The following is a 56236-nucleotide window of genomic DNA, read 5'->3' as shown; positions in this document are numbered from 1 at the left end:
AGGTTCAACAGGCGGTAGGCCGTCCGGATCACCCGGTCCAGCCCCGGCTCCTCGAGACCCAGGTCGGCCAGGAACTCGGTACGCTCCTCGGGATCCAGCACCGCGATCTCGGCCTCGATGGCGGCGCAGACACTGACCACCTCGGCGCCCTCCTCGGCCGCCTTCGCCTGCACGGCCTCGACCATGGCATTGCCAGCGGACAGCGAGGCCTCGTCCACATTGGCAATGTACATCGCCGGCTTGAGGGTCAGAAGGTGCAGGTCGTACAGGGCCCGCCGCTCGTCCTCGTCCAGACCCTGCGCCCGTGCCGGAATACCCTGATCAAGGCCCGCCGACACCTTCTCGGCCGCCTGCAACTGGGCGATGGCGGTCTTGTCCTGCGACTTGGCCGCACGTGCCAGACGGGAAAGCGCCTTGTTCACGGTCTCGAGGTCCGCCAGCATCAGTTCGGTGCTAATGGTCTCGATATCCGCCAGCGGATCGACCTTGCCGGCGACATGTACGATGTCGTCATCCTCGAAACAACGCACCACCTGGGCGATCGCGTCCGTCTCGCGGATATGCGCCAGGAACTGGTTGCCCAGCCCCTCGCCCTGGGCGGCCCCCGCGACCAGGCCGGCGATGTCCACGAATTCGACCGTGGTCGGCAGCGTGCGCTGGGGCTTCACGATCTCGGCGAGCCGCGTCAGCCGCGGATCCGGGACCTCCACCACGCCCACGTTCGGATCGATGGTGCAGAAGGGGTAGTTCTCCGCCGCGATGTCCGCGCGCGTGAGGGCATTGAACAGGGTGGACTTGCCGACATTCGGCAGGCCCACGATCCCGCATTTCAGACTCATCGGGCTTCCTCGGAGTTCTTGGGGCCGGCCGGCTTCGACCCACCCCCATGCAGATTGCGCACGGCCTCGTCCCAGCGCCCGGCCACCAGGGCCGGGATCTGGTCCAGGGCCGTATCGATGGCCTCCTCGATGGCCCGGGCATCATCCCGCCCAGGGCGATCGAGCACGAACGGCACCACGTCGTCGCGATGCCCCGGGTGGCCGATCCCGACCCGCAGCCGGGCGTAGTCCGGCCCGCCCATGTGGCGGTGCAGATCGCGCAGCCCGTTGTGTCCACCATGGCCGCCGCCCAGCTTCAGTCGCACTACGCCAGGATCGAGATCCAGCTCGTCATGCACGACCAGGATGGCCGCGGGCGGGATGCGGTAGAAATCCGCGCACTTGCGTACCGGCAGGCCACTCTTGTTCATGAAGCTCATGGGCTTGAGCAGCCAGCAGTCGCCGTCCGGCAGGGCCAGACGTGCCGCTTCACCATCGAAGCGACTCTCGGGGCGGAACTCCGTGCCATGGCGGCGGGCCAGGGTGTCCACAAACCAGAAACCCGCGTTATGCCGGGTTTCGGCATAACGCGGGCCCGGATTCCCCAGCCCGACCACGAGACGGATCGGTTCGGGTTGGATCGCCATCAGTCAGGTGGCAAGCCGCAAGGCTTACTCCTTGTCCCCGGACTCCGACTCGTCGCCGGAAGCGGCCTCGTCGCCACCCTCGGCTTCTGCGCCACCTTCGGCTTCCGCGGCTTCGCCTTCGAGCTCTTCCTCTTCCGCCTTCGCGGAACGCGGCAGCAGCACGCTGACCACGGCGTAGTCGTATTCCTCGCCGTGCATCAGGGCCACGCTCTGCACGCCCTCCGGCAGCTTCAACTCGGAGATGTGCACGGTGTCACCGACATCCAGCTCGATCACGTCGAGATCGATGGACTCGGGCAGGTCGCCCGGCAGACACTCGACCTCGAGCTCGTTGATCATGCGGCTGACCATGCCACCGCCCAGCTTCACGCCCTTGCACTCTTCCTCGTTGTGGAAGTGCAGCGGCACGCTGACGCGGATCGGCTGATTGGCGCTCACGCGCATCAGGTCGACGTGGTAGATGGTCGGCTTGAACGGATGGCGCTGCACATCTCGCAGGATCGCCTTCTCGGTCTTGCCGCCCAGCTTCACGCTCAGGATGTGCGAATAGAACGCATCTTCCTTGAGGTTGTGGACCATCGCATTGTGATCCAACGTGATGGCCACGGCGTCCTTGTCCGCTCCGTACAGGATGGCGGGCAGCTTGCCAGCGCGACGCAGGCGGCGGCTCGCACTCGAACCCTGTTCGTCACGCTTCTCGGCTTCAATGGTAAAGCTCATGCTCATTGCTACGGTCTCCAAAATGAAAGGCGCTTCACCCGAAGCGCCTTGAACACACCCCGCCCGCGACCAGGCGGGGCGCTGAATGGGAGGCAAGCCTCCCGAAATCGGTTATCGCCGGTCCACAGCTCCAGCCCACACGGACCTAGTCCATGAACAACGAGCTGACGGACTCCTCGAGGTTGATGCGGCGGATGGTCTCCGCAAGCATCTCCGCGACCGACAACTGACGAATCTTTTCGCAGGCCTGCGCATTGGGCTGCAGGGCCAGGGTGTCGGTCACCACCAGCTCGTCAAGCGCCGAACCGTTTATATTATCAATTGCCGCGCCGGAAAGCACGGGGTGCGTGGCATAGGCCATCACCGAGTGCGCCCCGTGTGCCTTCAGGGCCTTCGCGGCCTGGCACAGCGTACCGGCGGTATCCACCAGGTCGTCAATGATGATGCAGGACTTGCCGCGCACATCCCCGATGATATGCATTACCTCGGACTCGTTGGCACGCGGGCGGCGCTTGTCGATGATCGCCAGATCGGCGTCATCCAGCCGCTTGGCGATGGCGCGGGCACGCACCACCCCGCCGACATCCGGCGACACCACGGTCAGATCGCCCGAGACATGCCGCCAGACGTCGCCCAGCAGCACCGGCGAGGCATAGATGTTGTCCACCGGGACATTGAAGAAACCCTGAACCTGGTCGGCGTGCACGTCGATGGTCAGCACGCGATCCGCGCCCACCGCCTCGATCATGTTGGCGACCACCTTGGCCGAGATCGGCACCCGCGCCGAGCGCACACGGCGGTCCTGGCGCGCATAACCGAAATACGGGATCACCGTGGTGATGCGTCCGGCCGAGGCGCGGCGCAGCGCATCGACCATGATCACCAGCTCCATGATGTTTTCGTTGGTCGGCTGCCCCGTCGGCTGGATCAGGAAGACGTCGCGGCCGCGCACGTTCTCCAGCAACTCGACCTGCACCTCGCCATCGCTGAAACGCCCCACGATGGCCTTGCCCATCGGCAGCCCCAGGTGTTCCGCAACGGCCTGGGCGAGACGCGGGTTGGCATTGCCCGCGAAGATCATCATGCGATTCTTGTCGACCACGGTTCGTCCCGGTCTGGATGGAGTGGAGCGAGCGTGCTAGAACGCCCGAGCTCCAAATTATAGACCCCGGATCGGGACCGGGGTCTTGGTGGTTTTGCTTCGCGCCCTTCTGGCGCAAAGCGGTTGTTGGCTGGGCCGGCAGGATTACGGCGCTGCGCGCCGCCCTTCGGGCCGCCGCCTGTGGCGGCGTTCTCTCGCGGCGATGCCGCTCGAGTCGAACCCGGTTCTCATCCTGCCGTCCCGGCAGTTTGGGTGACCCGCGCCCGAGGCGCGGGTCTGATTGTATGGCTGGGCCGGCAGGATTCGAACCTGCGCATGGCGGGATCAAAACCCGCTGCCTTACCGCTTGGCTACGGCCCAATATCTCCCTGAACTCTATTGTACTTCCTGACCGGCGCCGTGCCCGGCCCATCCCCCGGATCGGCGTTGCCGATCCGGGCCGGCAGGATGATGGCGCTACGCGCCACCCTTGCGTGGACCTATTCTTTTTCGCTGTTACCGCCGCACGGCGGTAACCAGGCCTGCAAGGGTGACGTGTTCTGCAACGTCGTCACCCAGCTTTTCCGCGGGGCGGGCTGCGCGGACTGCGCAGCCCGGGCCGCCCCCTCATCGGGAAACATCCCGAACACACAGCCACCACTCCCGCTCAAATGCGCCCGGGGGCTTTGATCCGCCAGCCAGGCCAGCGCGTGATCGACCTCCGGATAGCGCGCCCGAACGACCGGTTCGAACACGTTCACGAACCGCTCGGCATCGATCGCGGACGAAATTGTCTCGGTGGCGCAGTCGCGTGTCAATTCCGCACACCCGAACATGGCCCCCGTGGCAACCGAAACGCCCGGATCAATCAGCAGAATCCAGCCGGTATCCGGGGCCACCGGCGCAAGCCGCTCACCCACCCCCTCGGCCCAGGCGGCATGTCCGGCGACGAACACCGGCACATCGGCGCCCAGCTCCAGCCCGATCGCCGCCAGTTGCTCGACTGGACACCCCAGATCGAACAGGTAGTTCAGGGCCACCAGCGTGGTGGCGGCATCGGAGCTGCCGCCACCCAGGCCGCCCCCCACCGGGATCCGCTTTTCGAGGTGGATGCGCACGCCGAAGGACTTGTCCGCCACCTCGGCCAGGCGCCGGGCCGCCCGCAGGCAGAGGTTGTCCTGCCCATCGATGGCCTCGCAGGCCATCTCGAAGCGCCCCTCGGGCAGGGGATCGAAGCGCAGGCGGTCTTCCAGCCCGAGGAACTGGAACACCGTCTGCAGCTCATGATAACCATCCGGCCGGCGGCCAGTGATGTGCAGGAAACGGTTGATCTTGGCCGGGGCCGGAAACGGCATCCCGAACCCCCCGCCCGTCGCCGCACTCACCACGTCTCGTCCGGCCCTAGCTGCCACCGGCCGATGCGCGCGCGCAACTCGACCTCGTCGCGTTCGAGGACCATGGCAACCGGCATCGAAACGCCGTCAACCTCCTCGAACTCGGTGTATTCGATGGCCCAGCCGGACTGCAGGATCTCCAAGGGGCGGCCGTCCGCATCAATATCCAGCTGGTAGGAGGCTTCCGGGTGCAGCAGGCCACGCACCCAGTAGATCATCCCGCTGACCGGGATGGATTCGCCCAGCACCCGGGCCACCAGGGTATCCGGGTCCTGCGCCTGGAAGCGCTCGCCGGACCGCGTGACCAGCAGCGCGCGCCCGTTATCCGAGAGCGTCAGACGCCCGCCGCCGCGCCCCATCGGGCCGGACAGGTCCAGCACATGCCGGCCTTCCTGCACCCGCCAGTTGAGCTGGGCCGACCAGTATTCCTCCCCGGAGGCCAGCCCCAGACGTGCCACCAGCCGCCAGCTGTCCAGTGCCGCCAGCTGCTCGGTGCGCTCCTCGAAGGCCGCCTCGGCCGCTGGCGAGGTGTCCGCCTCGGGCAGAGGGGCAGCACAGCCCGCGAGCAACAGCCCCCAGCCACCCACCAGCCCGGCCAGCCACCCCGCGCCCCGGATCCGCCGCGACTGTCGCGTCGTCCCGTGCCCGTTCATTCGATCAGATCGTTGCGCACGCGCTGCAGGCGCTCATGCCCGGGCTCGCGGTCCAGCGCGGCCTCGAGGACCTCCCGGGCTTCTTCACGCTCGCCACGCTCCCACAACACCACCGCCAGGTTGCTGGCGATCTCGCCGTCGTCCGACAGCGAATAGGCACGCCGCAGCTGGGTCTCGGCCTCTTCGAGACGGCCCAGGCGGTACAGGACCCAGCCATAGCTGTCGATGATCGCGGCGTCATCCGGCTCCCGCTCGTAGGCGCGCAGGATCAATTCGTAGGCCTCGTCATAGCGATCGGTTCGATCCGCCAGGGTGTACCCCAGGGCATTCAGCGCGGCGACATTCTCCGGATCGGACTCGAGGATCGTGCGGAAATCGGCCTCGGCCGCCGCGATGTCGTCCTCGCGCTCGTGCACCAGTCCGCGCAGGTACAACAACTGCGTATTCCCTGGAAACTGCACCAGGCCGCGGTTCAACCGGCTGCGGGCGTCGGCATACTCGCCCAGCTCGCGCAGGGCGTTCGCCTCGGCCAAATAGGCGCGCCGGGCCAGATCCTCATCCACGCCTTGCTGCATGGGGTCGAAAAGGTCACGAGCGGCCTCGGCCCCGTCGTGTTTGAGTGTCAGGCGCGCGCTGCGCAGGCGGGCATCCTTGGCATGGTCACCGGCCTCCACGCGGGCGTAGGCGCCCAGGGCGGCCTCCGGCTCGTCGGCCATCTCGTGCAAGCGCCCCAGGTAGTACGCGACGTCGTTCTCGCGCTCGCCCAGGGCATCCAGGCGTTCGAGGTAATCCCGCGCGGGCCCCAGCTGCTCCGCCTCGAGATTCATCAACGCCAGCGCCAGCAGGAGCTGCGTATCCTCCGGCGCCATCGCCACCAGACGGTCCATCTCTTCGCGGGCGAAGACGTCATCCTCCATCTCGGTCAGGACCCGCGCGTATCCCAGACGGGCCTCGCGATTGTCCGGGTGCGCCTCCACGGTCGCGCGCAGGGTCTCGACCGCCGCATCGTCATGCCCGGCCTCGCTCTGAGCCCGTGCATGCAGCAAACGCAGCTGGACCGATTCCGGGAAGCGCTCGGCGGCCCGCTCGGTCACCGCAAGCACCTCCTCACCTGGCTCGCCAAAGCGCAGCGCGGCCTCGGCCTGCACGCGATGCACGCCCACGTCGTCGCGGCGGCGCTCGGCCAGCAGGTGCATGGTCTCCATAGCCGCCTGCTGGTCCTGAGCCTGACCAATCACACCACCCAGGGTCGCGTAGGGGTCGCCGCCCTGCACCACGACGCGATTCATCAGCGAATCCAGCTGTTCGGCCGCCTGCTCGGCATCACCGGCGTTGATCCGCAGGACTGTCGAGACCTGGCTGGCATCGGTGCTCTCGGGGGCCAGACGCAGCCAACGGTCGGCCGAACGCTGTGCGTGTTCCGGCTCGCGCGCGAACAAGGCGATCCGGGTGGCACGCTCGGCGATGGCCGGATCGTCGCTCAGCAACGCCGCGGCTCCGTAATAGCGCGCCGCCTCGGCATGCTCGCCGGAGCGCACCGCGATCTCGGCGGCCAGGACGCTGAACATCAGCACAGCCTCCGGATCCTGGGTCTGCATCAAGGGCAGCACCTCGGGGCGATCCGACTCCGGCGGTTCGGAGGCGTCCAGCGGGGTATGCGCACAACCCACCAGGGAGAACACGGCGGTGAGCGCGAGCAGGCTTCGAATCATGTTGTGTCCAATCGGGATCATTGCGGCCATATCGGATGGGACGGGGCAGCGGCCCCCAGGGTTCCACAGCTCGGGTTCCACAGCGCGGGTTCCACACAACGGGTATACGGAGACGTCCGGCCGGCGCGCGCCACCTCCTGCTAACCGTACAGCACAGTACACTATCGGGAAATTCGGCCACGCGCCCGCATTTTCCGGCACAATACGCGCCAGCATGCTGTTCACTCTCGGGATCAATCACAAGACGGCTCCGGTCGCCATTCGCGAACGGCTCTCCGTCAACGAGCACGAACTCGGCGAGGCCCTGCACTCGCTGCGTTCCGGCGTGCTATTGCCGGAAACCGCGATCCTGTCCACCTGCAACCGCACCGAGGTGTACTTCCGCGAGGACGATCAGCAAAGCGAGCAGCGCGTCATCGACTGGATCGGCGGCTACCACGGCATCGACCGCGACGAACTGAAACCCTACCTCTACCTGCACCACGATGGCTCGGCCGTGCGTCACACTCTGCGCGTGGCCAGCGGGCTGGATTCCATGGTCCTCGGCGAGCCGCAGATCCTGGGGCAGATGAAGACCGCCTACCAGCACGCCCACAACGCCGGTACGCTCGGGCGCTCGCTGGAGCGTCTGTTCCAGCACGCCTTCGCCACCGCCAAGGACGTGCGCACCCAGACCGCCATCGGCCAGAGCGCGGTCTCGGTCGCCTTCGCTGCGGTGTCACTGGCACGCCAGATCTTCGGTGACCTGAAGCCGCTGACCGCCCTGGTGATCGGCGCCGGCGAGACCATCGAACTGGCCCTGCAGCACCTCTCCGGGGGCGGCATCGGCAACGTCATCGTCGCCAACCGCACGGTGGAGCGCGCCCGCGCCGTGGCCGGACGCTTCGATGCCGAGGCCATCAGCCTCGACCAGCTCCCCGATCGCATGGCCGATGCCGACATCGTCATCTCCTCCACCGCCGCGCCCTTGCCGATCCTGGGCAAGGGCGCGGTGGAACGCGCGCTGCGCAAGCGGCGGCACAAACCGATGTTCATGGTCGACATCGCCGTGCCGCGCGACATCGAGCCCGAGGTCGGCCAGCTCGAGGACGTCTACCTCTACACCGTGGACGACCTGCAGGAGGTCATCGACGAGAACATGGCCTCGCGCCAGGCCGCTGCCGAACAGGCCGAAGAGATCATCACCCAGCGCGCCGGCGAGTTCATGCGCTGGCTGCGTGCCCGCGACTCGGTGGACAGCATCCGCCAGCTGCGCCAGCGCGCCGACAGCGTGAAGGCCGAGGCGCTGGCCAAGGCCGAGGCCATGCTACGCGCCGGCAAGTCGCCCGAGGAGGCCATGCAGCTACTGGCGCACAACCTGACCAACAAGCTGATGCACGCCCCCTGCAAGTCGCTGAACACCGCAGCCCACGAGGGCGACGCACGCCTGCTGGAGGCCGCCCACCGGCTGTTCCAGCTGCCCGCTCCGGAAGACGACCCCGGCGACGATTCCGACTCCGGCACCCATTCGTGAAGGCCTCGTTCCGCACTAAGCTCGAGGGCCTGGCCGAACGCCACGCCGAGATCGCGCAGCTGCTGGCCACCCCGGACGCCGCCGAGGACCCGGACCAGCTGCGCCGCCTGTCACAGGAATACAGCCAGCTGGAACCGGTGGCCGAGGCCTGGAAGGCCTGGCACGACAACCACGCCGCGCTGGAAGAGGCGCGCGCGATGCTCGAGGACGACGACGCCGATCTGCGCGCCATGGCCGAGGCCGAGATCGAGTCCCTGACCGAGCAGACCGAGGCGCTGGAGGCGGAACTCTACCGCCACCTGATCCCGAGCGACCCGCACGACAACGCCAACGTGTTCCTGGAGATCCGCGCCGGGACCGGCGGTGACGAGGCCGCGATCTTCGCCGGCGACCTGCTGCGCATGTACACCCGCTACGCCGAGAACCAGCGCTGGAAGCTGGAGATCCTCAACGTCAGCGAGGGCGAGCACGGCGGCTACCGCGAGGTCATCGCTCGCCTGGCGGGGCAAGGGGCCTACTCGCGGCTCAAGTTCGAATCCGGCGCCCATCGCGTGCAGCGCGTCCCCGAGACCGAATCCCAGGGCCGCATCCACACCTCCGCCGCGACCGTCGCTATCCTGCCGGAACTGGAGGAGGTCGAGATGCCGGAGATCAACCCGGCCGACCTGCGCGTGGACACCTTCCGCGCCTCCGGCGCCGGCGGGCAGCACATCAACAAGACCGACTCCGCCGTGCGCTTGACCCACCTGCCCACCGGCATCGTGGTCGAGTGCCAGGAAGAACGCTCGCAGCACAAGAACCGGGCCAAGGCGCTCACCTACCTGGCGGCGCGCATCTTCGAGACCGAGCGCGAGGCCCAGGCGGCCGCGCAGAGCGCCGAACGCAAGGGTCTGGTCGGCAGCGGCGACCGCTCCGAGCGCATCCGCACCTACAACTTCCCGCAGGGCCGGGTGACCGACCATCGCATCAACCTGACCCTGTACAAGCTGGAACAGGTGATGGCCGGTGACCTCGACCCGGTCATCGACCCGCTGATCCACGAATACCAGGCCGAGCAGCTCGCCACCCTCGCGGAGGCGTAATGGAGGCCCCACCCACGCTGGATACCCTGTTGCAGGGCCTGCGCACCCGCCTTCAGCAGGCCGGCGTCGAGAGCCCGGGGCTGGAGGCGCGCATGATCCTGAGTGCCACCACCGGCCGCGACACCGCCCAGCTGATCGCGCGCGGTAACGACCCCGCCAGTACCGCACAGGCCGCCCACGCCGAAGCGCTTTGCCAGCGCCGCTGCGCCGGCGAGCCCATGGCGCACATCCTGGGGCGCCGCGCCTTCTGGACGCTGGAGCTGGGCGTCTCCCCCGCCTGCCTGATCCCACGCCCCGAGACCGAGCTGCTGGTGGAACAGGCGCTGGCCGTGATCGACGAGCTGGACACCGACGCACCCCGCGTACTCGATCTGGGCACCGGCCCCGGCACCATCATCCTGGCGCTAAAAAGCGAACGCCCGGACATTCAGGCCTTTGCCAGCGACCGCAGCGAGGGTGCACTGCAGCAGGCGCAGACCAATGCGCACGCGCTGGGGCTCCCGGTTCAGCTCTGGCAGGGCGACTGGCTCGACGCACTGACCCCGCAGCCGCACTTCGACGTCATTACCTGCAACCCGCCCTACATCGACCCGGACGACCCGCACCTGACGCGCGGCGACCTGCGCTTCGAGCCACGCACCGCCCTGGCTGCGGCGGAACACGGCCTCGCCGACCTGCACCGGGTGATCGACAACGCCCGCCCCCACCTGAAGCCCGGCGGCTGGCTGCTCCTGGAACACGGCTTCGACCAGGGCGAACGCGTTCGACAACGGCTGCAGCAGGCAGGCTATCGGGACGTCCACACCCAGAAGGATCCCGCCGGCCACGAACGGACCAGCATGGGGAGACACTGAACGACATCAACGTGCCCCGCATGCCCCGACCACAAAAAAGGCCCCGACCAGATGGCCGGGGCCCAGCGTGTGACAGTCTCTCTCGGGTCAGAACGGCAGACGCAGGTGCAGGTTGACCGAACCGGCGGGGGAAGACCGGTGGCGGTAGTGGCTCGAACGATGGTCGTAGTAGTGATAGTGATGATGCTCGTGACCACGTGAATGCTTTTGGTGGCCACGCCCACGACTCTTCGCACGCTTCGCCTGCTTGTGCCCCCGCGCGCCGGGATGGCCACGGTAGTCCTTGTGCCCGCTCGAATGGCCGTGACGCACGTGCTGCAGGGCACCCGCATCGAAGGTCGAGGCACCCGCCGCCGCGACCGGATGGGCCGCATGCGTCGGGGCGGACAGGGCGAATGCCAGCAGCGCGGCCGGCGCCAGAATGGCGAGTCGTTTCATGAGGGATCCCTCCTTCCATCCAGGCCGCCTTGAGAGAGCATCGACGGCCCGGGGTTGTGGCAGGATTGCCAGAATCAAGCGTATGCAGCGTTCCTGAATGGTTCCTAACTGAGCCCGTCCACGAGCGTGATGCCGGTTACAATTTCGGCCTTACCCCGGAGATTGCCCCATGGATGACGACCACCTCCTGCGCTACAGCCGCCAGATCATGCTCCCCGGCGTGGGCATCGAAGGGCAGGAATCCCTGCAGCAGGCGCATGCAGTGATCATGGGGCTCGGCGGGCTGGGCTCCCCGGTGGCCGCCTACCTGGCCGCAGCCGGGGTGGGCCGGCTGACGCTGGTCGACCCGGATCATGTGGAGGTGACCAACCTTCAGCGCCAGATCCTGCATACCGATGCGGACATCGGCCGCGACAAGGTGGCCTCGGCCGCCGATCGCGTGGCGGCCATGAACCCCGGCTGCCAGGTGGAGACGCGCGCCGAGCGCCTGGATGACGCGGCGATGACCCGGCTGTTCGCCAGCGCCAACGTCGTACTGGACGGGACGGACAACTTCGCCGCGCGCGGGGCCATCAGCCGCGCCGCACTGGCGGCCGGCACGCCGCTGGTCTCCGGGGCGGTAATCCGCTTCGAGGGACAACTGACCACCTTCGACTACCGCGATCCGGAGGCAGCCTGCTACCACTGCCTGTACGGCGAGGGGGGCGGCGACGAGGACACCTGCGCCGCCAACGGCGTGCTGGCCAGCCTGCCCGGTGTGGTCGGCAGCCTGCAGGCAACCGAGGCCCTGAAGCTGCTCATGGGGCTGCCGATCCTGAGCGGCCGGCTGCTGATCCTCGACGGGCTCGCCATGCAGTTCCGCGAGATCCGGCTGCGCCGCGACCCCGCCTGCCCGGCGTGCAGCCACCGCCACGCCCCGGCCTGAAGCGAACGGATACGCGCGGATCAGGCGCAGGAGCGGGGATGAAAGGGCAGGACCTTGCCGAGTGAGGGCGGTGGGGCAGCTTCGGCAATCGCCGCGCTCAGCTCCGCCTCCATCGCAGACAGCGTGCGGTTCATCACCATGCTGGCCATGGCATGGAACAGCAACAGCTCGCAGGCGACCGGGCGATGCAGGCTGCGCCGACCACGGGAATGGAAGGCCGTCCAGGCAACCACCGGCATATCGTTCAGCACCCGGTCCACGACGATCCAGGCATCGCGCTGGAGGATCAGGTCCAGTTGTTTGAGCCCCGACGGCGACAGGCGGATCTCCGGTCCCAGCCGAGCCAGGGCGCGACGCACCTGGTTGAAATAGCGCGCCTCAACCAGCCAGCCGGGGCGGACATCCAGGGTCGGAATTTCGGTGTGCCGGGAATACATCGCGCCCTCGTCTGCAGACTGCTGCAAGGTCAGTCTGTTCTATAGCAAGGCCGGGGGACGATGGGGACCACGGGTCCCTGCGGCAGAGTTGCCGAACGTCACGACAGGCTAACGAGGGGAGTCCGGGAAAGGCTTCGGGATCGGGGGCACCCCGGAAAGCCCTGTCTACTGGCGGGTGTCCGGGATCGGCGGCTGGGCAACCTCGGGCGCACAAAGGGCCTCGGCGTCGACCGGATCGAAGTGGTAATGCGCGTTGCAGAACTCGCAGGTCACCTCCACCGCGCCCTGCTCCTCGATGATGCTGCGAATCTCGTCACGCCCCAGACTGCGCAGGGTTTCGGCGATGCGCTCGCGCGAGCAGGGGCAGTGGAAAGTCACCGGCGTGCCGTCGAACAGGCGCACCCGCTCTTCGGCGAACAACCGGCCCAGCAGGGCACCAGCGTCCAGCTTCAGCAACTCGTCGGCGGTGGTGGTCTCGGCCAGGATCGTGGCGCGGTTCCACTCCTCCGAGTCGCGCGTCACCGCATTGCCACCCTCGGCCGGCAGCGCCTGCAACAGCAGACCGGCGGCGGACTGCGCCCCGCTCGCCAGCCACAACCGGGTCGGCAGCTGTTCCGAACGCTCGAAGTAGACGTTCATCGCCTCCGCCAGCGATTCGCCCTCCAGCTCCACGACGCCCTGATAGCGCTCGCTGCCATCGCCCGGGTCCAGCGTCAGCATCAGCCGTGCGTCCTCGCCGGCGCATTCGGCCAGGGTCGCGCCCTCCGGCGGGGTCTCGCGAAAGCGCGCCAGGCCACGCAGCCGCCCCTGGCCATCGGCCTGGGCGACGATCATGTGCACCGGCCCGGGGCCGGTGATCTGCAGGATCAACGAGCCGTCGAACTTGAGCGTGGCGGCAGTCAGGGCAACGGCCGCATAGGCCTGGCCCAGCAAGTCGCGTACCACGGGCGGGTACTCGTGCAATTCCAGCAGGGCCTGCCAGGAGGCGTCCAGGTGCACCCACTCGCCGCGTACCCCGGCCTCCTCCAGCATGAAGCGGTGGAGGGTATCGGTCTCACGCATGGTGGCAGGACTCCGAAATACGCAACGGCATCAACCGTCCAGCTTGGACTTGAGGCGCTCGTTGACCTGGGCCGGGTTCGCCTTGCCCTGGGTCGCCTTCATCACCTGGCCGACAAAGAAGCCGAACAGCTTGTCCTTGCCGCCGCGATACTGCTCGAGCTGCTGCGGGTTGTTGGCCATGACCTCGTCGATGATGGTATCGATCGCGCTGGTATCGGTGATCTGCTTGAGCCCCTTGGCCTCGATCACGGCATCGGCGTCGCCTTCGCCGTTCCACATCGCCTCGAAGACTTCCTTGGCGATCTTGCCGGAGATGGTCTCGTCCTGAATGCGCGCGAGCAGGCCGGCCAGACCCTCGGCATTGACCGGGGCATCCGCCAGCTCGACCTCGGAGCGGTTCATCGCGGCGGAGAACTCGCCCATCACCCAGTTGGCGGCCAGCTTGGGCGCGCCGCAACCGGCAGCCACGACCTCGTAGAAATCGCCCATGTCGCGCGCGGCGGTCAGTACGCCGGCGTCGTAGTCGGACAGGCCGTACTGTTCGACAAAGCGTGCCCGCTTGGCATCCGGCAGTTCCGGCAGCTTCTCGCGCACGGAGTCGATGAATGCGTTATCCACGACCAGCGGCAGCAGGTCCGGATCGGGGAAGTAGCGGTAGTCGTTCGCCTCTTCCTTGCTGCGCATGGAGCGCGTCTCATCGCGATCCGGGTCGTACAGGCGAGTCTCCTGCACCACCGAACCGCCGCCTTCGATCAGGTCGATCTGACGCTCGACCTCGAAGTTGATGGCGCGCTCGACGAAGCGGAAGGAGTTCAGATTCTTCAGCTCCGCGCGGGGGCCGAACTCGGTCTGGCCCTTGGGCCGCACCGAGACGTTGGCGTCACAGCGGAAGCTGCCTTCCTGCATGTTGCCGTCGCAGATATCCAGATAACGCACCAGCGAGTGCATCTTCTTCATGTAGGCGACGGCCTCCTTCGCGGAGCGCAGCTCCGGTTCGGAGACGATCTCGATCAGCGGGGTGCCGGCGCGATTGAGGTCGATACCGGTCATCGCCTCGAAGCCCTCGTGCAGGCTCTTGCCGGCGTCCTCCTCGAGGTGGGCGCGGGTCACGCCAACGCGCTTGATGGTGCCGTCTTCCAGTTCGATATCCAGATGCCCCAGTCCCACGATCGGCAGTTCGAACTGCGAGATCTGGTAACCCTTGGGGAGGTCCGGATAGAAGTAGTTCTTGCGCGCGAACACCGAGCGCGGGGTGATCTCGGCATTGATCGCCAGCCCCAGCATCACGGCCCGCTCCACCGCGCCCTGGTTCAGCACCGGCAGTACGCCGGGCATGCCCAGGTCCACCGGGCAGGCCTGGCGATTGGGCTCGGCGCCGTAGGCGGTGGGCGCCCCGGAAAAGATCTTGGAGACGGTATTGAGCTGGGCGTGAATCTCCAGCCCGATGACGGTTTCCCATTCCATGTTCAGGGCCCTCAGGCGAAGGCCGCCGGCACGCGGGCGTGCCAGTCGGTCTCTTGCTGATACTGGTGAGCAACGCCCAGCAGGCGCGCCTCGTCAAAGTAGTTGCCGATCAATTGCAGCCCGACCGGCAGGCCGTCGATCTCCCCGCCCGGCAGCGACATCGCCGGCAGCCCCGCGAGGTTCGCGGCGATGGTGTAGATGTCCGACAGGTACATGCTGACCGGGTCGGCCTTGGCACCCAGCGCGAACGGCAGCTCCGGGGTGGTCGGCGCCAGCAGCACATCCACGTCCTCGAAGGCGCGACGGAAGTCGTCGGCGATGATGCGCCGGACCTTCTGCGCCTTCAGGTAGTAGGCGTCGTAGTAGCCAGCGGACAGCACGTAGGTGCCGACCATGATGCGGCGCTTCACTTCGTCGCCGAAGCCCTCCCCGCGCGAGCGGGTGTAGAGGTCCATCAGGTCCTCGGGATTCTCGCAGCGGTAGCCGTAGCGCACGCCGTCGAAGCGCGCGAGGTTGGAGGAACACTCGGCCGGGGCGACCACGTAATAGGCCGGCACCGACAGGTGGCTGTTCGGCAGGCCGACCTCGCGCACCTCGGCGCCGCGGCCCTTGAGCACCTCGATGGCGGCGTCGATCACGCCGCGCACGCGCTCATCCAGTCCGGTCTCGCCGAAGAATTCCGTCGGCAGGCCGATGCGCAGGCCCTTCAGGTCCTGCTCCAGTCCGGCGGTGAAATCCTCTTCCGGGCGCTCGACGCTGGTGGAGTCGCGTTCGTCGAAGCCGGCCATGGCGTTCAGCATCCGCCCGCAGTCCTCGGCGGTCGCGGCCATCGGGCCACCCTGGTCGAGACTGGAGGCGAAGGCGATCATGCCGTAGCGCGAGACGCGCCCGTAGGTCGGCTTGAGACCGGTGATGCCGCAGAAGGCTGCCGGCTGGCGGATCGAACCGCCGGTGTCGGTGCCCGTGGCACCCGGCACCAGGCGCGCCCCCACCGCGGCGGCGGAGCCGCCGGAGGAACCACCCGGGACGCGTTCGGTATCCCAGGGGTTGCGAACGGGACCATAGAAACTCGTCTCGTTGGACGAGCCCATCGCGAACTCGTCCATGTTGGTCTTGCCCAGCATCACCGCACCGGCGGCATTCATGCGCTCGACGACGGTGGCGTTGTAGGGCGAGACGAACGGATCCAGCATGCGCGAGCCGCAGGAGGTGCGCACGCCCTCGGTGCAGAAGATGTCCTTCTGCGCGACCGGCACGCCCAGCAGCGGGGTCTTTTCACCTTTCGCCAGGCGCGCATCGGCCGCATCGGCCTGCGCCAGCGCCTGCTCGGCGGTCACGGTAATGAAGCTGTTCAACTGCGGATCGAGACGCTCGATCCGGTCCAGATACAGCTGGGTCAATTCGCGCGAGCTGATCTCGCGGGCCTGGAGCTTGCGCACCCAGCCGGACAGGGTTTCCTGGGCCATGGTTTCGGGGACTCTTGCTGGCTAGAAGCGTGACGGGTTCAACAGAACGGCGACCGCGCGGATCATTCGATGACGCGCGGAACCAGGTACAGGCCACCCTCGACAGCCGGGGCGATGGCCTGGAAGACCTCGCGCCGATCCGGCTCGGTCACCGCATCCGGGCGCAGGCGCTGCTCGGCGTCCAGCGGGTGGGCCATCGGCTCGACACCCTCGATGGCCGCACCATCCAGTTGTTCGACAAAGTCAAAGATGTCGCTCAGCCCACCCGCGAAATCCCGGGCCTGGTCATCGTTCATGGCCAGACGGGAGAGATGGGCGATGCGCCGGACTTCGGAGGTATCGACGGACATGGCGGCGTGGGTCCTGTAGCGTTCGGATTCATTGGGCGAAACGGAGCGCAAACTTACCACAAAGCCGTTGTTGCCCAAACCCCGGGCGCTTGCTAGAGTCGACGGCTTTCCCGCCCGCCCACTCAAGCAGGTTTCTTCTTCATGTTCAAACGCCTTCTGGGGTTGTTCTCCAACGACATCTCCATCGATCTCGGCACCGCCAACACCCTCATCTATATGCGCGGCCAGGGCATTGTCCTGAACGAACCCTCCGTGGTCGCGATTCGTCAGGACCGCGGCCCGGGCGGCCCGCGCTCCATCGAGGCCGTAGGGATCGAGGCCAAGAAGATGCTCGGCCGCACGCCGGAGCACGTGGTGACGGTGCGCCCGATGAAGGATGGCGTCATCGCCGACTTCACCACGACCGAGAAGATGCTGCAGTACTTCATCAAGAAGGTGCACGAGCGGCGGATCTTCCGCCCCAGCCCGCGCGTACTGGTCTGCGTGCCCTGCGGCGCCACCCAGGTGGAACGCCGCGCGATCCGCGAATCCGCCTTCGGCGCCGGGGCGCGCAAGGTCTATCTGTTGCAGGAGCCAGTGGCCGCAGCCATCGGCGCCGGCATCCCGCTGGACGAGGCGGTCGGTTCCATGGTGCTGGATATCGGCGGCGGGACATCCGAGGTCGCGGTGCTGTCGATGAACGGCATTGTCTATTCCGAATCCGTGCGCATCGGCGGCGACACCTTCGACGAGGCCATCATGGCCTATGTACGCCGCAACTACGGCGTACTGATCGGCGAGGCCACCGCCGAACGCATCAAGCACACCGTCGGTTCGGCCTATCCGGGCAAGGAACTGCTCGAGATCGAGGTCAAGGGCCGCAACCTGGCCGAGGGCGTGCCGCGCTCGTTCACCCTGAACTCGAACGAGATCCTGGAAGCCCTGCAGGATCCGCTGTACGGCATCGTCTCTGCCGTGCGCACTGCCCTTGAGCAGACCCCGCCGGAACTCGGTGCGGACGTCGCCGAGCGTGGCATTGTACTGACCGGCGGCTCCGCCCTGCTGCAGCAGCTGGATCGGTTGATCATGGAAGAGACCGGCATCCCGGTGGTCATCGCCGACGACCCGCTGACCTGCGTCGCCCGCGGCGGCGGCCGGGTGCTGGAGATGCTGGACGAGAAACGGGTCGACTTCCTCGCAATGGAATAAGGCCGGACCACCCCGCCCGCGTCGCCACGGCGCGGGGCTGGTTCGGGTTACACTCCGGGCCGCAACAGGTCGGCAAAGCCGCACGGGAGGGGGTTCCGGGGCGGCTTTGCCTTGTCGACGCGATCCGTAACCGGAGGTCACGCCATCAGCAAGCCGCTGTTCAGACTGGGTGTCTCGCCCACTCTGCGCCTGCTCGCGGTGATCCTGCTGGGCCTGGCGCTGATGGCGCTGGATCACCGCGTCAACGAACTGCAGTTCGTCCGCGGCGCCCTGGCCACCGTTACCTACCCGCTGCAGGTCGCGGTGGATGCGCCGGTCCGGGCGGTCAGCCGGGTGTTCGAGTCGTTCACCAGCCGCGAAGACCTGATCACCGAGAACCGCATCCTGCGCAGCGAGAATGCCGAGCTGCGCGCTCGCCAGCTGCGCTTCGAGGCCCTGCAGCTGGAGAACGACCGCCTGCGCGCCCTGCTGAATACCGCCGAGCAGGCCGAAGAGCGGGTCGAGATCGCCAAGCTTCTGGCCGTGGATCTCGACCCCTTTCGCCAGCAGATCGTGCTCAACAAGGGGCGCAATGACGATGTCTATGCCGGCCAGCCGGTCATCAATGCCGACGGCGTGATCGGTCAGGTTCTGTCGACCCGTCTGACCAGCTCGATCGCTCTGCTGATCTCCGACCCCAGCCACGCGCTGCCGGTACTGAGCGCGCGCACCGGGCTGCGCGGTCTGGTGGTCGGCACCGGCAACCCGCAACGCCTGGAGATGCGCCACGTCCCACTGCAGGAGGATGTGGAGCCCGGCGACCTGCTGCTGACCTCCGGGCTGGGCGGCCGTTTCCCGGCCGACTACCCAGTGGCCCGGGTCACCTCGGTCGAGCGGCCACAGGGCCAACCATTCCTGAGCATCGAGGCCGAACCGCTGGCGGCCCTGGACCGCTCCCGCGAGGTCCTGTTGCTGTGGACCGACGGCGCCGTTTCAGCGATCGCTCCGCTCAATCTGGACAACGACCTGGAGGCGGCTCCGAACGCGCTCGAACCAGAACCGGCCGAAGGGACACCGTGACCCGTGCCATCGGCATCCCCTGGCCGGTGGCGCTGACCCTGCTGGCAGCTCTGGCCCTCGCCATCGTGCCGGTCCCGGATATCCTGCGTCCGGCGCGCCCGGAGTGGCTGGCGCTCATCCTGATCTACTGGGCCATGGCCTTCCCGTCGCGCATCGGCATCCTGACCGCCTTCGTCTCCGGCCTGTTGCTGGATACCCTGCAGGGTCAGCTGCTGGGGCAGAACGCCATCGCCCTGGCAGTCGTCATCTACATCGTGCTGCAGATTCACCCGCGCCTGCGGGTCTATCCGGTCTGGCAACAGATGATGGTGGTCGCCATCCTGATGGCCCTGTTCAAGCTGCTGGCCCTGTGGCCACAGGGCATCACCGGGTTTCCGCCGGGCAGCCTCTGGTACTGGGCGCCGGTCCTCACCAGCGCCCTGGTCTGGCCCCTGATCTTCTCCCTGCTGCGCGACCTGCGTCGGCGCTGGCTGCTGCACCTCACCTGAGGAAAACGCCGACCCCATCCCGGTCGAAGCAAACCGGGACTGTCACGCATACTGTGTCCGAACCGAAACAAGGAGCCTTGCATGGACCCGAACAAGCAAACCGAGATCGAAGCCGCCGTGTTGCGCCGCCTGCTGCAGCACCTGGACGAACGCAAGGACGTGCAGAACATTGACCTGATGAACCTGGCCGGCTTCTGCCGCAACTGCCTGTCCAAGTGGTACGTGGCCGCCGCCGAAGAACGCGGCGAGTCCATCGACTACGAGGGTGCCCGCGAGATCGTCTACGGCATGCCCTACAGCGAGTGGAAAGAGCGCTACCAGAAGGAGGCGACGCCGGAGCAGAAGGCCGCCTTCGAGGCCAGCCAGAAATCGCCCCATGCATGATCACGGCCTGATCGAGACCCCGGAGGCCCTGCAGGGCCTCCTCGACACCATCGCCGGGACCGACTGGATCGCGCTGGATACGGAGTTCATGCGCGAGAAGACCTACTACCCGCGCCTGTGCCTGATCCAGCTGGCAACTCTGGACCAGATCGCCTGCGTCGACCCGCTGCAACTCGACATCAAGCTGCTGGAACCCCTGCTGTTCGATACCGGCGTGACCAAGGTCTTCCACTCGGCCTCGCAGGATCTCGAGGTCCTGTATCGCGAACTCGGACGGGTGCCCACCCCGGTGTTCGACACCCAGATCGCTGCCAGCATGCTCGGCCACGGCGAGCAGATCGGCTACGCCAACCTGGTCAAGGCGATCCTCGATCGCGACCTCGACAAGAGCCAGACCCGCACCGACTGGGCACGCCGCCCCCTGAGCAAGGAACAGATCCTTTACGCCGCCGATGACGTACGCTTCCTGGCCACCGTGTTCATGCGCCTGCTGCACGAACTGGAAAGCCATGACCGCATGCACTGGCTGCGCCCGGAGATGGAGGCCCTGAGCGACCCGGCCCTGTACGAACCAAACCCCGAGGCGGCCTGGCAGCGGGTCTCCGGGGCCAAGCGGCTCAAGCCGCGCGAGCGCGGCATACTCAAGGCCGTGGCCGCCTGGCGCGAACACGCGGCGCAGGCGAGCGACCGCCCGCGCCGATGGATCCTGGCCGACGACATCCTGATCGATATCGCCCGGCGCACGCCGGAGGACGCCGCCGCCCTGCACCAATTGCGCGGCTTCCCCGACGGCATGAAGCCGCCGCGTCAGGAAGAGCTGCTGGAGGCCATCCGCGAGGGCCAGGCCCTGCCCCGCGAGGAATGGCCACAACTGCCGGACAAGGCGAAGCTAACCGAGGCGGAAGAGGTCCTGGCGGACATCGGCATGGCCCTGCTGCGCGAGTGCGCGCGACGCAACCAGATCACCGCCGGCGCGATTGCGCAGCGCAAGGACGTCATCGAACTCCTGAAGGGCGACGGCACGAGCGGCCGCCTGGGCAGCGGCTGGCGTCACGAGATCGCCGGAAAGACCATCGCCCGCTGGTTTGCGGGCGATGGTGAGCTGACACGTACGGAGGAAGGGCTGCAGATCCGCCCGTGATCGTCGCCCGGGCGGATCTGCGGCTGGGTCAGGCGGCCTTGTAGATCCCGCGGCGCGGCGAGGTCAGGCGACCCTGGCGCTTCAGGTAGGCCAGGGTCTGGCTGATGTTCTTGGTATCCAGACCGGCCTTCTCGGCCTGTGCCTTGATCTCCTTGATCCCCATCTCCGGCTGGGTGGCGACGATATCGCAAAGCTTCTGGCTGATGGACTCGCCACCGGCCCGGCGCCCGCGACGTCCGCCGCCCGCGGTACGGCCCACGCGCCCGCCCAGTTCACGGATCTGGCGCTCGAGCTCGCCGAGTTCCTTGCGATGCCGCGCCACCATTTCCTTGCGCTTTTCCATCAGCTTCTCGCGCTTCTCGCGGCGTTCGGCTTCCTTGCCCTCGGCTTCTTCCTTTTCCCGCTGGCGCGCGAGGGCGTACAGTTCTTCGGCCGACAGATCGGAGGCCTTCTTGTTATCCATGCTCATACAGAACTCCCGGGTTCTCAAAACGGATGCGATTACAGGTTAAGACCAAAGGGTTTCCGGCTATTCAGTCTAGCCTCTAACATTTGATCACCATAGAATAGTACCACCCCATGGATAAATGCTGTAACGATCATAATAAGGCGCACACGGCACAAGAGCGACCACACGCACTTTCTGGCGAAAACCGCACACTCATACGAGAAGAGGTCGCCCGATTGTATAACCAGGCCGCGGGCACGCGCGCATCCGATCCTCCCGCCGTTCACTTTGACTTGAAAGGCCGGGCGGCCGGCCAGTGGCGCCTGAGAAAGAACACGGAAACCCTGCGCTTCAATCCGGAAGCCTTCAGTCTGGACTGGAATCAACATTTCCCGGAAACAGTGGCACACGAAGTCGCCCACTCTCTGGTATATCGCACCTACGGCGCGCGCAGGGTTCGGCCCCACGGCCCTGAATGGCGGGGGTTCATGCAGGCGATGGGGTTTCAAAAGCCCCGGGTCACACATGCGACCGCGCTGACCACACGCAAGATGCGCCAATATAACTACGAGTGCGCCTGCGGCCCTCAACTACTGAGCGCGCGCCGGCACTTTCTTATTCGCAAACGCGGCTACCACTACCAGTGCCGCCAATGCGGCGAATGGCTAAAGCACGCCGACGGCGGAGCGCCCTGAGGAGCCACCATCATTCCGGGCCGCGTGGCTGTTGATATAGTCAACCAGCCGCACCGTTGCCCCCTGATGCTCCGCAATAAAAGCGGCCGAACGGCGCCGCAAGGCCTCACGCCCAGGTTCATCCATTACCAGCAATGCCCGAAGACGGGTAATGGCCTCGTCGGCGTCGGCCGCTCGCCCCAGCACATTCGCAGCCTGCATGCGCTCCACCAGGAGTTCGAAGTTGTCCACGTGCGGACCCATAACAACCGGGCAGTGCCACAACACCGCCTCCAGCGGATTGTGCCCGCCCACCGAAACCAGCGACCCCCCTATGAAGGCCGCATCGGCCAGCCCGAAGAAGCGCTTCAGCTCCCCGAGGGTATCCAGGAGCCAGAAATGGGTGGCGGCGTCCGGCAGACCTTCACTGCGACGCACGAAGGTGTGACCGGAACGCTCCAGCAAGTCCGCCACTGCGGGAAACCGCTGCGGATGGCGTGGCGCCACCACAACCAGGAGGCGTGGATACTCGGTGCGCAGTGCGCGCAGTCCCGAGAGCAACTGGGCCTCTTCGTCGGCATGGGTGCTGGCAAGAACGACCACCGGGCGCCCATCAACCACCGGGCGCAGGGACTCGACTTCCTGACGATCGGTTTCCTCGACGCGGATATCGAACTTGATGTCGCCGTTGACCGTCACGCGATCAGGCACGGCCCCGAGCGCGACGAAACGCTCGCGGTCCAGCGGATTGCGACAGGCAATCCAGTCAAACCCGCTCAATGCCGGCGTGATCAGCCGCGGGAGCCGCGCATAACGCCGAGCCGAACGCCCGGACATACGGGCGTTCGCCAGCACGACCGGGATACCCATCCTCCGGGCCGCCGCCAGCATATTCGGCCAGATCTCGGTCTCCATCACCACGATGCACTGCGGCCGCAGCGCTCGCAGGAAGCGCCCCTGCAGCCAGGGCAGATCCAGTGGCATGAAGCGATGCATGACGCGGTCGCCGAGCCGCTCGGTCAGCATCGCGGCGCCGGTTGGCGTCGTCGTGGTTACCAGGATGCGACGCGGGCCGGGCGCCAGGAGCTGGCGAATGAGCGGTTCCGCCGCCAGCACTTCACCGACCGAAACCGCATGGATCCAGATCTCCGCCGGCTCCGGCGGAGGGGCCCACCCCATCACCTCGCCCGGGCGCACACGCACCGATGCCCGACGACTGCGCAGTCCGTGGCGGATCAGCAGCAAGGGGGTCAGCAACGCAAGCAGCGCCGTGTAGACTACGCGGGTCATTCGCAGGGAGACTCCGATCCGTGACGGCCCGCCCCGAACATCCGAGCGCGACCGAACGCCCGCCCCGAGGCCCCGCCACCTGGCCCATGTGGGCGGTGATCGGCCTGGCTCGGCTGGTCATCCAGTTGCCCATCCGCTGGCAACAAGCGCTTGGGCGCGGCATTGGGCGGCTGTTCTACCGTTACGGCCGCAAGCGCCGCGCGATCGCCCGCACCAACCTCGAACTGTGTTTTCCCGGCCAGCCGCCGGAACGGCGCGAACAGTGGCTGCGCGAGCACTTCGAGGCGGCCGGAATGGGTGTTCTGGAAATAGCCATGGCCTGGTGGGGACGCGACGCGCAACTCAAGGGGCATTACACAATCCACGGGCTGGAACATCTGGACAAGGCACTGGAGCAAGGCAAGGGGGCCCTGCTGGTCAGCGCCCATTTCACCACACTCGAGCTTTGCGGGCGCCTGCTGGCGCTGCACCGGGAGTTTGCCGCGATGTACCGCCCCAGCGAACGCCCGCTGATCAACTACCTGTTCAAGGTCAATCGCAACCGCCACACGGCCGGCGTGATCGCACGCGACGACGTCAAGGGACTGCTGCGCACCCTGCGCGAGAACATGCCGGTGTGGTATGCACCCGACCAGGCCACCAGCGGGCGCCAGACCGAGCTGGTCCCGTTCTTCGGCGAACCCGCGAACACGCAGACCGCCACGCATCGCATCGCCCGGGTCAGCGGCGCCCCGGTCCTCCCGTTCTTCGGCTACCGGCGCGAAGACGGCCACTACGTCGTGACCATCCACCCCCCGGTAGAGGGCTTCCCCACCGAGGACGCCCACGCCGACACCCTGCGCATCAACCACATCATCGAAGAAGCCGTGATGGATGCCCCGGGGCAGTACTTCTGGACCCACAAGCGCTTCAAGAAACGCACGGGCCTGCCCGACCCCTACGCGCCCTAGCGTGGAATCTCGAAGGCTGCCTCCGAGCAGGAGACAATAAGCCAGCCACAATGATCATGGCGAGCCGCCTGCCGTTATACTGCCCGGGCCATTGCAAGAGCCCCTCCGGAAGGCTCCAACTCCGGCACTCACCCGCAAAGGTGCTGGCCGTACTCCTTACCCAAACCCTAATGGATAACGAAGCGATGGAATTGCCCAAAGAGGCTGTTTACTCCCACTGGCGCCAGCGCTTTGCCTGGTGGCTGCATTATCTCAAGGCCCGCCAGAACCCCAAGGAGCGCCCACGAGTACGTCGCCTTGCAGGCTTCATTCCCGAGGGAGGGGTAATCTTTGATGTTGGCGCACACTTTGGCTATCTGGCCAAAGAGTTCGCCGTGATCCACAACGGCAGCTGCATGGTCCACTGCTTCGAGCCGGTACCATACACTCGCTCCATCCTCGAACGAGTGGTCGATAGATTCCAAAACGTCCATATCGAATCACGCGCGCTTTCAAATCAGGCGGGGCACATGAAGCTAAGCATTCCCATAAAGGAATCCGGGCGCTTGGGTATCGGACTTGCGCATTTTGGCGACGAGGTGCGGCGAGACTACATCGTGGAGCCCGTGGAAACCCTCACCCTGGATGCCTATGTAGCCGAGCAGGGGCTAGCGCGCCTCGACTTCGTCAAGATGGACGTGGAGGGGGCCGAATTCCAGATCCTCCAGGGCGCAGAAAAGACCTTGAAAGAGCTTCAACCTCATGTCTACTGTGAGCTGATTTCCACTTCCACCGCACGTATGGGGTACAAACCCGAGACAGTGTTCGATTTCCTAACCAACCTCGGCTATCGAGCCGCCGTGATCGAAAGGTCAGGAGAAAAGCGCCCCGTCGAGGGTTTGATCGAGGGAGAGGAGGACTACCTCTTCTACCCGGAACGAGCCGAAAAGTAGCCCGGGTGGCTCCGAAGCGCCCCCGTACGACCTCTCTATTGGACACAAGCGGATAGACTGTCCAATTTTGGAGCTGGTATTTTTCTCCGGCCCTCAGTTTTCGTGGCCACAAGCCAAAAATTGACACTTCCGGAAAACCCCGTGGACACCCCACCTAGAAATCACGGCGAGAGAGACACGGATTCTGGTGCGGCACCAGCTTCTAGCCCCAGTTCGCGGCGGATATGTGCCGCCACCTTCGGCGTGTCATTCACTGGCGTGTAGGCCCACTGGTCAAGCGCGCCGGTGAATGGCCGGGTTACCCCTTCCGCCTCCAGAGCGGAATGGAAGGCCTGCAGGCGACGACCGAGTGGCCCCAGGGCCACCGTGTACACCGGCACACCGGTCGCCGCCGCTTCCGAGACCATGGATACAGAATCGGCACTGACCACGATGTGGTCGGCCGTTGCCAGCATCGCCATGAAGGGGTTCTCTCCCTGCCCGCCCCAGACAAACCCCGGGACATCCGCCAACCCCTCCACCAGTCGTCGGGTACTGGCCTCGCCCGTACGCCGCGAAGGGGTCACCAGCACGCTACCCCCAGAGGCTCCGGCCGCCGAACGCAGGTCACGGATCAGGGCATCCAGCCGCTCCTGGCCCAGATCTCCCCGCTGGGTGGCACCCCCGATCAGCACCGCGATCCAGGGCCGGGGAAACGCAGCCCAGGCATCCCCCAGGTCCGCACGCGCCGCCTCCAGCCGCTCGGCCGTCACCCGGTGCAGGGCGCCGCGCGTCGCGATCACGTTCGGGCCGGTCAGCCCATCGTGGCGCGGCGGCACCACCCAGTCGAAATGCCGCGGGGCGATCTGTGGATCCTGAATATGCACGGTCATGATGGCACCCCCGCTGGCGCGCCGCAGTGCCACGGCCACCGTGGCACTGCGGCGCCCGCAGGAGATCAAGAGGCGCGGCCAGGGCGGCGCCAGGGAATCGCTATCGGATGTGAGCCCTCGCAATACGCCGGGCGCGAAGGAACCGCGCATCCAGCGCCAGGGCGGACGCAGCCCCACTGTCTTGTGTTCGTAGGGCAGCCCCACGGCTTCGGCCAGGCCACGGACCTGACTGGTCATCCCGGCCTCGCCGGTCGTCAGTGTCCAGCAGTAAGCCTCGGTCACAATGAAGCGTTCGTCGCCTGGCCTGCGGTCACGCCGGCACGCGGCGCTGCACAGGTGTGTCGGGAGAGGCCAGTTCGTGGCGGTTGCGCCACTCTTCGGTCACATAGTTGATGATCAACGAGCGTCGCACACCTTCCAGGGGGCGAAGGTGGTAGCCATGCCAGGTGTTGTCGGCCGGCACGAACACCAACGCACTGTTGTATGTGCCCGGCGCCGTCTCGTAGTGCGTGTCCGCGTCCACGTACACGTCCGTGCCCCAGCTCTCGTAGCCGGGGTCGGTGGACAGGTACAGCAGCATGGTGAATTTTTTCACGCCAAGATCGGTATGTGGTGCCAGCCAGAAACCCTCGGTATCCAGGCAATGCTCGATGCGCAGGTAGTTGCCGCTGACGTCCACGCCGCACACCTCGTAGATCGCATCCAGCACCTGCGGGCTCTCGAACGCCGCTGCAACGCTTTCGCACACATCGGAGGCCCGCCGGTTCTCGACGTCGAAGAAGCGCCGCGAGCTGTTGTGCGTCTCACGCTTGCCCTCGGTGTCACCAATCGCGGGCGGCTCGAACGGCAGCGCCTCCACCGCGCGCGCCGCCGCCTCGGGCAGTATCGCCTGCGGATACCACCGCCGATACGGATACGCCTCCGACCGCGCGCGCCGAAGCGACGCCTCGACCTGACTTGCTACTTCAGCGGCGGTATCCATTTCTTTTTCCACTAAATTCAACAACGCCGCACAGTGTAGTGCAAACCAGGGGGATTCCACAAAAAACAGCGTTCAAACAGGCTGCTAGACTGGCGACAATTCCGATATCGCACCCCCCAAAGATCCACCGTTACCCAGGCCAACGCCATGACACCTTCAGACGGGCCCTTATCGGACCCTGATACAACCCCGTTTGGCACATATCGCCCCAAGGGGTTTGCCCACGCCTTACTCTGGATCGTGCGTCTAGGGCTGGCACGAGGCACGTTGTCGCGCCAGCTCAGAAGATTCTGGAACAGCCGCCTTCCAACCACCGTCGATATCGAACGACGAGGCATCCGGTATCGGCTCAACGTTCGGGACAATGTCACCGACGCGAAAATACTCCTTTCATCGAAGGTCTACGACCGCGAGGAACTGGAGCATCTCGCGAACGCATGCGATGACGGCACGTTCATCGATATCGGCGCCAACACCGGGTACTACAGCCTGCACGTGGCGGCCGCCGGGGCACGCCAGGTCCTAGCCATTGAGCCCAACCCTCCGACATTCCGTCGACTTCTGTTCAACCTGGAATGCAATCGCTTTGCCGAGGCAATTCAAGCCCTCCCGCTGGCCATTGGCCCAAACGGTACCGCCATGCTGCACTTGGCCGAAGGACTGGGTTCCGCCTCGCTCAATCCGTCGGAACAGTCACGGGGCAACACGGTTGAGGTCCAGACCGAGCCCCTTCTGGATGTACTCACCAATGCCGGAATCGAACGCATCGACGGCCTCAAGATCGACATCGAAGGATACGAGTACCAGGCCCTGGAACCGTTTTTCCGGGACGCGGCTCCATCGCTGCATCCTAGATGCATCGTTATAGAAAGCTGTCACGGGCACATCTGGGAAAAAGACGTCCTGGCCCTGCTTCGGGAGCATGGTTACCAAATCCAGAGCCGCTCACGGTCCAACTCGATCCTGTACCTGAGTTAGACCCGACCTCGGGCACCAGAACAATTAGCGCAAAGAAACGCACTACTCCACGAGGAAGCCAGCCCCATGGCAACTATTCTGCAAGTCTTGCCCGCCCTGGAATCCGGCGGCGTGGAACGCGGTACCCTGGAAATGGCTCGTGCCATCCAGGCTGCAGGAGAACGCTCCCTGGTCATGTCCGGCGGGGGCAGCATGGCTCCTTCGCTGGAAGCCGAAGGGAGCCAGCACTTCACCTGGCCGGTGGGCAAAAAGTCCCTGCGGTCATTGCGCCTGGTGCGCCCGCTGCGCAACTTCATACGCGAACAGGAAGTAGACCTGGTACACGTCCGCTCCCGCGTACCCGCATGGATCGTATGGCGCGCGTTACAGGGCATGCCCCGGACTGAACGCCCGGCCCTGGTCACGACCTTCCACGGGTTTTACAGCCCCGGCCGATACAGCTCGATTATGACCCGCGGGGACCGCGTCATTGCCGTCTCTACGAGCATCTCGGCCTACATTCAGAAGCACTTTCCGGCATGCCCGACAGAACGTATTCGCGTCATCCATCGAGGCGTGGATCCCAGTGAGTTCCCTTATGGCCATAAGCCAGGCGATGACTGGATTGAGGGCTTCTTCCAAACCCTTCCGGCGCACGCCCGCGATCGAGCGCTTATAACGCTCCCCGGTCGCATCACGCGATGGAAGGGGCAACTGGATTTCGTGAAGGTCATGGATTCCCTAATCAAGCGGAACCTCCACGTCCATGGCCTTGTTGTGGGAGGAACGGAAAGACGCCGCCAGCGCTACGAAGCCGAAGTGCGCCAGGAAATCCAAGAACGGGGACTGGAATCCCACATCTCCTGGCTGGGACAGCGTTCCGATCTTCGGGAGATCATGGCGATGTCGTTCGCGGTACTTTCGCTCTCGCGCGAGCCAGAGGCTTTTGGCCGGGTCTCGCTCGAAGCTCTATCCCTGGGGCGACCCGTGATTGCCTACGATCACGGAGGCGTGGGTGAGCAGATGGCCGCTTTGTTCGCCGAGGGAACAATCCCGCCATGCAGGCCCGAACTGGCAGCAGACAGGATATCTGATTGGCTGAAAGGCTCCGCCCCGCGGCCAGCGCATCTTAGGGGGTTTACGCTCGACGAGATGCAAGGACAAACCCTCGACGTCTACCGAGAGCTTCTTTAAGACAAGCCGGACTCAGAGGGTGGACATGTTGGTCACACGCGATCACGCCAGTCGGAGGCGCTGCTCATTCTTGGTGGCCACCCGCGCCAGGCCCGGTTCTCTCACCCATCCCCTCGCCGCCGCGCTCAGGCACGGGCCTCTGATTGCTTGATTGAATGAGCGGTGCCAGCGCGAGAGCGACCACCAGCCAGAGAACCGCTGTCGTGTATGAACTGTAGACAGTCCAGTGGACGTTGATGGGGTTAAGAGCCACAAAGATCGCCACACCGGCTACGAGAACATCAGGAGAATCAACGGCCCCATGCTCTCTCGCACGCCGCCACAACGCCGAAAGAATCCCTAGCAATGCCGCGAGGTAGGCGAACAATCCCACAGCCCCGGTCGAGACCAGGACATCAAGAAAATACAGATGGATATGCGCGAATGGCATGTCAGAGTAGCCTCGCGCCTCCGCCACCGGCTCGACCCCTCGCACACCCACGCCAAGGATCGGCTCATCCATCGCCACGCGCCAGGAAGCAAGCCAGATCGTCCCGCGCTTCGCCGTCGCCTGATCCAGACCCTCAAGACTGAACTCGGACATCTTGGAGATGACCACCAGCCGGTCCCGGGTTTCCGGTGACACCCACAGCGCCAACGCGACGCCCAGCACAAGCACCAGGGCGAAGGCTGACACGGTCCTAATTCGCAAGCGGTAGAACCAGATCAGAAAGGCGCCGTAGGCAACCAGCGTGATCAATGTCGCCAGCATGGCAGCCCTGGAACCCGAGAGGAGAATCGCGATGACCACGATCAGGGGCAATACCGCGGCCAGGCGATTGCGAGAAGCCAACCGGCGGGATGCCTCCAGGACGAACGGAAGCAAGTGGGCCAGCACAATGCCAAGGCGCATGTTCGGGTGAAACAGACCGTCGATCCGGCGCCCGTTGTACGGATAGCCCAGCACGTTTGCACCAGTAACAAACTGAAAAACCCCGTCGAGCGACCAGAATACGGCCAGCGCCAGCACAACGTATAACAGGGGTGTAGCCACATCACGGCGACGGGCAACCCACAGCAGAGGAAGTATCGCAATCGCGAACAATGGATAGGTCAGGGCTGTCCGGAGGGCTCGGTCGAAATCGACCGCCACGGTCAGTGACACCAACTGCGGCACCCAGAGCGCCAACAAGAGCAGCAATGCCCAGCGGATCCAGCGCTCCGCCCACAAGCCGGGCAACCTGAGAGCGGTCAAAACAAGACCGGCGAGAGAGAGTGCCGCCAGTGGGAAAAATGCCCCCGTCCCAAAAGGCAGAACAAACAAGGCCAGCCCCACCAACCCCAGCACAAGACCGAAGATCCAGCGCTCTTGCGCGCTATCCGCCGAATCGCCCCCAAGTGCCTTACCGAGAAAAGTCATGCCCACCCCCATCCGAAGGCGCGTGATCTTAGCGCAAATTGGCACTCGCGTGACCCAGCAGCTCGGCCGCCGAGCCGCACCATGACACGGCATACAACCCTGGGGGATAATTACCGATGCAAATGACTCGGGGGTCCCATGCAAAACCAAGCAGGTTCAGTCACGATCGAAGTAGGCGCAGGCGAGTTGCTGGACAAGATCACGATCCTGAAGATCAAGAATGAGCGCATCAGCGATGCCGAGAAACTCCGGAACATTCGCCATGAGCTGAATGTGCTCCAGGAGACCTGGGTGCAAGCCGGTTTGCACAGCCCCGAGGTCCAAGAGCTCGAGCGGGACCTGCGCGAAGTGAACTCCAAGCTATGGGACATCGAGGACGAGATCCGCGAATGTGAAGCGAAAAAGGATTTCGGTGAACGCTTCGTACAGCTGGCGCGGTCGGTGTACATCACCAACGACGAGCGCGCCCGGATCAAAAAGGCCGTTAATACACTCTGCAACTCGGCGATTGTCGAGGAAAAATCCTATTCGGACTACAAAAGCTAGGCGGGCCGAAGGTCCGCGAGCACTTCCCGCAACACGGTCTCCATCGGGAGTTCCTTCAGGTCGTCCGCCTCGATAGCCCGGAAGTTGGCGCGGGACAGCCCCGTACGCACGGGCGATGCATGCGCCCCGAACAAGGCAAGCCCGGGCTTGCCGAGACAGGCCGCAACATGCGTCGGCCCAGTGTCGTTCCCGACCACATAGGAGGCACCCCGCATCACACCCGCCAACCTGAACCAGTCGAGCACCTCGTCGTTAGTGCCCAACAAGGGCGTCGCGGATATCGATCGGCAGAGCTCGATCTCATCGGGCCCGGGGACAGTGACAACTTGATAGTCCGTCCGGTTGGCGATCGCGGCTGCCAGGGTCGAGTAATAGGGCCAGCGTTTCTCGGGATGGCTAGCGGAGGATCCGGGGATAAGAACCAGGTACTTTCCGGTCACGCCACCTGCCTGAAGGATGGGCGTGACTTCATCCGCCATCCAGCCAATGTCGGGCTCAAGGGTATGGGACGTGTCCAACCCTGCCCTCGCAAGCTGTCGCTGGAAGGCGGACAGGGCCGACTCTTCGCCACGCTTGCGCTCGCCGAAAACCCAAGCGGCGCGATTCAGGATGTAGCGGCGATAGATCGACGTTCGGCTGGAATTCTGCAGGTCGTAGACGAGATCAAAACGCTCACCCCGCAGCATCCGCGCCAGACACCACCATCGCAAGGGCTCACGCGCCTTGGGCCGAGTTTCGGTCAACACGCGATCCACGTGTGGGCAGCGCTCGAAGATCGATCGGTACGGCGGCGTCGTCAACACGACGAGTTCATCGCCCGGGTGATGCTTCCGGATATCACGTAGCGCTCCATCCACCTGGACAACATCGCCGAAGGCGCCGTGTTTGATTACGAGGATTTTGGCCATACGGCTTTCGCCCCACTCCCCCGAGTCAATTGGAGCGGTGGGATTTGGATATCAGATCAAGAAGACCTGACAATTCAGTCGTCGTCTTTCAGGATGAACTGGGTGCCGCAGTAGGGGCACAGGTAGCGGCCGTCGGGGGCCTCGTCGATCGGGAGAAAGACGCGCGGGTGCGAGGACCACAGCGCCATCGTCGGCGTGGGGCAGTGCAGCGGCAGGTCCTTGCGCGTGACGGTGATTTCGGTCTGCGCGTTCGCGGTCGGGTACTGATCCTGGTGGTGGGCGGTATCGGGGTTCACCATGGTTTTTCTCGCATCCGGTTGACGGAAAATTGGGCGTCTCAGACGAAGGTCAGCCAGCCCTCGTGGCGGCTGTCCCGGCCCTGTACCACATCGAAGTAGCGCGACTGCAGGCGCTCGGTGATGGGTCCGCGGGTGCCGGAGCCGATCGGGCGGTCGTCGACCTCGCGGATCGGAGTCACCTCGGCGGCGGTACCGGTAAAGAAGGCCTCGTCGGCGATGTACACCTCGTCGCGGGTGATGCGCTTCTCAATGACGTCCAGGCCCTCCTCGTGCGCCAGCTCGATGACCGTGCGGCGGGTGATGCCGTCCAGCGCGGAGGTCAGGTCCGGGGTGAACAGCACGCCGTCGCGCACGATAAAGATGTTCTCGCCGCTGCCCTCGGCCACGTAGCCCTCGGTATCCAGCAGCATGGCCTCGTCGTAGCCGCAGCGGGTGGCCTCCTGCAGGGCCATCATGGAGTTCATGTAGTTGCCGTTGGCCTTGGCCTTGCACATGGTCACGTTGACGTGGTGCCGGCTGAAAGAGGAGGTGCGAATGCGAATCCCCTTCTCGATGCCCTCGTCGCCCAGGTAGCTGCCCCAGTGCCAGGCCGCAACCATCGCATGCACCAGGAGATTGTCGGCGCGCAGGCCCATCCCTTCGGAGCCGAGGAAGCACATCGGACGCAGGTAGGCGCTTTCCAGCCCGTTGTCGCGCACGGACGCGATCTGGGCATCGTTCAGCACCTCGGCGGCATAGGGGATGGTCATGCCGAGAATCTTGGCCGAGTTGAACAGCCGCCGGGTATGGTCCTGCAGGCGGAAGATCGCGGGGCCGCGCTCGGTCTTGTACGCGCGCACGCCCTCGAACACCCCCATGCCGTAATGCAGCGTGTGGGTGAGCACGTGGGTCTTCGCCTCGCGCCAGGGCACCATCTGCCCGTCCAGCCAGATCACCCCGTCGCGGTCGGCCATCGACATCGTCTAGTTCCTCTATGTAGTCTCGTTCGCGGCCGATTTCGGCTCGCCGAACAGGTCATTCCAGGCTTCGATCACGCCATCGCGCACGGCGCAGAGCTCGTCGTCGGGCTTCTCGACCCGGGCGTCCAGGCCCGCCAGCGTCAGGCGGTGGATACGGTTGCGCAGATCGCGGTAGGCATCCGCCAACGCCTCGCTCAACGCCGCGTCGATCACGCCCTCGCGCCCCAGCGCATCCAGCGTGCGGATCTTGTCCGGCCAGTCACACACGGCGGGATGATCGTGAGCGGATACCAAAACCCAGTATTGAACCATGAATTCAATATCAGTGATACCGCCGCGGTCGCGCTTGAGATGGAAGCCGTGGCCCCGCTTCGAGGCGTGCTCGGCCAGCATGCGGTTGCGCATCTCGACCACCTCGGCGCGCAGTGCATCGGTATCCCTTTCACGAGTCAGCACCTCGCGACGCAGGGCATCGAACTGCTCGCCCAGTTCGGCATCCCCGGTCACGAAGCGCGCACGCACCAGCGCCTGATGCTCCCAGGTCCAGGCCGACTCGTCCTGGTAACGCCGGAACGCCTGCAAGCCGCTGACCAGCAGACCCGCGGTCCCGCTGGGCCGCAACCGGGTATCCACCTCGTACAGGCGGCCCGCCGGGGTAAAGGCCCCCAGCAGGTGCACCACCCGCTGGGCGACGCGGGCGAAGAATTCGGTGTTGTCGATCACCTTGGGCCCCGCGGTCTGCGCCTCGTCGCCCTCGCTGTCGTGCAGGAACACCACGTCCAGATCCGAACCATAGCCCAGCTCGAAGCCACCCAGCTTGCCGTACCCGATCACCGCAAAGCGCGCGACGCGGCGCGCATCCGTGGCCCCGCACTGCGGCTCGCCGTGGCGCTCCACCATCTTGTCCCAGGCCAGCTGCAGCACCCGCTCCAGAAGCACCTCGGCCAGCCAGGTCAGATGGTCGGAGATCTTCATCAGCGGCAGAAAGCCCATGATGTCGGCGGCCGCCACGCGTAGCGTCTGCACCTGCTTGAACTGGCGCAGCCGGTCCAGCATCTGCTCGTGGTCCTGCCCGGGGAACTGCGCCAGCTCGGCCTCCAGCTCCTCGCGCAGCCCGTCACGATCGGGCGGCGCGTACAGCGCGCGCGGGTCCAGTAGCTCGTCCAGCAGCACCGGGTGGCGGGTCAACTGCTCGTTGATCCACGGGCTGGCGGCCACCAGCTTGACCAGCTGCGACAGCGCCAGGGGGTTCTCCACCAGCAGCGACAGGTACACCGAGCGCCGGGCAATCGTGCGCACCATCTGCAGCGCCCGCGGCAATACGGCATCCGGCGCGTCCATCTCCGCGATCGCCCCGATCAGCAACGGCATCAGGCGGTCCAGGCGCTGGCGCCCGGTCACGCTCATCGCGCGCACGCCCGGACTCTCGCGCAGATCGGCAATCCCGCGCAGAGCCTCGTCCGCATCCTGAAAGTCCATCGCCTCCAGCACCGCCCGGGCATCCGCCTCCGGCAGCGAGCCCTGCCACAGACGATTGAGCTGCTGCTCGCGCCCGGTCTCGGGCGAGGCCTCCATGGCCTCGCCGTCCGCGCGCTGCGGCGCACTGAATACCTGCTCGAAGTGAGCATGCACCCGCCGCTGCTCGCGCAACAGCGCCATCTCGAAGGCCGCCTCGTCGTCGAACCCCAGCGACAGCGCCAGTCGATGCCGGTCCTGACCATTGGAGGGCAGACGGTGGGTCTGCTGGTCATTCAGCATCTGCAGACGGTTTTCTACCCGACGCAGGAAGCGATAGGAACGTTCCAGCTGCTCGACGGCGTAGCCGGGCAGCAGGTCGCGCTCTTGCAATGCCGTCATCACGCCCAGCAGGTCACGCCGCTGTAGCCCCTGGTCGCGCCCCCCGCGGATCAACTGGAACGACTGCGCGATGAACTCGATCTCGCGGATCCCGCCTTCGCCGTGCTTCACGTCCTCGAAGCGACCGCGCCGCGCCGACTCGTCGTTAATCATCTGCTTCAGCTCGCGCAGATTGGCCAGCGTGCCGTAGTCCAGATAGCGCCGGTAGATGAACGGGCGCAGCCGGCGCATCAGGCGCGCGCCGGCGTCCGGGTCGCCCGCCAGCGGACTCGCCTTGATCAGGGCGTAGCGCTCCCACTCGCGGCCGTGGGCCTGGTAGTAGTCCTCCATCGCGTCGAAGTGCATCACCAGCGGTCCGGAATCCCCGAACGGGCGCAGGCGCATATCCACGCGATAGCAAAAGCCGTCCGCAGTCACGTCCGACAGCGCCGCAATCAGCTGGCGCCCCAGGCGCTGGAAGAATTCCTGATTCTCGATCACGCGCTTGCCATCGGTCTCCCCCGCCTCCTCGAAGGCGAAGATCAGATCGATATCGGAGGAGAAGTTGAGCTCGCTGCCACCCAGCTTGCCGAGGCCCAGGACCACCATGGACTGGGCCTCGCCCGCGGGGCTGCGCGGCTGGCCGTAACGCTCCTGCAAATGGCGGTCCAGCCATTGCAGGCCACCCTCAATGAGGGAGCGGGCCAGACGGCTCAGGTCGTGCATGACCTCGTCGAGGTCGGCGTGCCCGGCCAGGTCGCGCCAGGCGATGCGGATCATCTCGCGATGCCGCGTTTCGCGCAGCGCGTGACGCAGCCCGGCATCGTCGGTCACGGCCTCCAGGCGCGCCTGCAGCGTGCGCTCGAAGTCCGCATCGTCACACGCCGGTATTTGGCCGTGTGGATCCAGCGCCTCGAGCAGGTACCCCGGATGCTGACGCACTGTCTGCACCAGGTAGTGACTGAAGGCGAACGGGGCCGGGGTCGACGCCAGGAAGGTGTCCGGCCAGGCGAGCTTTTCGTCCAGCTCGGCCAGCAGATCGCGGACCTCCTGCTCCAGCGGCGGCGACAGGCGAGCGGGGGATTCGGGCAGGGGCTTGTCCATGTGCCAAGCGTATCAGCGTTGCGACCCGGGGAGGCCACCCCATGCCACGTACCGGTCGCGGGGTATTGACTTGGATGAGAACACAAATAACAATCGTTCTCGTCTACACGGCTGTCCGCCGCATGAATCCACACGAGGATCGCTCGCCATGAACTTTCGCCCGTTTGCCTGGCTGATCGCCACGGCCGCCGCCATCGCCGTCAGCATGCCCCTGGTCGGCTGCAGCCCCGCCGACCAGGACGAGGTCAACCTCTATTCGGCGCGCCAGGAAAACCTGATCAAGCCGCTGCTGGACGACTTCACTGATCAGACCGGCATCCCGGTCAACCTGGTGACCGGCGGGGCGGACAGTCTGCTGCAGCGCCTGCGCCACGAGGGTCGCAACTCACCCGCCGATCTCTTCATCACCGTGGACGCGGCGCGTCTGCACCAGGCCAGCGAGGCCGGCGTGCTGCAGGCGGTCGAATCGGACGTGCTGCGCGAGAATATCCCGGAGCGCTACCGCGACCCGGACGGACAGTGGTTCGGCCTGTCGTCGCGCGCGCGCCCCATCCTCTACCACAAGGACCGCGTGGACCCGGCGGAACTCTCTACCTACGAGGCCCTGACCGACGCGCAATGGGAGGGCCGGATCTGCATCCGCTCCTCCAGCAACGTGTACAACCAGTCGCTGGTGGCCGCGATGATCGCCACCGAGGGCGCCGAGGCCGCCCAGGACTGGGCCGCCGGGATCGTGGCCAACATGGCGCGCCAGCCGCAGGGCGGTGACCGCGATCAGATCCGCGCCGTGGCCGACGGGGTCTGCGACGTCGCGATTGCCAACACCTACTACCTGGGCCTGATGCTGGACGGCGAGGGCCGTGATCGCGAAGTCGCCGAGCAGATCGGGGTGTTCTGGCCCAACCAGGACGGCCGCGGCACCCACGTGAACATCAGCGGTGCCGGCGTCACCGCGCATGCCCCGAACCGGGACAACGCGATTCGCCTGCTGGAATTCCTGTCCTCCACCGAGGCGCAGGAGTGGTACGCCGAGGTCAACCAGGAATACCCGATCCGCGACGACGTACCGGCCAGCGACATCCTCCAGAGTTTCGGCGAATTCCAGTCCGACGACATCGAGCTCTACCGTCTGGGCAACCACAACGCCGAGGCCGTACGCATCATGGACCGCGTCCGCTGGCGCTGATGCTCGTCCACGACACCCCACTCACTCTCGCCCCCGGTCCTCCGGGGGCGTTCTGTTGGGCACCACAGAACGCGGGGAGGGCACAGGGCCTGGCATAAGGCGCGGTGTAGCGACCGGGGTCGCGGCACATGGCCTCGACAATCCGCCAGTCACAAGGCGGCCATAGTGGTATTCGAAACAAGAACCTTTATTATTCGCAATCCATGACCGCCCAGACCACCAACCCGCCCGCGACGCCTGCGAATCCTGCGGTTCGCCAGCGCCTGCCGTTCAGCCCGTGGTCGGCGGTCGCCATCGTCGTAGCGCTGACACTCGCCCTGCCGATCCTGGTCATCTTCGGGCACGTGTTCATCCCCGCCGGCGAGGTCTGGACCCACCTGCGCGAGACAGTCCTCGCGGACTATGTCGTCAACTCCCTGGCCCTGCTGATTGGCGTCGGGATCGGGGTGCTGGTGATCGGGGTACCGGTTGCCTGGCTGGTCAGCGTGTGCGAGTTCCCCGGCCGTTCGATCTTCCAGTGGGCGCTGATGCTGCCGCTGGCCATGCCGGCCTACATCATTGCCTACACCTACACCGGCATGCTGGATTTCAGCGGCCCGGTACAAAGCCTGATCCGTGAACTCACGGGACTGGGTTACGGCGAGTACTACTTCCCCGAGATCCGCTCGCTGGGCGGCGCCATGGCCATGCTGACGCTGGTGCTTTACCCCTATGTCTACCTGCTCAGCCGCGCCGCCTTCCTCGAGCAGTCGGTCTGCGTACTGGAGGTCTCCCGCACCTTGGGCGCCGGTCCGTTCGGTGGCTTTCGCCGGGTCGCCCTGCCGCTCGCACGTCCGGCCATCATCGCCGGGTTGACCCTTGCGCTGATGGAAGTGCTGGCCGATTACGGCACGGTCGCTTACTTCGGCGTGAGCACCTTCACCACCGGCATCTTCCGCACCTGGTACGCCCTGGGCGACCCGGCCGCGGCGGCCCAGCTCGCGGCCGTGCTGCTGACCTTCGTATTCGTACTGATCGTGCTGGAACGCTGGTCGCGGGCCAAGGCGCGCTTCCATCACACCAGCCGCCGCTACTCGACCCTGCCGCGTTACCAGCTACGCGGCTGGAAGGCCACCGCGGCCTTCCTGGGCTGCCTGTTTCCGGTCCTGCTGGGCTTCCTGCTGCCGGCCCTCCAGCTCGGACTGTGGACCGTGCAGACCACCGAACAATGGATGAACCCGGCCTTCGGGCGACTGGTCTTCAACAGCTTCTGGCTGGCCATCGCCGCGGCCGTGATCGCGGTCGTCCTGGCCCTGGTCCTCGCCTATGCGCGGCGCATGGAGGGCGGGCGTTTCACCGCGGCTGCCGTGCGCGTCGCCGGGATGGGCTACGCGGTACCCGGCATCGTGATCGCGATCGGCGTGATGATCCCGTTCGCCGCCTTCGACAACGCCCTGGACGGCTTCATGCGCGACACCTTCGGGGTGTCCACCGGCCTGTTGCTGTCGGGCACGCTGTTCGCCCTGCTGTTCGCCTATGCCGTGCGCTTTCTCGCCGTCTCGCTGCAGACGGTCGAGGCCGGGCTGGGCAAGATCCAGCCGAGCATGGACGATGCCGCCCGCTCGCTGGGGATGCGTCCACTGCAGACCCTGACCCGGGTACACCTGCCGATCATGCGCGGCACCCTGCTGACGGCATTGCTGCTGGTATTCGTCGATGTCCTGAAGGAGCTTCCGGCGACGCTCATCCTGCGCCCGTTCGACTTCAACACCCTCGCCGTGCGCGCCTTCGAGCTGGCCAGTGACGAGCGCCTGGCCGAATCCTCCAGCGCCGCCCTGGCCATCGTGCTGGTCGGGCTGGTTCCCGTTATCCTGCTGTCCGTGACCATCGGCCGCTCGCGCCCCGGCCAGCAGGGCCCGACCCGCGCGGCGGACGAAGAATCGCCGCAAAAACCCCTCGCCATGCCCGCAGGCACGACGAATACGCCATGACCCAGCCCATCGAAACCACACTGCAGGTGCCCCATACCCCGCTGATCGCCCTCGATCGAGTGGATATCGGCTATGACGGTACCGCCGTGGTCCATCAGGTCTCCCTGGCCCTGCCCAAGGGGCAGATCGGCTGCCTGCTGGGCCCCTCCGGCTGCGGCAAGACCACATTGCTGCGGGCGATCGCCGGCTTCGAGCCCCTGATGGCGGGGAGCATCCAGCTGGACGGGCGCAGCGTCAGCGATGCCCGCAGCACGATCCCGCCGGAGAAGCGCGGGGTCGGCATGGTGTTCCAGGATTTCGCCCTGTTCCCGCACCTGAGCGTGGCCGACAACATTGGCTTCGGCATCCGCCACTGGAGCCGCAAGGATCGTGACGAGCGCATCCGCTCGCTCCTCAAGCTGGTGGGGTTGCCGGGCTATGGCGAGTCCTACCCGCACGCCCTGTCCGGTGGCCAGCAGCAACGCATCGCCCTAGCCCGGGCCCTGGCCCCGCGGCCCAAGCTGCTGTTGCTGGATGAGCCGTTTTCCAGCATGGACGTGGAGCTACGCAGCGAACTGGCCCGCGAGGTCCGGCGCATCCTGCGCGCGGAGAACACCACCGCCATCCTCGTGACCCACGACCAGAACGAGGCCTTCGCCTTCGCCGATCGCATCGCGGTGATCCACCAGGGCCGCGTGGCCCAGTGGGACACTGCCTACAACCTCTACCATCGCCCGGCGGATCGTTTCGTCGCAGACTTCGTCGGCGAGGGTACGCTGATCCCCGGCATGGTCTGCGCCGAACACGTGGTCGATACCGCCTTTGGCCAGATCGAGGGCACGCTGTCGGAACAGCTGCCGCCCGGCACCGCCGTGGACGTCCTCGTGCGTCCGGACGACATCGCGATCGACAACGAAGCGGGCACCATCCGCACCGAGATCCTCGACAAGGCCTTCCGCGGGGCGGACTTCCTCTACACCCTGCGCCTGCCGGACGGTCTCAGCGTGCTGTGCATGGCGCCCAGCCACGACAATTTCGTCATCGGCGAGCACGTGCGCCTGCGCCTCGACTTCACCCACCTGGTGGTATTCTCGCGCGGCAGCGGGGTCGACTGCCCGGCCTCCTGACCCTGGCGCGCTCCGCAGCCCGCCAGGGTCGTTGGTGCAGGCCCAGCGGGAACTCGCGTGATTTCGCGCGTTCCGATGTCGACACGCTCCCCTTTCCGCAACCGCTATCATCGTTTCATGACCCACGCCCGCGCCCCTGTTGTCCGCCGCCCGGCCCGCACCGGGCTGGGCGTGGTTGCGATGCTGCTCGTCGCACTGGCGGGCATCCCGGGGGCGGCCGGTGCGCAGGATGGCTCCACCCCCGGCTTGCAGATCGGGGGGGGTACCGACGCTCAGCGCAGCAATATCCGCAACAGCATCAACCTGGCTCGCCACCCCTGCGACTTGCCCGGGTTTCGTGAGGGCCGCGTGTTGCGCGACACCGAGGCGCGCGCCACCGATGCCCTGCGGGCGATCGGTTTCTACGACCCCGAGCTGGATCTCGATTTCGAACGCCACGAGGCCTGCTGGGATATCCGCATCACCCTGGATCCCGGCCCGCCGACCACGGTGGAGCAGGTGGACCTGCAGATCACCGGCGAGGGAGCCGGTGATCTCGGCTTCGAGGCCGTGCTCAGCCAGACCGAGATCCGCGAGGGCGACACCCTGCGCCATGATCGCTACGAGGCCCTGCGCAACCGCATGACGCGGATCGCGTCGGATCGCGGCTATTTCGACGCCGATCTCCACACCCGACGCCTGGAAGTGGACCGCGACACCCGCAGCGCGACCATCCGCCTGCACATGGATACCGGCGATCGCTACCGCGTGGGGCGGGTCCACATCGACCAGGACATCCTCTCCGAGGACTTCGTCCAGCGCATGGTGCCGTTCGCGGCGGGTGACCCGTACAGCTCGGCGCAGATCATCGCGCTGCAGCGCAATCTGAACGACAGCGGCTACTTTGGCGGCGTCCGTGTGCGCCCGCAACGCGACGCGGCAGAGGGACTGCAGGTCCCGATCCTGGTCGAACTGGAGCCGCGCAAACGCCATAGCTACGAGGCCGGCATCGGCTACTCCACCGATATCGGCCCGCGTATCCGGCTGCGCTACGAACATCGCTACGCCAACCGGATCGGCCATCGCTACCAGGCCGAGATCGAGGCGTCGCCGGTGCGTTCCGGGATCGGCTACAACTACGAGATCCCGCTGCGCGACCCGCTGCGCGAACGCCTGAACCTGTTCACCACCTATCGCACGGAAGACACCGACACCCAGCAGTCCGATCGCTTCCAGGTCGGCGCCAACCGGGTCCTGCAGCGCCGCAGCGGCTGGCAGACCACCGAGGGGCTGCGCTACGAGTACGAGGACTACACCGCCGGCGAGGATGACAGCGGGCGCAGCAACCTGCTGATCCCGTCCTACCGGATCAGCCGCATGGAAGCGGACGAACCTATGACCCCGCGCCGCGGCTACCGCTTCGAGACCACCGTTCAGGGCGCGCGCGAAGAGATCCTGTCCAGCATCTCGTTCGCCCAGGTCCTGGCCAGCGGCAAGGTGGTCCGCGGCCTCGGCACCGGCCGGGTGCTGGCCCGCGTGGATGCCGGCTTCACCGACGTGGACTCGGTCAGCGACCTCCCCAGCTCTCTGCGCTTCTATGCCGGGGGCGATGCCAGCATCCGTGGCTACGGCTACCAGCGGGTCGGGCCACGCAACGACAGCGGCGACGTGATTGGTGGGCGCCACAAGGTAGTGGGCAGCCTCGAGTACGACTACCCGGTCGTCGGCAACTGGAGCGCCGCGGCCTTCGTCGACGCCGGCAACGTCGTCAACGAGTGGGACGAGTTCGACCCCGTCTACGGCGTCGGGGTCGGTGTGCGCTGGCGCTCCCCGGTCGGCCCGCTCCGCGTGGACCTGGCTCACGGGCCGGACTCGGACGATGACTTTCGCATCCACTTCTCCATGGGTCCGGACCTTTGAGACCCCTGTTGCGCGGCACACTGTGGGGGCTCTCCACGGTCCTTACCCTGGTGATCATCCTGCTGGGCACCCTCGGGGCCCTGCTCGCGACCGAATCGGGGACCCGCTGGCTGGTCGAACAGGGCGAGCGCCTGGCCCCCGTCGAATTGCACATCAACCGAGTCGAGGGGACCCTGTTCACCGAGCTGCACCTGCACGGGTTGCACTTGGCACTGCCCGACGGCCCGGTGATCGACCTGCCCGCCGGGCGCGTCGGGATCAGCGCCCGCAGCCTGCTCCGCGGCGAGCTGAACATCCGGACACTGGCCGCCACCGGGCTGCGCGTGGACCTGCCACCACCCGACCCGGATGCGCCACCCGCGGACGAACCCTTCGCCCTGCCCGATTCCTTCCGGCTGCCGCTGGCAGTGCGCCTGGATCAGCTACGGGTCGAGGACATGGAGATCCTGCAGGCGGGCGAACCCCTGGCCTCGATCACCCGCCTGACAGCCCGCGCCCGGTCCAGCGGCTCGCGCATCGAACTGCACGAACTGGAGTTGGACATGCCGGAGATCCGGGCCCAGCTGGCCGGCGAGATTGAGGCCGATGGCGACTACCCCGTGCATCTGCGGGGCCAGTGGCAGGCACCCCTGCCCACGGCCCTGGCCGAGGGCCTGGGCACGGACGAGGCGCGTGGCGAGTTGGAGATCACCGGGGCCTTGCGCGAACGTGTGCAGCTCGAACATGACCTGCGCGCCGGCATCGAGCTGAACCTGCAGGCCAGCGCCCACGAACTGTTCACCACCCCGGCGCTGGAACTGGCGGCGCAGTGGCAACCCTTCACCTACCACCTCGACCCGGAACAGGACATCGCCCTGGAGGGCGGCCGCCTCGACCTGCAGGGGACTCCGGAGGACTGGGCGCTGAATCTGCAGACCGCGGCCACCCTGACGCCCTGGCCACGGCTTGTGCTGAACACCCGGGCGCACGGGGACCTCGAATCGGTGGAGATCGAAGCCCTGGATATCGATTCCGAGGCCGGGCGGGTCACGCTCGCCGGGCCCATTCGCTTTGTCGACACCCTGGACTGGGACCTCACCCTGGAGGCCGAGGACCTGACCCCCGCCGGAATGGGTGTGGAGTTCAATGCCGGGGTCGAACGCCTGAAGGGACGGTTGCAGGGCACCCTGCCGCTGGGAACCGACACCCCGCCTCTGGCGGCCCTGGACGCGAGCGTCACCCTTGACGAGCTGACCGGGCACTACGAGGGGGAACCCATCACCGGCAGCCTGAACGCCTGGCTGGTCGACGGTCAGGCGCGGATCGAGGACACGCACCTGACGATCCGCGATACCGCGCAGCTGGACTTGAACGGTTCGGCCACGGGCCTCGCGGGCGACCTGAGCGACCCCGATCATCGCCTCGTCTTCGACCTCGGACTGGATCTGGAGGCCCCGGATCTGGCGCGCCTGCACTCGGAGCTGGACGGGCAGATCGAGCAACTGCGACTCGTGCTGGACGGCAACTACGCCCCCGCCAGCGGCGCCCTGAGCGCGCAGCTTGGCCTGGACCCATTGCGCGCCCGACTGCGCGGGATCGACATCACGGGCGATGCACTGATCGCGCTGACCGAGACGGGTGGCAAGATCGAGCGGCTGCAACTCGCCACCGACACAGGTGCCCGGCTCGCCCTGAATGGGGATCTCGACTGGTCCGAGGGCCTGCGCTGGGACCTCGCACTGGAAGGCGACGGGCTGGATCCGTCGCTGATGGTCGCCGAGGCCCCCGGCCAGATCGCCCTCGCCCTGCTCAGCCAGGGGCACCTCGACGCCGACGGCACCCCCCGCGTGCAGGCCCAACTCCAACGGCTGGAGGGTACGCTGCGCGACCAGCCCGTATCCGGTCAGGGCCAACTGCAGCTGGAGGGAGAACATCTGCGAGTGGACCAGCTGGACCTGGCGCTGGGCCGGAACACCCTGACCGCCCACGGCGAATGGGCCGAGGCCCTGGATTTCGAACTGCGCCTGGATGCCCCGGAGCTGGATCGGCTCTGGCCCAACCTCGCCGGCCGACTGGAGCTCGACGCACACATCACCGGAGAACCCGATCGGCCGCGCGTGGCGGCACGCGGAACCGGTGCGGAGTTGCGGCTCGCGGATATCTCCCTGGAGCAACTGGAGCTGGAGGCCGACGCCGGCCTCGAGGTCGCCGCCCCGGCCGAGATCGACCTGCGCCTGACCGGCCTCGGGCTGGCCGACGGCACACGCGTGGAGACCCTGCGCCTGGGGGCCTCCGGTCGCATCGACGGGCATCGCGTGACACTGGCGGCCGATGCCGGGGATCTGGGCTCGCTGGATCTGGCGCTGCAAGGCGAATTGAACCCCGACACCCTGCACTGGCGCGGCCAGATCGCACGGCTGGATCTGGACCAACCCGCGGGGGGCCCCTGGCAACTGACCGAACCGGTCGCACTGGAAGGCGGGCCGGAAGATGCACGGCTGGAGCGCCTGTGCCTGGCACGCGACGACGGACGACTGTGCGTCGAGGGGGATTGGGGTGCGGCGACAGGGGCCGAGTTCGCCGCCGAGGCCCGGGCGGTGGACCTGGCCTGGCTGGAACCCTTCCTGCCGCCGGAACTCGCTATCGCGGGCCAGCTGAATGCTGACGCCAGCGGCCGTATGGAAGCCGATGGCACCGTGACGGCCGACCTGACCGTGACCCCGACCGATGGCCACCTGGTCGTGCGCGACGAGGACGGAGACCTGGAGGAGGTGCCCTACCGCGATGTGCGGCTGACCGCCCGGGTGCGCGATCGCGACGTGGACGCCTCCCTGCGGCTCGACTTCCTGGATGGCGGGACGGCGCGCAGCGATATCCAACTACGCCCGGACGGCGACGACCTGCGTATCGACGGCGACTTCGAGGCGCACCTCGATAACCTGTCCTGGCTCGCGGCTCTGAGCCCCGAGATCCAGCGCCTGCGTGGCTCGCTCAACGCCCGCCTGGACTTCGGCGGACGACTGGATGCGCCACTGGTGGAAGGCGAAGTGGCGTTCCGCGACGGCGGGGTCCTGATCCCCGAGGCCGGCATCGATATCGTCATTCCCGAGATCACGGCCCGGGTGGTCTCGGCCGAACAGCTGACCCTGACCGGCCGCCTGGAGTCCGGGGACGGCGGCATCGACCTCGACGGTCGCGTGGACCTCGGCGACGCCGGGCCCCGTGCCGAGCTGAACCTGACCGGCGAGGACTTCCTGGTGGTCAATCGGATCGACGCCGAGGCACGCATTACACCGGACCTGCAGCTGGTCTTTACCCCCGACGACGGTATTCGTGTGCGCGGCGAGGTCTTTCTGCCCTGGGCGCGCATCCGTCCGCCGGATCTGCCGCCCGGAGCGATCCGCGTCTCCGGCGACGAGATCATCCTCGGGGAGGAGATCACGGAGGCACAGGGACTCAAGACCGACATCCGCATTCGGATCCGTCTGGGGGATGACGTGCGCTTCGACGGCTTCGGCCTGACCGCACGCTTCGCCGGCGAGGTGGATGTCGAGGAGGTCACCGGGCAACCGACCCAACTGTTCGGCGAGATCACGATCCCCGAAGGCGAGTACAGCGATTACGGCCAGGACCTGCGGGTGGAACGCGGCAGCCTGGTCTTCCAGGGGCCGGCGGAGAACCCGGAACTGGACCTGCGCGCGGTACGCACCGTGCGCGAATACAACGTGACCGTCGGGCTGGAGATCCGCGGCACGCCGGACAACCTGAGCTCGCGGGTGATCTCGGACCCGCCGATGGACGAGACCGAGGCGATGTCCTACCTGCTGACCGGGCGCCCCCTATCCGGCGCCTCGCAATCCGACGGCAACATGATCGCGGCCGCGGCGGCCGCCTACGGGCTGGAACAGGGCGCGGTGATTACCGAACGCATCGGGCGCGAACTGGGGCTGGACGAGGTGGAGCTGGACACCGAGGGCGGGCTCGACGAGAGCGCGCTGACGCTGGGGCTCTATCTCTCGCCGCGTCTGCTGTTGCGCTACTCCATCGGGTTGTTCGACAACACCTCCAAAGTCCTGCTGCGCTACGAGCTGACCCGCAACCTGAGCGTGGAGACCGCCTCCGGGACGACGGAACAGTCGGTGGACCTTATCTATCGATTCGAGCGCTAGGGGGACGCTGCGGACTAAGGATCAAAGGCCTTTTTCACCACGAAGCACACGAAGGTACGAAGAAAAGATCCATGCCGGTTTAACCACAGAGGACACGGAGTTCACGGAGGCGCTCAAACCTGCTCTCGGTGGTGAAGTATCGCTTCACCTTGAAGCTCTTCCCAACGGTGGGGCTGAACCGCTCGTCATCGCGAGGAGCGAAGCGACGTGGCGATCTGCATGGAAGTCACCCGAGCGAGCCCTGGGCTTGGCGCTCTGAGCCGAAAGCGAAGGGGCTTATCGTTTTCTGCGGGCGCCTGGGATCGAGCGGCTAGCTCGAAGTATCGCGAGCGCCGTTGCGTGCGGCGTCGATGCGTACCCGGATCTGGCTGCGATAGAGCTGCTCGTTGGGGATGCCCACCAGGGGACGGCCGACCGGCTGGCCCTCGGCATCGAACGCCATGATCGTCGGCACCACCCGCACGCCGTAGGCACGACCCAGCTCACTCCCCAGCTTGGTCGTGCCATCGAAATCCCGCACCTCCTGGCGATCCAGCATGACCTTGCGGATGTTCACACCCTGGAGAGCCGGGTCCTCGGTCATCGGGCCAAGATAACGCTGTTCGGCACGATCACAGTAGGGACAGCTACTCGACGCGAACATGATCACGGTCGCCTTGCCATCACCCTGGGCGCTCAGCGCCTGGAGGTCCGTTGAACGTTCGACGCCGCCCGCCGCGACCGCAGTGGCCAGCAGCATGCCGACCAAAAAGGCCCCGGAGCGCAGCAGCATCGGGCCGAACGGGGAGCGGGGAAGGTTCGTATTCAGGTTCATGGTCATCATGGATCCTTGGGTGTTTGGAACCAGTCTAGGGCTGCCACATTAACGCAGGCTGAAGGGCCAGCAATCGCGCCTCCGCGTCCGGCCGAGCCGAAGGTCCGCCGACTGGCGCCCGCGAGTTGCCCACAAAAAAGGCCCCGCCGGAGCGGGGCCTGATTCCAACGCGCCGGCGAACCGGCGGTCAGGGTCTTGCCGGCGACCTTAGTCGGCGCGCTTGCGCACGTCGGAGGTCACTTCCACGCGGCGGTTGGCTTCGCGGCCTTCCTGGGTGGAGTTGTCGGCGGTCGGACGGTCTTCACCGTAGCCGACGGTGCGGATGTCACTTTCACGCACGCCTTCGCTGGCCAGGAAGTCGGTGACTGCCTGGGCGCGACGCTCGGACAGGCCCTGGTTGTAGTCGGCCGGGCCGATGGTGCAGGTGTGGCCTTCGACCAGCACCGAGCTGTACTCGGCGTCGTCGGAGGTCAGGCTGCGGGCCAGATCACGCAGGGCGGAACGACCTTCGGAACGCAGGTCTGCGCTGTCAAAGTCGAACAGGGCCTGGGCGCTCAGCGTGGTGGTGGTGAATTCCGGCTCCGGCTCCGGCGCCGGGGCGGCGGCGGGCTCGGGCGCGGGGGCCTCGGCGGTTTCTTCGATGTAGCCCGCGCAATGCGGGAACTTCACGTTTTCTTCCGTCCAGGAGCGCGTACGCACACATTCACCGGAGCGATCGACCACAACCTTGCCGCTACGGTCGGTCACGTTGGCGGCCGGCGGTTCCTGCGCCACAACCTGCCCGGCGGCGCCGAGCACCAGCGAGGCCACGGAAGCGGCCAGAAGATTCTTAACGAGCTTATGATTCATTGCAAAGCCTCCTTGTAAAAACAATAGACGTCGGACCCGGGTTGAACCGCGCGACCACCATGGTACGCGCCGCGACCGCAATCCAAAGCAGCGAGCTCCTTGCGCCAAGCCCCCTACAGTACCCTGATAGTGGCACACAAGTTCGGGTTTTGCACGCATCGGAACGCAAATTATGTGTCGACATCACAACATCGTCACATTCCGTAAATTTCCGAATATCCAGTGACTTTCGACTGCCCTGTTTCGATATTGCAACAGACAGAACCCGAATCGCACAGAGACGTTCCGGCAAGCTGTACTCCGGAAGACACACAACCCTGCTAAGGGTTCCTGAAACCGCGGATTTGGCACCCGAACTCGGACCCCAGGAAACGGTACCGGTCAGACAAAAAGACCCCGCCGAAGCGGGGTCCCTAGGTACATCAACGATGCACGGGTAAAGCGGCGAATTACATCATGCCGCCCATGCCACCCATGCCGCCCATGCCACCCATACCGCCCATGTCGTCGCCACCGGCGCCGCCACCGTCATCCTTCTTCGGGATGTCGGCAATCATGGCCTCGGTGGTGATCAGCAGGGCCGCGACCGATGCGGCGTTCTGCAGCGCGGAACGGGTCACCTTGGTCGGGTCCAGGATGCCCATGTCGATCATGTCGCCGAACTCGCCGCTTGCGGCGTTGTAGCCGTAGTTGCCCTTGCCTTCCAGGACCTGGTTGAGGACCACGGACGGCTCGTCACCGGAGTTGAAGACGATCTGGCGCAGCGGCTCTTCCATCGCACGACGGCAGATGTTGATACCGGCGGTCTGCTCGTCGTTGTCACCCTTGAGCTTGGTGATCGCGGCGCAGGCACGCAGCAGGGCCACGCCACCGCCGGGGACCACGCCTTCTTCCACCGCCGCACGCGTGGCATGCAGGGCGTCTTCGACGCGGGCCTTCTTCTCTTTCATTTCGATCTCGGTGGCAGCACCGACCTTGATCACGGCCACACCGCCGGCCAGCTTGGCCACGCGTTCCTGCAGCTTTTCCTTGTCGTAGTCGGAGCTCGCTTCCTCGATCTGCGCACGGATCTGGTCGACGCGGCCCTTGATGTCCTTGTTGGACCCCATGCCGTCGATGATCGTGGTGTTTTCCTTGGTCACCTGCACCTTCTTGGCGCGGCCCAGGTCTTCCACCGTGGTCTTCTCCAGCGACAGGCCGACCTCTTCCGAGATCACCTGGCCACCGGTCAGCACGGCGATGTCCTGCAGCATGGCCTTGCGGCGATCACCGAAGCCCGGGGCCTTCACGGCGGCGACCTTGACGATGCCGCGCATGGAGTTGACCACCAGGGTCGCCAGGGCTTCGCCCTCGATGTCCTCGGCGATGATCAGCAGCGGCTTGTTGGCCTTGGCCACGCCTTCGAGGATCGGCAGCAGATCACGGATGTTCGCGATCTTCTTGTCGAACAGCAGGATGTAGGCGTCTTCCAGCTCGGCGCTCATGTTCTGCTGGTTGTTGATGAAGTAGGGTGACAGGTAGCCGCGATCGAACTGCATGCCTTCCACGACATCCAGCTCGTTTTCCAGCGAGGAGCCTTCCTCGACGGTGATCACGCCTTCCTTGCCGACCTTGTCCATCGCATCGGCAATGATCTCGCCGATCGCGGTGTCGGAGTTCGCGGAGATCGAGCCCACCTGGGCGATCGCCTTGTGCTCGGTGCACGGCTTGGAGAGCTTCTTCAGCTCTTCGGTGGCGGCCTTCACGGCCTTGTCGATGCCGCGCTTGAGGTCCATCGGGTTCATTCCGGCGGTGACCGCCTTCATGCCCTCGCGGACGATGGACTGGGCCAGCACGGTCGCGGTGGTGGTGCCGTCACCGGCGGTGTCGGAGGTCTGCGAGGAGACTTCCTTGACCAGCTGGGCGCCCATGTTCTCGAACTTGTCTTCCAGCTCGATTTCCTTGGCCACGGACACGCCGTCCTTGGTCACGGTCGGGGCACCAAAGGCCTTGTCCAGGACCACGTTGCGGCCCTTCGGACCGAGGGTGACCTTCACGGCGTTAGCCAGGGTGTTCACGCCCTTGGCCATGCGGGTACGGGCGTCGGTACCAAAGCGTACTTCTTTAGAGCTCATGATTCGTTCTACTCCTGAAAATTCGTGTTAGACGGTCGCGGTTCGGGGCGTTCAGCCCTCGATGACGGCCATGATGTCGTCTTCGCGCATCACGAGGACTTCGTCGCCTTCGACCTTGACCTCGGTGCCGGAGTACTTGCCGAACAGGACCGTGTCCCCGGCCTTCACGTCCAGGGGACGGGCTTCGCCGTTGTCCAGGATCTTGCCGTTGCCTACCGCAACCACTTCGCCACGGATCGGCTTCTCGGCCGCGGAATCCGGGATCACGATGCCGCCGGGGGTGGTGCGTTCTTCTTCCATACGCTTCACGATGACTCGATCGTGCAAAGGACGCAGGTTCATGGCGCGAACTCCTTAATAGAATGTCTCAAACAGGAAAATTGGTTTGCCGGGCAGGCACCCTGTTAGCACCCGCCCCTGACGAGTGCTAATAATAGGGGCACACAAGGGCGAGTCAAGAGCGCGCGTTACGAAAGCGGGGCCAGAAACGTGAATCAGCGACGGTCGTCGTGGTCCAGCCGGTCGTCGGGCGCCTCGGTGCGGTCGTCGTGTTGGCGGAATTCGCCCTCGATGGTACCGCCGCCCTGCGGCCCGCCAGGGCCGCCGGTGCGCGTGCGGACCATGCCGCGGCGCAGGATGCCGGCCGCCGCCCAGCGCCGCAGCGGCGGAATCAACAGCACGAAGCCGGCGGCATCGGTAAAGAACCCCGGCAGCAACAGCAGCACCGCGGCCGACATCAGCAGCCAGCCCTCGACCAGCCCGCGCGCCGGAACCTTCCCTTGCGCCAGGCTTTGTTGCAGCCGCCGCCAATGGTAAAAGCCCTGCAATCGGAACAACATCAGCCCGGCCGCCGCCGTGACGATCACCAGCACCACCGTCATCAGGGCGCCCACGGCATCACCTACCCAGGCGAAGCCGAAGATCTCGAGCAGCACTAGACCGAGAAAGACAAACAGGGGAAAGAGGGGGTTGCGCATCGAAGGGGTTCCGCAGATCAGGCCTGTTTATTGGAACATGCGCCCCGGGTGGTGTCGATTGGAACCTCGCTGATGCGCGGATACCCCAACAACCAGGCGCCCGCGGGGAACCCGGCCCTTTTTCCTTGCACGACAAAGGGAATTAAGCCAGTCTCCTGCACGTCATTGGTGCATACGGCTATCTACATATTCGGAGAGTGACGGCTCATGTTGCGTAATCCAATCCTGATGCTGGCCCTGCTGGCCTTCCTTGTCCCGGCCCTGGCGACCGCCGCTGTCGAAGACCCGCGCGATCCGGAGCACCACTTCTTCGACCCGACCTTCGGCGAATTCCCCGAAGAACTGGAAGAAGCGCGCGCGGCCGGCAAGAAAGGCATCCTGATCTTTTTCGAGATGGCCGACTGCCCGTTCTGCCACCGCATGAAGAACCAGGTACTGAACCAGCCCGAGGTCCAGGAATACTTCAGCGAGCACTTCCGGGTGTTTAGCGTGGATGTCGAGGGCGCCATCGAGATCGCCACCTTCGAGGGCGAGACCAAGACCCAGATGGACTGGGCCACCCGCGACTACCGGGTGCGCGCCACACCGGTGTTCCAGTTCTTCAACCTGGAGGGCGAGCCCATCGCCCGCTTCATCGGCGCCACCCGCGACTCCCGCGAATTCCTGCAGCTGGGCGAATTCGTCGCCGAGGGGCACTACAAGGATCAGAACTTCCCGCGCTTCAAGCGCGAGCAAGACGGCCGCTAACCCTTACTCGTTCACTCCGAGGATCGACGCCTGATGCCGCCGATGCACCCCCGCTCGCCCCGCACTGGCCGCCGGCGGCCCCTGGCTTGCCTGCTGCTGGCCAGCCTGCTCCTGTGGCCCCTGGCCGGACCGGCGACCGCACAGGATGCCGGCGGCGCGGCCGACCTCGGCCCACTACCCAACCCGATGCGGGTGGGCGACGCCCTGGATCGGGCCGATGCCCTGCACCCACGGGTGCGCCAGGCGCGCGCCGACCGTGAACAGGCCCGCGCCGCCCTGGAGGCAACTCGGGCAGAGCGCGACGTCACCCTGAACGCGCGGCTCGAGGCCCGCTGGATTGAGCCCAACGATCGGGTCGAGGACCGCACCCGCAACGACTCCCGCGCCGCCATCGTCGCGCGCAAGCTGCTGAGCGACTTCGGCCAGTCCCATGCGCGCGAATCCGCCAGCGAGCAGCGCCTGGAGGCCGCCCACCAACAGGAAGCGCTGACCCATGCCCGTCACCGCATCCACGTCCTCGAGCGCTACTTCGACGTGCTGCTGGCGGATCTCGCCTTCGCTCGCGACACCGAGGCCATGGCCGCCGCCTACGTATCCAAGGAACGGGCCGAGGAACGCAACCAGCGCGGTCAGGTCTCGGACATCGAGGTCTTCCGCCTGGAATCCGAATACCAGACCCTGCGGGTGCAACGTACCCGCGCCCTGCAGGACCAGGCCCGGACCCGGGCCGCGCTGGCCGAGGCCCTGAACCGCCCGGACCGGCGCGTGCGCACCGTTCTCGCCCCCATGCTGCCACTCGATCTGCCCGAGCTGCCCGAGCTGGATGCGCTGCTGGCCGAACTCGACAACACCAGCCCGCGCCTGATGGCCGAGCGCCGCCACGTCGAGGCCGCGAGCCGCGAGGTGGCGGCCTCGCGCGCGCAGCGGCGCCCGCGCCTGTACGCCGAGGCCGAATCCGGCTGGTGGAACCGCGACCTGGGTGGCGGCGACCGCAACCCGTTCGCCGCCGGCCTGGTCCTGGAAATCCCGCTATACGAGGGCCGGCGCCACGACAGCCGGGTCGGCCAGGCGGTCGCCGCCCGCCATCGGGCCGAGGCCGAACTGGGCGAGGCACGCATCGAGGCGCGCAACCGCCTGCGCGAGCTGTACGACGAGATCCGCGCACTGCAGACTCAGCGCGACGAAGCCGCCTGGCGCATGGACTACCGAGAGCTGTACATCGACCGCGCGCGTTACCTGTACGACATCGAGGACCAGGCCGACCTGGGCGACTCGATGGTCCAGCAAAGCGCCGCGGCGCATTTCAATGCGGGCACCGAATTCCAACTGGCCCTGGCCTACGAACGCCTGGCCCTGCTGAGCGGCCGCGACGAGCTGAGCCCGTTCCGCGCCACCGACGAAAACCCTTGAGCCACCGGCCCGCCGGCGACCAGACGGGAGACCTATACATGCCCCGCGTATTCCATGCCCCATCCCTGCTGACCACCGGTGGCCTGGTGGCCCTGCTCGCCCTGGCGCCCACGCCTCTACTGGCCGAGGAAGGCTTCGCGGCCCAACTCGACTGGGGCGAGCGCCACCGCATTACCGCCCCGATCGCGGGCCGCATCGAGGCAATCGAGGCCCGCGCAGGCGACCGGGTCGCGGCCGACGACGTCCTGTTCCGGTTGGATACCCGACGCGGCGATGCCGCCCTGCGCGCCGCCCGCGCCACCATAGAGCGCCTGCAGATGGAGCTGGACGAGGCCGAACGCGAGCGTGACAAGGCCGAGGATCTCTACGACCAGACCCTGATCGCCGCCCGCGAACTGGAGCTGGCGCGCATCGATTATGCGACCGTCGCGGCCCGCCTGGCCGAGGCCCGCGCCCAGCGCGACCGCATCCGCGCCGACCTCGAGGACGCGACCATCCGCGCCCCGATCAGCGGGCGCCTGGTGCGGATCGACGCCAACACAGGGCAGTACGTCAATCCGGCGTTGCTGCCGCCGGTCCTGGCGATCCTTGGCACCATCGACCCGATGCGCGCCGTGGCCACCGTCCCGGCCGCCACCGCCGCCGACCTGGAACCCGGGGAGACCGTTACGGTCGTAGTCGGCGACCAGCGTCTTTCCGGCACCATTGCGACCATCGGCTGGGAGCCGACCGGCGACGAGCCCGAGCGGGGTTACCGCGTCGAGGTCGAATTCTCTCCGATGGACGACACTCCACTGCGCCCGGGTCAGCCCGCACGGATCGAACGGGACTCCTGATACATGAGCAATGAGCAATCGCCATCCAGCGCCCGCGCCTGGCTGGTCATTACCACACTCGACGACCCGGACACGGCTGACAGCCTGGCCGGCGCCCTGGTGAAGCAGGGTCTGGCCGCGTGCGTGCATATCCTCCCGCCCGGACGCTCGGTCTACATGTGGAAAGGGAATATCGAAACCGACTCCGAAGTCACTCTACTGATCAAGACCTCGCCCGCGCGCCTGAACGATCTTCAGACCCAGCTGGCTGAACAACACCCCTACGACACACCCGAGATCATCGCCCTGCCGATTGAACGCGGGCTGCCCGATTACCTGGACTGGATAACGCAATGCACCTCATGAATCCGCGCACCTGGCTGGCAACCCTGCTGGTCGCACTCCTGCTGGCCCCGGGACTCACGCATGCCCTCTTCGAGGACGACCTGCTGGACCCGGATGACGCCTTCGCCCTGAGCGCCGAGGCGATCGACGCCGACACGGTACGGCTGACCTGGGACATCGCGGACGAGTACTACATGTACCGCGAGCAGTTCGACTTCACCCCCGAAAGCGACGGGCTGGAACTGGGCGAGGCCGAGATCCCGGATGGCGAGGTCAAGGAGGACGAATTCTTCGGGCGCGTCGAGACCTATCGCGGCCAGGTGCAGGTGGAGCTGCCGATCAAGGCGGCCGACAGCACCAGCATCGAGCTGACCGCGCGCTCGCAGGGCTGCGCGGACCTGGGCGTGTGCTACCCGCCGCACTTCCAGACCGTGTCCATCGAGCTGCCTGGCCTGCCCAGCGGCAATGGCGAGACCCGCGCGGACGAAGATGCCGGGGAAGAACGCAGCGCGCTGGGTGACCTGGGCAACCTGTCCGGCGACCTCGGCGCCGCCGATGACCTGCTGGAACCGGAGAAGGCCTTTGCCGCCTCGCTGGAGGCGATCAGCCAGAACGCGGCGATCCTGCGCTTCGACATTGCCGAGGGCTACTATCTCTACCGTGAGCAGCTGGATGTGCGCATCGCCGAGGGCGATGGCATCGAGCTGGGGCCGGTCAACCCACCGGACGGCGAGCTCCAGGAAGACGAGTTCTTTGGCGAGAGCCAGGTCTACCGGGGCCAGGTCGAGATCCTGGTTCCGGTCCTGCGCGACGCGGATGACGTCTCCGAGATCACGCTGGCGATCGACTACCAGGGCTGCGCCGACGCCGGCGTGTGCTACCCGCCACTGACCCAGGAGGTCTCGGTCTCCTTTGCTGCCGATCTGGCCGCCGAGGCCGACACCGACGCCCTGCCGGAAACCGGCGACGGGGCTGCGGAAGACGACGAGGCCGCGGCACCGGTCACCCAGCAGGACCGCATCGCGGCCCAGCTGGCAGACGGCCAGATCTGGCTGGTGGCCCTGGCCTTCTTCGGCTTCGGGCTGCTGCTGACCTTCACCCCCTGCGTGTTCCCGATGATCCCGATCCTGTCGAACATCATCATCGGGCAGAAGAACCTGACCACACGCAAGGCATTCCTGATCTCGCTGGTGTTCGTGCTGGCCATGGCGCTGACCTACACCATCGCCGGCGTATTCGCGGGCCTGGCGGGTGCCAACCTGCAGGCGGCCTTCCAGAACCCATGGATTATCGGGACCTTCGTGGCCATCTTCATCGCGCTGGCGATGTCGATGTTCGGCTTCTACGAGCTGCAGATGCCGGCCGGCGTGCAGAGCAAACTTTCGCAGATCAGCAACAAGCAGGAAGGCGGCACCTACGTCGGCGCCGGCATCATGGGCTTCCTTTCCGCCCTGATCGTCGGCCCCTGCGTGACCGCACCGCTGATCGGGGCGCTGCTCTACATCAGCCACACTGGCGATGCGGTGCTGGGCGGGATCGCGCTGTTCGCGCTGAGCATGGGCATGGGTGCGCCGCTGCTGGTCATCGGCACCTCCGCCGGGCGCCTGCTACCGAAGGCCGGCCCCTGGAT

52 protein-coding genes, 1 tRNA gene and 1 other RNA gene (2 of these 54 running past the window's edge) are annotated in these 56236 nt (G+C 66.3%); 25 read left to right on the top strand and 29 right to left on the bottom strand.

Annotation, left to right across the window (positions count from 1 at the left end; genetic code table 11):
* From ychF to F618_RS0101950, 9 genes are all read right to left on the bottom strand, one after another.
* Nucleotides 1–839 carry the 5' portion of a redox-regulated ATPase YchF gene (gene ychF, locus F618_RS0101985; RefSeq protein ID WP_018937282.1) on the bottom strand. It extends 256 nt beyond the left edge of the window, so only the first 839 of its 1095 coding nucleotides appear in the window; the start codon lies at nucleotides 837–839; the stop codon falls past the left edge of the window.
* Nucleotides 836–1465, bottom strand: a complete 630-nt coding sequence (gene pth / locus F618_RS0101980; RefSeq protein WP_019567630.1) for an aminoacyl-tRNA hydrolase — start codon at nucleotides 1463–1465, stop codon at nucleotides 836–838. The genes ychF and pth overlap by 4 nt, the downstream gene beginning before the upstream one ends.
* Nucleotides 1466–1489: 24 nt before the next feature.
* Entirely contained in the window at nucleotides 1490–2191 is a 702-nt protein-coding gene (locus F618_RS0101975) for a 50S ribosomal protein L25/general stress protein Ctc (protein ID WP_018169038.1), read from the bottom strand.
* A 139-nt stretch (nucleotides 2192–2330) separates the two neighbouring features.
* Entirely contained in the window at nucleotides 2331–3269 is a 939-nt protein-coding gene (locus tag F618_RS0101970) for a ribose-phosphate diphosphokinase (RefSeq protein ID WP_196799408.1), read from the bottom strand.
* A 145-nt stretch (nucleotides 3270–3414) separates the two neighbouring features.
* A non-coding RNA gene (locus F618_RS15270) (RtT sRNA) lies at nucleotides 3415–3539 on the bottom strand.
* A 33-nt stretch (nucleotides 3540–3572) separates the two neighbouring features.
* A tRNA-Gln gene (locus F618_RS0101965) sits at nucleotides 3573–3647 on the bottom strand.
* A gap of 119 nt (nucleotides 3648–3766) precedes the next feature.
* Complete coding sequence (gene ispE / locus F618_RS0101960) at nucleotides 3767–4621, bottom strand: 4-(cytidine 5'-diphospho)-2-C-methyl-D-erythritol kinase (RefSeq protein WP_051080744.1); 855 nt, start codon at nucleotides 4619–4621, stop codon at nucleotides 3767–3769.
* A 26-nt stretch (nucleotides 4622–4647) separates the two neighbouring features.
* Nucleotides 4648–5313 (bottom strand): lipoprotein insertase outer membrane protein LolB, encoded by a 666-nt coding sequence (lolB, locus tag F618_RS0101955; protein WP_019567628.1) that lies wholly within the window; start codon nucleotides 5311–5313, stop codon nucleotides 4648–4650.
* Complete coding sequence (locus F618_RS0101950) at nucleotides 5310–7055, bottom strand: tetratricopeptide repeat protein (protein WP_019567627.1); 1746 nt, start codon at nucleotides 7053–7055, stop codon at nucleotides 5310–5312. The genes lolB and F618_RS0101950 overlap by 4 nt, the downstream gene beginning before the upstream one ends.
* Nucleotides 7056–7239: 184 nt before the next feature.
* Here F618_RS0101950 and hemA point away from each other — a divergent pair, with 184 nt between their 5' ends.
* The 3 genes from hemA to prmC are packed head-to-tail and all read left to right on the top strand — an operon-like array spanning nucleotide 7240 to nucleotide 10474.
* Nucleotides 7240–8538 (top strand): glutamyl-tRNA reductase, encoded by a 1299-nt coding sequence (gene hemA / locus F618_RS0101945; RefSeq protein WP_019567626.1) that lies wholly within the window; start codon nucleotides 7240–7242, stop codon nucleotides 8536–8538.
* Nucleotides 8535–9620 (top strand): peptide chain release factor 1, encoded by a 1086-nt coding sequence (prfA, locus tag F618_RS0101940; RefSeq protein WP_019567625.1) that lies wholly within the window; start codon nucleotides 8535–8537, stop codon nucleotides 9618–9620. The genes hemA and prfA overlap by 4 nt, the downstream gene beginning before the upstream one ends.
* On the top strand, nucleotides 9620–10474 hold the full coding sequence (prmC, locus tag F618_RS0101935; RefSeq protein ID WP_019567624.1) for a peptide chain release factor N(5)-glutamine methyltransferase: 855 nt from the start codon (nucleotides 9620–9622) through the stop codon (nucleotides 10472–10474). Before prfA ends, prmC begins: the two co-directional genes overlap by 1 nt.
* 87 nt (nucleotides 10475–10561) lie before the next feature.
* On the opposite strand, the gene F618_RS0101930 is transcribed toward prmC, so the two are convergent.
* Nucleotides 10562–10912: a hypothetical protein gene (locus F618_RS0101930; RefSeq protein ID WP_018951640.1), complete on the bottom strand. Its 351-nt coding sequence runs from the start codon at nucleotides 10910–10912 to the stop codon at nucleotides 10562–10564.
* A gap of 169 nt (nucleotides 10913–11081) precedes the next feature.
* Here F618_RS0101930 and F618_RS0101925 point away from each other — a divergent pair, with 169 nt between their 5' ends.
* Nucleotides 11082–11837: a molybdopterin-synthase adenylyltransferase MoeB gene (locus tag F618_RS0101925; RefSeq protein WP_019567623.1), complete on the top strand. Its 756-nt coding sequence runs from the start codon at nucleotides 11082–11084 to the stop codon at nucleotides 11835–11837.
* Nucleotides 11838–11857: 20 nt separating this feature from the next.
* Here the strand turns inward: F618_RS0101925 and F618_RS0101920 are convergent, their stop codons facing one another.
* The 5 genes from F618_RS0101920 to gatC all read right to left on the bottom strand — a co-directional run bounded on the left by F618_RS0101920 (nucleotide 11858) and on the right by gatC (nucleotide 16616).
* Nucleotides 11858–12274, bottom strand: a complete 417-nt coding sequence (locus F618_RS0101920; RefSeq protein ID WP_019567622.1) for a hypothetical protein — start codon at nucleotides 12272–12274, stop codon at nucleotides 11858–11860.
* A 165-nt stretch (nucleotides 12275–12439) separates the two neighbouring features.
* Entirely contained in the window at nucleotides 12440–13336 is an 897-nt protein-coding gene (gene hslO, locus F618_RS0101915) for an Hsp33 family molecular chaperone HslO (RefSeq protein WP_019567621.1), read from the bottom strand.
* Between the two features lie 30 nt (nucleotides 13337–13366).
* Nucleotides 13367–14800, bottom strand: a complete 1434-nt coding sequence (gene gatB, locus F618_RS0101910) for an Asp-tRNA(Asn)/Glu-tRNA(Gln) amidotransferase subunit GatB (RefSeq protein ID WP_019567620.1) — start codon at nucleotides 14798–14800, stop codon at nucleotides 13367–13369.
* 11 nt (nucleotides 14801–14811) lie between these two features.
* A complete protein-coding gene (gene gatA / locus F618_RS0101905; RefSeq protein ID WP_019567619.1) occupies nucleotides 14812–16266 on the bottom strand; it encodes an Asp-tRNA(Asn)/Glu-tRNA(Gln) amidotransferase subunit GatA in 1455 nt (484 codons plus the stop codon).
* A gap of 62 nt (nucleotides 16267–16328) precedes the next feature.
* The gene (gene gatC / locus F618_RS0101900; RefSeq protein ID WP_018169027.1) at nucleotides 16329–16616 is read right to left on the bottom strand and encodes an Asp-tRNA(Asn)/Glu-tRNA(Gln) amidotransferase subunit GatC; all 288 of its coding nucleotides are present in this window, start codon (nucleotides 16614–16616) and stop codon (nucleotides 16329–16331) included.
* A 141-nt stretch (nucleotides 16617–16757) separates the two neighbouring features.
* Here gatC and F618_RS0101895 point away from each other — a divergent pair, with 141 nt between their 5' ends.
* From F618_RS0101895 to rnd, 5 genes are all read left to right on the top strand, one after another.
* A complete protein-coding gene (locus F618_RS0101895) occupies nucleotides 16758–17804 on the top strand; it encodes a rod shape-determining protein (protein ID WP_018142132.1) in 1047 nt (348 codons plus the stop codon).
* 111 nt (nucleotides 17805–17915) lie between these two features.
* Nucleotides 17916–18863, top strand: a complete 948-nt coding sequence (gene mreC, locus F618_RS0101890; protein ID WP_019567618.1) for a rod shape-determining protein MreC — start codon at nucleotides 17916–17918, stop codon at nucleotides 18861–18863.
* Complete coding sequence (gene mreD, locus F618_RS0101885; protein ID WP_019562792.1) at nucleotides 18860–19351, top strand: rod shape-determining protein MreD; 492 nt, start codon at nucleotides 18860–18862, stop codon at nucleotides 19349–19351. The genes mreC and mreD overlap by 4 nt, the downstream gene beginning before the upstream one ends.
* 81 nt (nucleotides 19352–19432) lie before the next feature.
* A complete protein-coding gene (locus tag F618_RS0101880) occupies nucleotides 19433–19735 on the top strand; it encodes a DUF1244 domain-containing protein (protein ID WP_018169024.1) in 303 nt (100 codons plus the stop codon).
* Complete coding sequence (rnd, locus tag F618_RS0101875) at nucleotides 19728–20876, top strand: ribonuclease D (RefSeq protein WP_019567617.1); 1149 nt, start codon at nucleotides 19728–19730, stop codon at nucleotides 20874–20876. Before F618_RS0101880 ends, rnd begins: the two co-directional genes overlap by 8 nt.
* A 28-nt stretch (nucleotides 20877–20904) precedes the next feature.
* On the opposite strand, the gene F618_RS0101870 is transcribed toward rnd, so the two are convergent.
* The gene (locus F618_RS0101870; RefSeq protein ID WP_018145243.1) at nucleotides 20905–21345 is read right to left on the bottom strand and encodes a hypothetical protein; all 441 of its coding nucleotides are present in this window, start codon (nucleotides 21343–21345) and stop codon (nucleotides 20905–20907) included.
* Nucleotides 21346–21455: 110 nt separating this feature from the next.
* Here F618_RS0101870 and F618_RS15265 point away from each other — a divergent pair, with 110 nt between their 5' ends.
* Nucleotides 21456–22019 (top strand): SprT-like domain-containing protein, encoded by a 564-nt coding sequence (locus F618_RS15265; RefSeq protein ID WP_081620846.1) that lies wholly within the window; start codon nucleotides 21456–21458, stop codon nucleotides 22017–22019.
* On the opposite strand, the gene F618_RS0101865 is transcribed toward F618_RS15265, so the two are convergent.
* The gene (locus F618_RS0101865; protein ID WP_018175614.1) at nucleotides 21990–23288 is read right to left on the bottom strand and encodes a 3-deoxy-D-manno-octulosonic acid transferase; all 1299 of its coding nucleotides are present in this window, start codon (nucleotides 23286–23288) and stop codon (nucleotides 21990–21992) included. The two genes, F618_RS15265 and F618_RS0101865, sit on opposite strands and share 30 nt — an antisense overlap.
* A 20-nt stretch (nucleotides 23289–23308) precedes the next feature.
* On the opposite strand from F618_RS0101865, the gene lpxL reads away from it, so the two are divergent.
* Both lpxL and F618_RS0101855 read left to right on the top strand, forming a co-directional pair.
* Nucleotides 23309–24238 carry an LpxL/LpxP family Kdo(2)-lipid IV(A) lauroyl/palmitoleoyl acyltransferase gene (gene lpxL, locus F618_RS0101860; RefSeq protein WP_018937298.1) on the top strand — a complete coding sequence of 310 codons (930 nt, stop codon included), beginning with the start codon at nucleotides 23309–23311 and terminating at the stop codon, nucleotides 24236–24238.
* 170 nt (nucleotides 24239–24408) lie between these two features.
* The gene (locus F618_RS0101855; RefSeq protein WP_231362658.1) at nucleotides 24409–25170 is read left to right on the top strand and encodes an FkbM family methyltransferase; all 762 of its coding nucleotides are present in this window, start codon (nucleotides 24409–24411) and stop codon (nucleotides 25168–25170) included.
* A gap of 161 nt (nucleotides 25171–25331) precedes the next feature.
* Here the strand turns inward: F618_RS0101855 and F618_RS0101850 are convergent, their stop codons facing one another.
* On the bottom strand, nucleotides 25332–26324 hold the full coding sequence (locus F618_RS0101850) for a mitochondrial fission ELM1 family protein (RefSeq protein ID WP_019567616.1): 993 nt from the start codon (nucleotides 26322–26324) through the stop codon (nucleotides 25332–25334).
* Nucleotides 26325–26352: 28 nt separating this feature from the next.
* Nucleotides 26353–27024: a 2OG-Fe(II) oxygenase gene (locus F618_RS0101845; RefSeq protein WP_018649642.1), complete on the bottom strand. Its 672-nt coding sequence runs from the start codon at nucleotides 27022–27024 to the stop codon at nucleotides 26353–26355.
* Between the two features lie 267 nt (nucleotides 27025–27291).
* Between F618_RS0101845 and F618_RS0101840 the strand changes: the two genes are divergently transcribed.
* The gene (locus F618_RS0101840; RefSeq protein WP_018649641.1) at nucleotides 27292–28002 is read left to right on the top strand and encodes an FkbM family methyltransferase; all 711 of its coding nucleotides are present in this window, start codon (nucleotides 27292–27294) and stop codon (nucleotides 28000–28002) included.
* A 66-nt stretch (nucleotides 28003–28068) separates the two neighbouring features.
* Entirely contained in the window at nucleotides 28069–29175 is a 1107-nt protein-coding gene (locus tag F618_RS0101835; protein WP_019567615.1) for a glycosyltransferase family 4 protein, read from the top strand.
* A 64-nt stretch (nucleotides 29176–29239) separates the two neighbouring features.
* On the opposite strand, the gene F618_RS0101830 is transcribed toward F618_RS0101835, so the two are convergent.
* A complete protein-coding gene (locus F618_RS0101830; RefSeq protein WP_026331117.1) occupies nucleotides 29240–30574 on the bottom strand; it encodes an O-antigen ligase in 1335 nt (444 codons plus the stop codon).
* 138 nt (nucleotides 30575–30712) lie between these two features.
* Here F618_RS0101830 and F618_RS0101825 point away from each other — a divergent pair, with 138 nt between their 5' ends.
* Nucleotides 30713–31120 (top strand): DUF6165 family protein, encoded by a 408-nt coding sequence (locus tag F618_RS0101825; RefSeq protein ID WP_026287876.1) that lies wholly within the window; start codon nucleotides 30713–30715, stop codon nucleotides 31118–31120.
* Here F618_RS0101825 and F618_RS0101820 read toward each other — a convergent pair.
* The 4 genes from F618_RS0101820 to glnE all read right to left on the bottom strand — a co-directional run bounded on the left by F618_RS0101820 (nucleotide 31117) and on the right by glnE (nucleotide 36226).
* Nucleotides 31117–32028, bottom strand: a complete 912-nt coding sequence (locus F618_RS0101820) for a glycosyltransferase family 9 protein (protein WP_019567613.1) — start codon at nucleotides 32026–32028, stop codon at nucleotides 31117–31119. The two genes, F618_RS0101825 and F618_RS0101820, sit on opposite strands and share 4 nt — an antisense overlap.
* 74 nt (nucleotides 32029–32102) lie before the next feature.
* The gene (locus F618_RS0101815; protein WP_019567612.1) at nucleotides 32103–32327 is read right to left on the bottom strand and encodes a zinc-finger domain-containing protein; all 225 of its coding nucleotides are present in this window, start codon (nucleotides 32325–32327) and stop codon (nucleotides 32103–32105) included.
* Nucleotides 32328–32365: 38 nt separating this feature from the next.
* Entirely contained in the window at nucleotides 32366–33286 is a 921-nt protein-coding gene (locus F618_RS0101810) for a branched-chain amino acid transaminase (protein WP_019562766.1), read from the bottom strand.
* Nucleotides 33287–33298: 12 nt separating this feature from the next.
* A complete protein-coding gene (gene glnE, locus F618_RS0101805) occupies nucleotides 33299–36226 on the bottom strand; it encodes a bifunctional [glutamate--ammonia ligase]-adenylyl-L-tyrosine phosphorylase/[glutamate--ammonia-ligase] adenylyltransferase (RefSeq protein WP_019567611.1) in 2928 nt (975 codons plus the stop codon).
* Nucleotides 36227–36374: 148 nt separating this feature from the next.
* On the opposite strand from glnE, the gene F618_RS0101800 reads away from it, so the two are divergent.
* From F618_RS0101800 to F618_RS0101780, 5 genes are all read left to right on the top strand, one after another.
* A complete protein-coding gene (locus tag F618_RS0101800; protein ID WP_018168997.1) occupies nucleotides 36375–37412 on the top strand; it encodes a Fe(3+) ABC transporter substrate-binding protein in 1038 nt (345 codons plus the stop codon).
* Nucleotides 37413–37615: 203 nt separating this feature from the next.
* Nucleotides 37616–39382: an iron ABC transporter permease gene (locus F618_RS0101795; RefSeq protein ID WP_018145217.1), complete on the top strand. Its 1767-nt coding sequence runs from the start codon at nucleotides 37616–37618 to the stop codon at nucleotides 39380–39382.
* Nucleotides 39379–40488 (top strand): ABC transporter ATP-binding protein, encoded by a 1110-nt coding sequence (locus F618_RS0101790; protein WP_018649635.1) that lies wholly within the window; start codon nucleotides 39379–39381, stop codon nucleotides 40486–40488. The genes F618_RS0101795 and F618_RS0101790 overlap by 4 nt, the downstream gene beginning before the upstream one ends.
* 75 nt (nucleotides 40489–40563) lie before the next feature.
* Nucleotides 40564–42387 (top strand): autotransporter assembly complex family protein, encoded by a 1824-nt coding sequence (locus F618_RS0101785; RefSeq protein WP_019567610.1) that lies wholly within the window; start codon nucleotides 40564–40566, stop codon nucleotides 42385–42387.
* A gap of 8 nt (nucleotides 42388–42395) precedes the next feature.
* Complete coding sequence (locus F618_RS0101780) at nucleotides 42396–46535, top strand: translocation/assembly module TamB domain-containing protein (RefSeq protein ID WP_019567609.1); 4140 nt, start codon at nucleotides 42396–42398, stop codon at nucleotides 46533–46535.
* A 310-nt stretch (nucleotides 46536–46845) separates the two neighbouring features.
* On the opposite strand, the gene F618_RS0101775 is transcribed toward F618_RS0101780, so the two are convergent.
* The 5 genes from F618_RS0101775 to F618_RS0101755 form a co-directional block, all read right to left on the bottom strand.
* A complete protein-coding gene (locus tag F618_RS0101775) occupies nucleotides 46846–47355 on the bottom strand; it encodes a thioredoxin fold domain-containing protein (protein WP_018937311.1) in 510 nt (169 codons plus the stop codon).
* Between the two features lie 201 nt (nucleotides 47356–47556).
* A complete protein-coding gene (locus tag F618_RS0101770; protein WP_018937312.1) occupies nucleotides 47557–48198 on the bottom strand; it encodes an OmpA family protein in 642 nt (213 codons plus the stop codon).
* 449 nt (nucleotides 48199–48647) lie between these two features.
* A complete protein-coding gene (gene groL / locus F618_RS0101765; RefSeq protein WP_018145211.1) occupies nucleotides 48648–50312 on the bottom strand; it encodes a chaperonin GroEL in 1665 nt (554 codons plus the stop codon).
* 51 nt (nucleotides 50313–50363) lie between these two features.
* Complete coding sequence (gene groES, locus F618_RS0101760) at nucleotides 50364–50654, bottom strand: co-chaperone GroES (RefSeq protein ID WP_018948078.1); 291 nt, start codon at nucleotides 50652–50654, stop codon at nucleotides 50364–50366.
* A gap of 152 nt (nucleotides 50655–50806) precedes the next feature.
* Nucleotides 50807–51289 (bottom strand): FxsA family protein, encoded by a 483-nt coding sequence (locus F618_RS0101755; RefSeq protein WP_018948079.1) that lies wholly within the window; start codon nucleotides 51287–51289, stop codon nucleotides 50807–50809.
* A 207-nt stretch (nucleotides 51290–51496) separates the two neighbouring features.
* Between F618_RS0101755 and F618_RS0101750 the strand changes: the two genes are divergently transcribed.
* The 5 genes in view from F618_RS0101750 to dsbD are tightly spaced (at most 38 nt apart) and all read left to right on the top strand, a layout consistent with a single transcriptional unit that may run on beyond the window.
* On the top strand, nucleotides 51497–52036 hold the full coding sequence (locus tag F618_RS0101750) for a thioredoxin family protein (RefSeq protein ID WP_019567608.1): 540 nt from the start codon (nucleotides 51497–51499) through the stop codon (nucleotides 52034–52036).
* Between the two features lie 33 nt (nucleotides 52037–52069).
* The gene (locus F618_RS0101745; protein WP_019567607.1) at nucleotides 52070–53446 is read left to right on the top strand and encodes a TolC family protein; all 1377 of its coding nucleotides are present in this window, start codon (nucleotides 52070–52072) and stop codon (nucleotides 53444–53446) included.
* A 38-nt stretch (nucleotides 53447–53484) separates the two neighbouring features.
* Nucleotides 53485–54282 (top strand): efflux RND transporter periplasmic adaptor subunit, encoded by a 798-nt coding sequence (locus F618_RS0101740; RefSeq protein WP_019567606.1) that lies wholly within the window; start codon nucleotides 53485–53487, stop codon nucleotides 54280–54282.
* A 3-nt stretch (nucleotides 54283–54285) separates the two neighbouring features.
* Nucleotides 54286–54627: a divalent-cation tolerance protein CutA gene (gene cutA, locus F618_RS0101735; RefSeq protein ID WP_019567605.1), complete on the top strand. Its 342-nt coding sequence runs from the start codon at nucleotides 54286–54288 to the stop codon at nucleotides 54625–54627.
* Nucleotides 54615–56236, top strand: partial view of a protein-disulfide reductase DsbD gene (gene dsbD / locus F618_RS0101730; RefSeq protein ID WP_019567604.1) — the 5' portion only. The gene runs 697 nt beyond the window's last position; the window shows 1622 of its 2319 coding nt (coding positions 1–1622); its start codon is at nucleotides 54615–54617; the stop codon falls past the right edge of the window. Before cutA ends, dsbD begins: the two co-directional genes overlap by 13 nt.

This window comes from Thioalkalivibrio sp. ALMg13-2 (genome assembly GCF_000381185.1).
Taxonomy (GTDB): domain Bacteria; phylum Pseudomonadota; class Gammaproteobacteria; order Ectothiorhodospirales; family Ectothiorhodospiraceae; genus Thioalkalivibrio; species Thioalkalivibrio versutus.
The sequence above is the reverse complement of the archived record's forward strand: the minus strand, read 5'-3'. Positions and strand labels throughout refer to the sequence as shown.

Excerpts from the sequence above, each read along its gene's own strand:
- pth (WP_019567630.1), bottom strand. The coding sequence starts at position 1,465 with ATGGCGATCCAACCCGAACCGATCCGTCTCGTGGTCGGGCTGGGGAAT.
- F618_RS0101975 (WP_018169038.1), bottom strand. The coding sequence starts at position 2,191 with ATGAGCATGAGCTTTACCATTGAAGCCGAGAAGCGTGACGAACAGGGT.
- F618_RS0101970 (WP_196799408.1), bottom strand. The coding sequence starts at position 3,269 with ATGATGATCTTCGCGGGCAATGCCAACCCGCGTCTCGCCCAGGCCGTT.
- ispE (WP_051080744.1), bottom strand. The coding sequence starts at position 4,621 with ATGCCGTTTCCGGCCCCGGCCAAGATCAACCGTTTCCTGCACATCACT.
- lolB (WP_019567628.1), bottom strand. The coding sequence starts at position 5,313 with ATGAACGGGCACGGGACGACGCGACAGTCGCGGCGGATCCGGGGCGCG.
- F618_RS0101950 (WP_019567627.1), bottom strand. The coding sequence starts at position 7,055 with ATGGCCGCAATGATCCCGATTGGACACAACATGATTCGAAGCCTGCTC.
- hemA (WP_019567626.1), top strand. The coding sequence starts at position 7,240 with ATGCTGTTCACTCTCGGGATCAATCACAAGACGGCTCCGGTCGCCATT.
- prmC (WP_019567624.1), top strand. The coding sequence starts at position 9,620 with ATGGAGGCCCCACCCACGCTGGATACCCTGTTGCAGGGCCTGCGCACC.
- F618_RS0101930 (WP_018951640.1), bottom strand. The coding sequence starts at position 10,912 with ATGAAACGACTCGCCATTCTGGCGCCGGCCGCGCTGCTGGCATTCGCC.
- F618_RS0101925 (WP_019567623.1), top strand. The coding sequence starts at position 11,082 with ATGGATGACGACCACCTCCTGCGCTACAGCCGCCAGATCATGCTCCCC.
- F618_RS0101920 (WP_019567622.1), bottom strand. The coding sequence starts at position 12,274 with ATGTATTCCCGGCACACCGAAATTCCGACCCTGGATGTCCGCCCCGGC.
- hslO (WP_019567621.1), bottom strand. The coding sequence starts at position 13,336 with ATGCGTGAGACCGATACCCTCCACCGCTTCATGCTGGAGGAGGCCGGG.
- gatB (WP_019567620.1), bottom strand. The coding sequence starts at position 14,800 with ATGGAATGGGAAACCGTCATCGGGCTGGAGATTCACGCCCAGCTCAAT.
- gatA (WP_019567619.1), bottom strand. The coding sequence starts at position 16,266 with ATGGCCCAGGAAACCCTGTCCGGCTGGGTGCGCAAGCTCCAGGCCCGC.
- gatC (WP_018169027.1), bottom strand. The coding sequence starts at position 16,616 with ATGTCCGTCGATACCTCCGAAGTCCGGCGCATCGCCCATCTCTCCCGT.
- F618_RS0101895 (WP_018142132.1), top strand. The coding sequence starts at position 16,758 with ATGTTCAAACGCCTTCTGGGGTTGTTCTCCAACGACATCTCCATCGAT.
- F618_RS0101880 (WP_018169024.1), top strand. The coding sequence starts at position 19,433 with ATGGACCCGAACAAGCAAACCGAGATCGAAGCCGCCGTGTTGCGCCGC.
- rnd (WP_019567617.1), top strand. The coding sequence starts at position 19,728 with ATGCATGATCACGGCCTGATCGAGACCCCGGAGGCCCTGCAGGGCCTC.
- F618_RS0101870 (WP_018145243.1), bottom strand. The coding sequence starts at position 21,345 with ATGAGCATGGATAACAAGAAGGCCTCCGATCTGTCGGCCGAAGAACTG.
- F618_RS15265 (WP_081620846.1), top strand. The coding sequence starts at position 21,456 with ATGGATAAATGCTGTAACGATCATAATAAGGCGCACACGGCACAAGAG.
- F618_RS0101865 (WP_018175614.1), bottom strand. The coding sequence starts at position 23,288 with ATGACCCGCGTAGTCTACACGGCGCTGCTTGCGTTGCTGACCCCCTTG.
- F618_RS0101855 (WP_231362658.1), top strand. The coding sequence starts at position 24,409 with ATGGATAACGAAGCGATGGAATTGCCCAAAGAGGCTGTTTACTCCCAC.
- F618_RS0101845 (WP_018649642.1), bottom strand. The coding sequence starts at position 27,024 with ATGGATACCGCCGCTGAAGTAGCAAGTCAGGTCGAGGCGTCGCTTCGG.
- F618_RS0101835 (WP_019567615.1), top strand. The coding sequence starts at position 28,069 with ATGGCAACTATTCTGCAAGTCTTGCCCGCCCTGGAATCCGGCGGCGTG.
- F618_RS0101830 (WP_026331117.1), bottom strand. The coding sequence starts at position 30,574 with ATGACTTTTCTCGGTAAGGCACTTGGGGGCGATTCGGCGGATAGCGCG.
- F618_RS0101825 (WP_026287876.1), top strand. The coding sequence starts at position 30,713 with ATGCAAAACCAAGCAGGTTCAGTCACGATCGAAGTAGGCGCAGGCGAG.
- F618_RS0101820 (WP_019567613.1), bottom strand. The coding sequence starts at position 32,028 with ATGGCCAAAATCCTCGTAATCAAACACGGCGCCTTCGGCGATGTTGTC.
- F618_RS0101815 (WP_019567612.1), bottom strand. The coding sequence starts at position 32,327 with ATGGTGAACCCCGATACCGCCCACCACCAGGATCAGTACCCGACCGCG.
- F618_RS0101810 (WP_019562766.1), bottom strand. The coding sequence starts at position 33,286 with ATGTCGATGGCCGACCGCGACGGGGTGATCTGGCTGGACGGGCAGATG.
- glnE (WP_019567611.1), bottom strand. The coding sequence starts at position 36,226 with ATGGACAAGCCCCTGCCCGAATCCCCCGCTCGCCTGTCGCCGCCGCTG.
- F618_RS0101800 (WP_018168997.1), top strand. The coding sequence starts at position 36,375 with ATGAACTTTCGCCCGTTTGCCTGGCTGATCGCCACGGCCGCCGCCATC.
- F618_RS0101795 (WP_018145217.1), top strand. The coding sequence starts at position 37,616 with ATGACCGCCCAGACCACCAACCCGCCCGCGACGCCTGCGAATCCTGCG.
- F618_RS0101790 (WP_018649635.1), top strand. The coding sequence starts at position 39,379 with ATGACCCAGCCCATCGAAACCACACTGCAGGTGCCCCATACCCCGCTG.
- F618_RS0101785 (WP_019567610.1), top strand. The coding sequence starts at position 40,564 with ATGTCGACACGCTCCCCTTTCCGCAACCGCTATCATCGTTTCATGACC.
- F618_RS0101775 (WP_018937311.1), bottom strand. The coding sequence starts at position 47,355 with ATGACCATGAACCTGAATACGAACCTTCCCCGCTCCCCGTTCGGCCCG.
- F618_RS0101770 (WP_018937312.1), bottom strand. The coding sequence starts at position 48,198 with ATGAATCATAAGCTCGTTAAGAATCTTCTGGCCGCTTCCGTGGCCTCG.
- groL (WP_018145211.1), bottom strand. The coding sequence starts at position 50,312 with ATGAGCTCTAAAGAAGTACGCTTTGGTACCGACGCCCGTACCCGCATG.
- groES (WP_018948078.1), bottom strand. The coding sequence starts at position 50,654 with ATGAACCTGCGTCCTTTGCACGATCGAGTCATCGTGAAGCGTATGGAA.
- F618_RS0101755 (WP_018948079.1), bottom strand. The coding sequence starts at position 51,289 with ATGCGCAACCCCCTCTTTCCCCTGTTTGTCTTTCTCGGTCTAGTGCTG.
- F618_RS0101750 (WP_019567608.1), top strand. The coding sequence starts at position 51,497 with ATGTTGCGTAATCCAATCCTGATGCTGGCCCTGCTGGCCTTCCTTGTC.
- F618_RS0101745 (WP_019567607.1), top strand. The coding sequence starts at position 52,070 with ATGCCGCCGATGCACCCCCGCTCGCCCCGCACTGGCCGCCGGCGGCCC.
- F618_RS0101740 (WP_019567606.1), top strand. The coding sequence starts at position 53,485 with ATGCCCCGCGTATTCCATGCCCCATCCCTGCTGACCACCGGTGGCCTG.
- cutA (WP_019567605.1), top strand. The coding sequence starts at position 54,286 with ATGAGCAATGAGCAATCGCCATCCAGCGCCCGCGCCTGGCTGGTCATT.